Below are 57,333 nucleotides of genomic sequence, written 5' to 3' on the forward strand. Positions count from 1 at the left end.
TGCGCAGCTCGACGCCCTGCTTCTTGGCCTCGTCCTCGGTCAGGCCCACCCATGCGACCTCGGGATCGGTATAGGCGACCGAGGGGATTACGCGGGCGTCGAAGGAGGATTTCCCGCCCGCGATGACCTCGGCGGCGACGTGCCCCTCGTGCACTGCCTTGTGCGCCAGCATGGGCTGCCCCACGATGTCACCGATGGCGTAGATGTGCGGCACGTTGGTGCGCATCTGCTTGTCTACGGCAATGAAGCCCCGGTCGGACACCGACACCCCGGCATTTTCCGCACCGATCTGCTTGCCGTTGGGCGCGCGGCCGACGGCTTGCAGCACTAGGTCGTAGCGCTGGGGTTCCGTGGGTGCGGATTCGCCCTCGAAGCGGACCCAGATGCCGTCGCTCTTGGCCTCGGCCGCGACCGTCTTGGTGTTGAGCATGACGCGGTCAAAGCGCCGGGCGTTCATCTTGTCCCAGACCTTGACCAGGTCGCGGTCGGCGCCGGTCATCAAAGTGGGCAGCATTTCCACCACATCCAGGCGGGCGCCCAGCGCGGAGTAGACCGTGCCCATTTCCAGGCCGATGATGCCGCCGCCAACGATCAGCATGCGCTCGGGCACGGATTCCAGGGCCAACGCACCAGTGGAATCGACGATGCGTGGGTCATCCGGCAGGAACGGCAGCTTGACCGACTGGCTGCCGGCCGCGATGATCGCCGCTGCGAACTTGATCGTGGCCTGGCCACCGTCCGCCTTGGCCACCACCAGGTGGTGGGGGTCGGCGAAAGTGCCCACGCCTTGGATGACCGTGACCTTGCGGCCCTTGGCCATGCCGGCCAAGCCGCCGGTGAGTTTTCCCACCACGGAATCCTTGTGGCCACGCAGCTTGCCCAGGTCGATCGTCGGCTCGCCGAAGGCGATGCCGTGGGCGGCCAGGGATTTGGCCTCTTCGAGCACGCCCACGGTGTGCAGCAGGGCCTTGGACGGAATGCAGCCGACATTCAGGCAGACCCCGCCCAGAGTGGCGTAGCGCTCGATCAGGACGACTTTCAGGCCGAGATCGGCGGCGCGGAAGGCGGCCGAATAGCCGCCGGGGCCGGAACCCAGCACCAGGACATCGTATTCGCCGTCGGCCGCGCCGGCGAATTGCGCCGGCGCCGGCGCCGGTGCCGCGGCGGGCGGCGCGGCTTGGGGCTGTGCCGCCGGGGCGGGCGCCGCGGCGGACGCATCTGCCGCCTCGACGCGGACGATGGCCATGCCTTGCGACACCTTGTCGCCAAGCTTGATGAGGATTTCCTTGACCACCCCACCCTGCTCGGCCGGGATCTCCATCGAGGCCTTGTCGGATTCGACGGTGATCAGACTCTGCTCGGTCTGGACGGTGTCGCCCACGCCCACCAGGACTTCGATGACTTCGACCTGGTCGAAGTCGCCGATGTCGGGGACGTTCAGATCGACGATGCTCATGTCGTCCCCCTTACAGGATGATGCGGCGGAAGTCCGCCAGCAGGCTAGCCAGATACGCGTTGAAGCGCGCGGCGGTGGCGCCGTCGATCACGCGGTGATCGTAGGATAGCGACAGGGGCAGCATCAGGCGCGGCTGGAAGGCCTTGCCGTCCCAGACCGGCTGCATCGCCGAGCGCGACACCCCGAGGATGGCCACCTCGGGCGCATTGATGATGGGCGTGAAGTCGGTGCCGCCGATCCCGCCCAGCGACGAGATCGAGAAGCACCCGCCTTGCATCTGCGATGGCGAGAGCTTGCCCTCGCGGGCCAGGCCGGCGAGCTCGGCGGTTTCCGCCGCCAGGTCCAGCACGCCTTTTTTGTCGGCGTCCCGGATGACCGGGACTACCAGGCCGTTGGGCGTGTCGGCGGCGAAGCCGATGTGGAAGTAGTGCTTCAGGACCAGATTGTCGCCATCCAGCGAGGCGTTGAATTCCGGGAATTTCTTGAGCGCGGCCACCACGGCCTTGATCAGGAAGGCCAGCATGGTGACCTTGATGCCGGATTTCTTGTTCTCGCTATTGAGCTGCTGGCGCAAAGCCTCGAGCTCGGTGATGTCGGCCACGTCGTTGTTCGTGACGTGGGGAATCATCACCCAATTGCGGTGCAGGTTCGCGCCCGAGATCTTTTTGATGCGCGACAGGGGCTTGGATTCGATGGCGCCGAACTTGGCGAAATCGACCTTGGGCCAGCCCAGCACGCTGAAGCCCTCGCCCATCGGCAGGGTCGAACCCACCGGGCTCGCGCCGCCCGTGGACAGGGCCTGCTTGACGTAGGCACGCACATCATCGGCGGTGATGCGGTTTTTGGGACCGCTGCCGGTAATTTGCGCCAGGTTGACGCCAAGCTCGCGGGCGAACTTGCGCACCGACGGCGAGGCGTGCGGCAGATTGCGCAAGGGCACGGGGGCCTCGGCAAAGGCCGCGGTGGGCGACGTGCGCGACGGCGGCACCGACGCGAGGGCCGGTGCGGACTCGGCAGCCTGCGAGGGCTGCGGGGCAGGAGCCTGGGCCGGCTGCGGGGCTGCGGGCGCCTTGGCGGGTGCCGGCGAGGCGGCAGCCGGGGGGGCCGCGGCCCCACTCGCCTCGATCTGGATGATTTCGGTTCCCTGGCTGACCTTGTCGCCGACCTTGACCTTGATGGCCTTGACCACCCCGCCCTCGGAGGCGGGAATCTCCATCGAAGCCTTGTCGGACTCGACGGTGATCAGGCTTTGCTCAGCCTCGATCGTGTCGCCCACGGCCACCAGGACCTCGATGACCTCGACCGTGTCGAAATCGCCGATATCGGGCACGGCGATGCCGCGCAGCACGGGGGTGCCCGCATGGGCTGCTGGAGCCGGCGCCTTTGGAGCGGCCGGCGCCGACGCGGCGGGCTTGGGCTCGTTCGAGGCCGCGGGCTGCTCGGCGGCGACCGGGGCCTCGCCGGTCGACTCGATCTCGAGAATCACCGACCCCTCCTTGATCTTGTCGCCGACCTTGACCTTGAGGGCCTTGACCACCCCGCCTTCGGAAGCGGGGATCTCCATCGACGCCTTGTCGGACTCGACGGTGATCAGGCTCTGCTCGGTCTCGATGGTATCTCCCTCGGCCACCAGGACCTCGATCACCTCGACCGCATCGAAGTCGCCGATGTCTGGAACCTTGATTTCTATCGTTTTACTCATGTTCCTCACCTCATTCAAGCGTGATGCGGGTTGGCCTTATTGGGGTCGATACCGTACTTGGTGATCGCCTCGGCGCATTTCTTGATGTCGAGGACGCCATCCTCGGCCAGGCTGCGCAGGGCCGCCAGCACAACGAAGTGGCGGTCGATCTCGAAGTGCTCACGCAGCTTCGAGCGGAAGTCCGACCGCCCGTACCCATCGGTGCCCAGCACCTTGAAGCGCCGGCCTTCGGGGATGTAGGGACGGACCTGGTCGCCGTAGGCCTTGATGTAGTCGGTCGAGACCACCACCGGACCCTCGGTTTTCTTGAGCTGGGCCGTGATATAGGCATCCTTTGCGGGCTCCCCGGGATGCAGCATGTTGTGGCGCTCGACGTCCAGGCCGTCGCGGCGCAGCTCGGTGAAACTGGTGACGCTCCAGACGTCCGAGGACACGCCCCAATCCTTTTCCAGGAGCTCCTGGGCGGCGAGAACCTCGCGCAGAATCGTGCCCGAGCCCATGAGCTGGACGTGCGCCTTGCCCTTGGCGGCGACCGATTTCAGCTTGTACATGCCGCGCAGGATGCCCTCCTCGTCCCCTGCCGTCAGGCCGGGGTGAGGATAGTTTTCGTTCATCACCGTGATATAGAAGAACACGTTCTCCTGGTCGTGCATCATGCGCTTCAAGCCGCTGTGGATGATGACGGCGACTTCGTGCGCGAACGCCGGGTCGTAGGCCACGCAATTGGGGATCAGCGACGCCTGGATGTGGCTATGGCCGTCCTCGTGCTGCAGGCCCTCGCCGTTGAGTGTCGTGCGTCCGGCCGTGCCGCCCAGCACAAAGCCGCGCGCCAGCATGTCGCCGGCCGCCCAGGCGTGATCGCCGAAGCGCTGGAAGCCGAACATCGAGTAATAGATGAAAAACGGAATCATGATGCGGTTGCTGACCGAATACGACGTCGCCGCCGCGATCCAGGAGCAGAAACCGCCCGCCTCGTTGATCCCTTCCTGCAGGAGCTGGCCATTGGCCGCCTCGCGGTAGTACATGACCTGGCCCTTGTCCACCGGCACGTACTTCTGACCCTCGGGCGCATAGATGCCGATCTGGCGGAACAGCCCTTCCATGCCGAAGGTGCGCGACTCATCAACCAGGATCGGCACCACGCGCGGCGCCAGATCCTTGTCACGCAGGATTTGGTTGAGCACCCGCACGAAAGCCTGGGTGGTGGAGATCTCGCGCCCCTCGCCAGTGGGTTCCAGCACAGCCTTGAACGCGTCCAGCGGCGGCACCGGCAAGGACTCGTCGGCCTTCTCGCGGCGGTGCGGCAGATAGCCGCCCAGCGCCTTGCGATGCTCGTGCAGGTACTTCATTTCCGGCGAATCGGCGGCCGGCTTGAAAAACGGGATCTCGTCGACCTTGTCGTCGGGAATGGGGATGTTGAAGCGGTCGCGGAATTCGCGCACCGAATCCACATCGAGTTTCTTTTGCTGGTGGGTGGGGTTTTTCGCCTGGCCCACGTGCCCCATGCCGTAGCCCTTGATGGTCTTGGCCAGGATGACGGAAGGCTGGCCCTGGTGGCTGGCGGCCGACGCAAACGCAGCGTACACCTTGTGCGGATCATGGCCGCCTCGGTTCAGGCGCCAGACGTCCTCGTCGCTCATGCGGCTGACCATCTCGAGCAACTTGGGGTGCTTGCCGAAGAATTTCTCGCGCACGAACTTGCCGTCGTTGGCCTTGTAGGCCTGATATTCGCCGTCCACGGTTTCTTCCATGATGCGGCGCAGCAGGCCTTCTTTGTCGCGGGCGAACAGAGGATCCCAGTAGCCGCCCCAGATCAGCTTCAGCACGTTCCAGCCATTGCCGCGGAAAGCGCCTTCGAGTTCCTGGATGATCTTGCCATTGCCGCGCACCGGGCCATCCAGGCGCTGCAGATTGCAATTGACCACGAAGATCAGGTTGTCGAGCTTTTCGCGCGCGGCCAGGCCGATGGCGGCCAGGGTCTCGGGCTCATCGACCTCACCGTCGCCCACGAAGACCCAGACCTTGCGCGTCGCGGTATCGGCCAGCCCCCGCGCATGCAGGTACTTGAGGAAACGGGCTTGGTAAATGGCCATCATCGGGCCCAAGCCCATGGACACCGTGGAAAATTGCCAGAAATCGGGCTGCAGCTTGGGATGCGGATAAGACGGCAGGCCCTTGCCCTTGCCGCCGACCTCCTGGCGGAAGTTGATGAGGTTTTCCTCATCCAGACGGCCTTCCAGATAGGCGCGCGAGTACATGCCCGGCGAGGAGTGTCCCTGGAAGTAGATCAAGTCGCCGCCGTGATCGGCGGATTCCGCATGCCAGAAGTGGTTCTGGCCGCACTCGATCATCGTTGCCAGTGACGCAAAAGAGGCGATGTGCCCGCCCAGGCTGCCGCCGTCCTCGGGCTCATACTGGTTGGCCCTGACCACCATGGCCATCGCGTTCCAGCGCACGTACGAACGGATGCGTTCCTCGAGGATCATATTGCCCGGATGCGCGGGCTCGAGCCCCGGCGGGATCGTGTTCACGTAGGCGGTATTCAGCGAATACGGGATGTGCGCGCCCGATCGGCGCGCCATGTCGATCAGGCGCTCCAGCAGGAAATGGGCACGCTGCGCGCCCTCGCGGTCGAGCACCGCCTCCAGCGCGTCCAGCCATTCCTGGGTTTCCTGTTGATCGATATCCGCGGGCGTGATGGCCGCGTCGTATTGGTCGAGAGAGGACATCGTGTGTCTCCGGTGGTTTGGTTCAGGTCGTCGCCGCTCATCGCGCCGGCGACCGGGATTCGTGCCGAAGGATGCCTGGGGCGGATCCATAGCGGGTGTCTGCCGGACATCTCTGCGCCATTCTAGGAAACAGGTCCGGTTAGCACAAGTAAAATTTCATTCTGTGATATGAATTTTTATTATGTGAAAAGTTAAAGACCCTTTTCCCGTCTAAAATGTGGCAATCGAGATCAGCTCTCCGCCATGGCCATCCCGAATCGCAAGTCATTGATTCCATCGACATTCTACGAGCACGCCCGCCACAATCGACGCGGGCTGTACTGGTTGACGCCGGTCGTGGTCCTGGTGCTGTACCTTTGCGTGATGGGCGCCTTCATCTGGCTGCAGCGCCTGCAAAGCGACAGCGTCATGTTCGTTACCATAGACCAGGAGACCCGTCAACAACGCCTGTTGATGGTGGTGGCCGCCCTCTCTCTGGTCATCGTGTTCAGCCTGCTCGCGCTCTGGCGCTACACGCGCATCCGCACCCAGGCAGAGTCCGCGCTGATCGCCGAAACCGGCTTTCGTCGCGCGATGGAGAACTCCATGTCCACGGGCATGCGGGTTTTCGATATGCAGGGGCGTATCGCCTATGTCAATCCGGCCTTCTGCCGCATGATCGGCTGGAACGAAGCCGACCTGATCGGCCGGACGGCGCCGTTCCCCTACTGGCTGCCGGGACGCCATGACCACCATCGCGAGGTCCTCGCACAGTTGCTCTCGGGACGGACCCCCAGCAGCGGGCTCGAGATCGAGGCCCAGCGGCGCGACGGCTCGCGTTTCACCGCCCGCATGTACGTCTCGCCCTTGCGCGACCCCAACGGCGAGCAGATCGGCTGGATGACCTCCATGACCGACATCACGGAGCCCAAGCGCATCCGTGAGGCGCTGACCGCCGCGCACGAGCGTTTCATGACGGTGCTCGAGGGTCTGGACGATGCGATTTCGGTGGTGGCGGACACCCCTGAGGGGCTCGAGCTGCTGTTTGCCAACCGGACCTACCGCCGTTTGTTTGGGGCGCAGGCGAGCGGCCACGCCGAGCTCCTGGGCGGCCGCCTGGGGCGCTTCACCGACGAGACCATGGAGCTGTACTCGCAGTCGGCCCAGCGCTGGTTCGAGGTCCACCACCGCATGCTGGCCTGGACCGATTCGCGCCGGGTGCGTTTGCAAGTCGCGCGCGACATCACCGAGCGGCGCAAGCACGAGGAAGCCCTGCGCGTGCAACAGGAAAAGGCCCAGCTCACCAGTCGCCTGACCACCATGGGCGAGATGGCCTCCTCGCTGGCCCACGAACTCAACCAGCCCCTGACCGCCATCAGTAACTACAATATGGCGGCGGCGGCCATGCTGAAGTCCGGCAAGGCACGCACCGAGACCCTGCTCGAAGCGCTGGAAAAGGCATCGGCGCAAGCCGAACGCGCGGGCAAGATCATCAGCCGCATTCGCGAATTCGTCAAACGCAGCGAGCCCCGGCGGCAGGCGGTGGCGCTCGCGCGCATTCTCGAAAACGCGGTCAGCTTCGCCGACATCGATGCCCGCAAACGTCAGATCGACATCGAACAGAACCTGCCCGACCCCCTGCCCGAGGTGCTGGCTGATCCGATCCTGATCGAGCAGGTCCTGCTGAACCTGCTAAAGAACGGTGTGGAAGCCATGGAGCAAAGCGAGTATCGTACCCTGCACCTGACGGTCACCGACCAGGATCCACAGGTCGAAATCGCGGTGATCGACCGCGGCCACGGCCTGCGCAATCCTGAACGGCTGTTCGAACCGTTCTACAGCACCAAGTCCGAGGGGCTGGGAATGGGGTTGAACATCTGCCGCACCATCATAGAATCGCATCACGGCCGCCTGTGGGCCAGCGCCAATCCGGAGGGCGGGACGATCTTCCGCTTCACTCTGCCCAAGGCGCCGCCAAGGCCGAAAACCGACGAAACCACAGAGGAGCAGTACGCATGATCCAAGTCCAAGCGACCAGCACCATTTTCATCGTCGATGACGACGAAGCCGTCCGGGATTCCCTGCGTTGGCTTCTCGAGGCCAACGGCTACCAGGTCCGCAGTTTCGCCGGGGCCGAGGAATTCCTCGAGGCCTACGATCCGGATCAAGTCGGAGTCCTGATTGCCGATGTGCGCATGCCGGGGATGAGCGGACTCGAACTGCAAGAGGCCCTGATCGCGCGCAAGGCGCCGCTACCCATCGTATTCATCACCGGGCACGGGGATGTGCCGATGGCCGTCTCGACCATCAAGAAAGGCGCCGTCGATTTCCTCGAGAAACCCTTCAACGAGGCCGATTTGCGCAATATCGTCGCCAACATGCTCGCCCAGGCGACCGAACGCGTGCGCGAGGCCCAGGAACACCGCAACCAGCAGGCGGTGCTCAACCGCCTGACCGCGCGCGAACAGCAGGTGCTCGAGCGCATCGTCGCGGGGCGGCTAAACAAGCAGATCGCCGGCGACCTCAACATCAGCATCAAGACCGTCGAAGCGCATCGCGCCAACATCATGGAAAAGCTCGAAGTCACGACCGTTGCCGACCTGATGAAAATCGCCCTGGCCAAGGCCGAGGAGGACTAAGGGCATGAGCGCACGCATCATCGACGGCAAGGCCCTGTCGGCAAAGGTCCGCGAGCAGGTCGGCGAACGCGCCCGGGCCCTCGCGGCCAAGGGCATCAAGCCAGGGCTCGCCGTGGTGCTGGTCGGAGAAGACCCCGCCTCCCAGGTCTACGTCCGCAACAAGGCGGCCGCCTGCGAGGCGGCCGGCATGACCTCACGCGTCATCCGCATGGCCGCGGACACGCCCGAGGGCGAGCTCCTCGACGTCGTCGAGAGCCTGAACGCCGACCCCGCCATCCACGGCATCCTGGTGCAGCTCCCCCTGCCCGGCCACATCGACACCGGCCTGGTCATCGAGACCATCGATGCGCGCAAGGATGTCGACGGCTTCCACATCAGCAATGCCGGCCTGCTGATGACCGGACGACCGCTGTTTCTCCCCTGCACTCCCTATGGGGTCATGAAAATGCTCGATTCCGAGGGCGTTGCCCTGCGCGGCGCCGAGGCGGTGATCGTGGGTGCCAGCAATATCGTGGGCAAGCCCATGGCCATGCTGCTGCTGGCAGCCGGGGCCACGGTCACGCTGTGCAATTCCAAGACCCGGGATCTGGGCGCCCAGACACGCCGCGCCGACGTCCTGGTGGTCGCCACCGGCAAGCCCGGCATCGTGACGGGCGAGATGATCAAACCCGGCGCCGTCGTCATCGACGTCGGCATCAGTCGCCTCGCAGACGGCTCGCTGGCAGGCGATGTCGAGTTCGAATCCGCGCGTCGCGTGGCCTCGGCGATCACGCCGGTGCCTGGAGGGGTTGGCCCGATGACCATCGCCATGCTGCTGGTCAACACCCTGGAGGCGGCCGAGCGCGGCGCCTAGCACCCCATCTGGCCGGTGCCGATCCCGGCCGGTCTTGAATTCCGGAACACCGCCCCCATCCTCATCCGCATGAAAACCGCAGCTCCCGCCGGAAATCCCCTGCTCGCCCCGGCCGATGCAATCATGGACTACGCCGCCGTGCAGCCCGCCCACATCGAGCCCGCCTTGCGCGAGTTGATCGCCGCGGCCCGCCAGGCGATCGAGGCCGCGGCCGCGAGCCCCGAGCCTGCTACCTGGGAAAACCTGGTCCAGGCCATCGAAGACCCGTCCGAGCGCCTCCATCGTGCCTGGTCGGTTGCCGGCCATCTCAACAGCGTGGTCAATACGCCCGAGTTGCGCGAGGCATTCAACGCCGGCCTGCCGCTCATGAGCGAGTTCTCGACGTGGGTCGGCCTGCACGCGGGACTGTACCGGCGCTACCGCGAGTTGGCGGCGAGCCCGGCGTACGCCGCCATGAGCCCGACACGCCGCCGGATCGTCGATCTGGCCCTGAGGGATTTCCGTCTGAGCGGCGTCGAGCTGCAGGGCGAGGGGCGCGAGACCTATGCCCGCAACGCGGAGCAACAGGCCCGGGGCTCGCAGAAATTCTCCGAAAACGTCATGGACGCCACCGACCAGTGGTCCCTGCTGGTCGTCGACGAGGCGCGCCTCGCCGGCATTCCCGCGGACGTGCGCGCCGCCGCCCGGGAGGCTGCGCACGCCGATGGTGCCGAGGGCTGGAAGCTCGTCCTGCACATGCCGTGCTATCTGCCGGTCATGCAGCATGCTCGCGACCGCGAGTTGCGGCGCGAACTGTACCGTGCCTACGCGACGCGCGCCTCTGACCAGGGCGACGTCCGCTATGACAACTCCGGACAGATCGAGTCACTGCTGGCACTACGCGCCGAGGAGGCCGGGCTGCTCGGATACCGCGATTTCGCAGGCCTGCGCCTAGAGACCCGGATGGCCGACGACGCGCCGCAGGTCCTCGCATTCCTGCGCCGCCTTGCCGCCAGCGCGCGGCCCAGCGCGGTGCGCGACCTCGAAGAACTGCGCGCCTTTGCCCGCACCGAGCTCGATCTGCCCGAACTCGAGCCCTGGGACCTCGCTTACGCCTCCGAGCGCCTGCGCGAGCAGCGCTATGCCTACTCCGACGATGAGGTGCGCCAGTATTTCACCGAATCCCGCGTCCTCGAAGGCCTGTTCGGCGTCATCCACACCCTCTTTGGCGTGCGCCTGATCGCCTGCGACGCGCCGGCCTGGCACCGCGACGCCCGCATCTACAGCGTGCGCGACGCCCAGGACCGCGAATTGGGCCGCCTCGGCATGGATCTCTATGCGCGGCCCGGCAAGCAAGGCGGCGCCTGGGTCGACAGCGAACGCGACCGGCGCCGGCGCGGCGCCGAGCTGCACACCCCGCTGGCCTGGCTGACCTGCAACTTCGCGCCGCCTCAAGGCGGGCGCGAGGCGCTGCTGAGCCATGACGACGTGATCACGCTGTTCCACGAAAGCGGGCACGCAATACACACGCTGCTCTCGCGCGTGGACGAGCCCGCGGCGTCCGCCTTCGCCGCTGTGGAATGGGACGCCATCGAGCTGCCCTCGCAGTTCATGGAAAACTTCTGCTGGGAATGGGGGGTGCTGCGCGCCCTGACCCGCCACGTCGAAACCAGTGAGACCCTGCCGCGCGACCTGTTCGACAAACTGCTGGCCGCCCGTAACTTCCAGAGCGGCCTGCAGACCCTGCGGCAGGTCGAGTTCGCGTTGTTCGACATGCTCATCCACACCGAGCCCAAGGGTTTGCCGATCAGCGGCGTGCTCGATACGCTCGACGCCGTGCGCCGCGAGGTCGCCTTGCTGATCCCGCCGGCCTGGCACCGCTTCCCGCACGCCTTCTCACACCTGTTCGCCGGCGGCTACGGCGCTGGATACTACAGCTACAAGTGGGCCGAGGTTCTGTCGGCTGACGCCTTCGCAGCCTTCGAAGAGGCCGCCACGCCGGGCGTCGACGGACAGCGTGATATCTTCGATCCCGATACGTGCCGGCGCTATCTGGACGAAATCATCGCCGTGGGCGGGTCGCGGCCCGCCGCGCAGTCCTTCGAGGCCTTCCGCGGCCGCCCTCCCAGCATTGACGCGCTGCTGCGCCATAACGGACTGGTGGCGGCATGAGGCCCGCCATTCGCCGCCTCATGGCTCGCTGCGCGGTCGCCCTTTTCCTGGCGGTCGCCGGGCTGGCCACGGCCACGGCCGCGGTCCATCCAGTGCGCGGTTTTCTGCCCGATTTGAAGTTCACGCTGCAAGGCGCCGGCGGCGCCACCGTCACGCAGGCGGATTTCTCGGGCAAGGTCGTGCTGATGTTCTTCGGCTATGCCAGTTGCCCCGATATCTGCCCCACCACCATGGCGCAGTTGGCCCTGGTGACCGAGGCCCTGGGGCCGCAGGCCGACCAGGTCAGGATTCTCTTTGTCAGCGTCGATCCGCACCGGGACACGCCCGACATCCTCCAGGCTTACGTCGACCAGTTCGATCCGCACGCGATCGGCCTGACAGGCGGTGAATCCGCCATCGCCGACTTGGCGCGGCGCTATCGCGTGGCCTACCAGATCGAAAAGCCGGCTCCGTCCTCGCCTGGCCAGTATGAGGTCTCGCACAGTCGCGGGATTTATTGTTTCGATCAAGAGGGCCGCGCGCGCTGGCTGGCCTCGGACAGCGAATCCCAGGAAGACCTGCTGGCCGCCCTGCGCCCCCTGCTGCGCTAGAGTCGCCGCCGCACGCGCGGCGACTCAGGCCGCCCGCACCTCGTAGCCGGCCTCGCGGATGACGGCCTCGACCGCCGCGGCGTCGCCCGCGGCCTCGACAGTCACTCGATGGGTGCCCAGGTCGGCCCGGACCTCGGCACCCGGGGAATGCGCCTGCACCGCGCGGGTGATCGTCTGGACGCAGTGGTTGCATGTCATATCGGATACGATGAATTCGGCTTTCATGGAATGCGGGCTCCGGGTTCCCGGGAACCGGCGCGGCTCCCGATGCTGCCGGCATCATACTCCTTGACACCATGTCAAGGTCCAGAGCCCGCGACGTCGATCAAGGGGGCTTGACCTTACCATAAGGTCAAGCCTGATCATACAATCGACTCGTCACCCGGAGCTCCCTGATGAAGGCACCCCTCGCACTCGCTGAAATTGATCTGGCCATTGAAGGCATGACCTGCGCATCCTGTGTGCGCCGCGTGGAAACAGCGCTGGCAGCGGTGCCCGGCGTCGGCTCGGCCCAAGTGAATCTCGCCACGCACCGGGCGCGCGTCCAGCTCGAGGACCCTTCCACCGCGCAGGACGCCCTGATCCAGGCCGTGCGCAAGCGCGGCTACGAGGCGAGGGCCGTGGCCTCGACCACGACACCGGAGCCGGAGGCTGCCGAGGCGGAAATTGCCGAGGCACGCCGCGCGTTCGTGCTCGCCCTGCTGCTGACCTTGCCCGTATTCGTGCTTGAGATGGGCAGCCATCTGGTGCCCTCCCTGCATCACTGGATCGCCAGCGCGATCGATGTCCAGGCGCTGGCCTGGTTCGAATTGACGCTCACGACGGCGGTGCTGGCCTGGCCGGGGCGCCAGTTCTTCGTACGGGGCTTGCGGGCCTTGTGGCACCTAGGTCCCGAAATGAACACGCTGGTCGCGCTTGGCGCGGGCAGCGCCTGGCTATATTCAGTCGTCGTCACCGTCGCGCCCCATTGGCTGCCCGAAGGCGCGCGCAATCTGTATTTCGAGGCGGCGGCGGTGATCGCCACGTTGATCCTGCTGGGACGCTGGCTCGAGGCGCGCGCCAAGGGCCGCGCCGGATCGGCGATCAGGCGGCTGCTGGACTTGAGTCCGCGCACCGCCCAGGTCCTGCGCGATGGCCAGTGGGTCGAGCGTCCTCTCGACGCCCTTGTCGCGGGCGATACCATCCGGGTGCGCCCGGGGGAAAAGATCCCGGTCGACGGGGTCGTCACAGAAGGCGAGTCCTGGATCGATGAATCCATGATCACCGGCGAGCCGATTCCCGCCACTCGAGGCGTCGGGGACCCCGTCGTGGGGGGCACGCTGAACACTCGCGGCAGCCTCGTCCTGCAAGCCACCCAGGTGGGCCAGGACACCGTCCTGGCCCACATCATCCGCATGGTCCGGGAGGCTCAGGGCGACAAACTGCCGATCCAGAGCCTTGTGGACCGGGTCACCGGATGGTTCGTGCCCGCGGTGATGGCCCTGGCCGCCCTTACCTTTGTGGTCTGGTACGTCCTGGGCCCGGATCCGCGCCTCGCCCACGCGCTGGTCGGCGCGGTCGCCGTCCTGATTATCGCCTGCCCCTGCGCCATGGGGCTGGCCACCCCCATCTCGATCATGGTGGCCACCGGGCGGGCCGCCGACCTGGGCATCATTTTCCGCCAGGGCGAGGCCCTGCAGCGTCTGCGCAACACCCGCGTGATTGCATTCGACAAAACCGGCACCCTCACCCAGGGCAAGCCGACGCTGACCGACCTGCAGGTGGACGACGCGCTGGATCGCACGCGCATCCTGGCTGATCTGGCGGCGGTGCAGGCCGGTTCCGAGCACCCCATCGCGCACGCCGTCGTCCAGGCCGCGCACGCGCAAGGCCTGGACCTCCCCCCGGCTCAAGCCTTCGAAGCGATCACTGGTGCCGGCGTGCGCGCCCGCGTCTCGGGCCACGACTACGCGCTGGGCGCCGCGCGCCTCATGGCCGAGCTGGGCATCGCCATCGATCCCGCCCACACCGCTCGTGCCGAGGCGCTGGCGCAGGCGGGCAAGACCCCGATCCACATCGCGCGCGACGGGACCACCATCGGCGTATTCGCGGTGGCCGACGAGATCAAGCCCTCGGCCCAGGCGGCCCTGCGCGCACTGCGGGCCATGGGCCTGAAGACCGCGATGATCACCGGGGACAACGCGCTCACCGCCCGGGCGGTGGCCGACAAACTGGGCATCGATGAGGTCCATGCCCAGACACTGCCCGGCCACAAAGTCGAGCGGCTCGAGGCGTTGCGCAAGGCGCACGGCGACGTGGCCTTTGTCGGCGACGGCATCAACGACGCCCCCGCCCTGGCGGCAGCCGACGTCGGCCTGGCCATCGGCCAAGGCACGGACGTCGCCATCGAATCGGCGGCCGTGGTCCTGATGAACGACGACCTGGGCACCGTCGCCCGCGCCGCAGCCCTGTCCCGCGCGGCCATGCGCAATATCGGCCAGAACCTGTTCTGGGCCTTTGCCTACAACATTGCCCTCATTCCGGTGGCCGCCGGGGTGCTGTACCCTTCCCTGGGCCTGCAGCTCTCGCCCATCCTCGGGGCGGCCGCCATGGCACTGTCCAGCGTGTTCGTGGTGGTCAACGCTCTGCGCCTGAAATGGGTGCGTCTGCCCACCACGTCCCCAAGGAGCCGATGACATGCACACCATCGGACAAGCCGCCCGACACACGCGGCTCACGCCCAAAATGATCCGCTATTACGAGAGCCTGGGCTTGTTCGCCCCGAACGGGCGCAGCTCCGCCGGCTATCGCCAGTACGACGAGCAGGATCTGCACGTCCTGCGCTTTATCCGCGGCGCGCGCGACCTCGGTTTCTCGCTGGAACAGATCGCCGAGCTGACCGCCCTGTGGCGCGACAAGGACCGCTCGAGCGCCGAGGTCAAGCGCCTGGCGCTGGACCACGTCGCCGCCTTGGAGCGCAAGGCGGCGACGCTGCAACGCATGGCCGAGACGCTCAAGACCTTTGCCCGGCATTGCCATGGCGACTCACGCCCCGAATGCCCCATTCTGGAGGGGCTGGAAAATCAGGCGGCGTGCCACTCCGACACGAAGTCCCGGTAATCCGGGCGTTCGGCTGCCTCGACTGGATCGATGGGCGTGCCGATCGACAGGTAGCCCATGAAGCGGTAGTCCAGCGCATCGAACCCCAGCGCCTCGCCCACCCCGTCGATATAGGTGCCCACGCCGGTGCTCCAGAATGCTCCCAGTCCCAGCGCATGCGCGGCATTGAGCATATTGCCCACGGCTGTGCCGGTCGCCAGCATGCGTTCGTGATCAGGAATGCGTCCATCACCGTCCAGGACGCAGGCGATGGCAATGACCAGTGGCACGCGCGACAGCCATTTTCTACCGTTGACCACCTTCCGTTCAGGCAAGGGCGTCCCGGCAGCCTCCCCCGCCCGCACGGCGATGTCGATCAGCATGGGCACGTCGGCGCCGCGCACCAGGGCGAAGCGCCAGGGCCGCACCGCCCCGTGATCGGGCGCGCACATGGCGGCGCGCAGGATCAGGTCGAGCTGCTCATCCGTGGGGCCGGGCGCTTGCACGAACTTGACGGAACGGCGCGACAAGAGAGTGTTCAGGGTGTCTGGAATCATACGGAATCCTCGGGTCAGTGGATCGGGCTCGAGTCATTCGATCGGACGCCTCGCTCACGGGCGGGCGGCCGCCACCATCAGGGCCTTCATCCTGCGGATGGCGGGTTCCCAGCCATCGAACACCGCTTGCGCGACGATCGCGTGGCCGATATTGAGTTCTGAAATGCCGGGCAGCGCCGCAATGGGGGTAACGTTATCGTAGTGCAGGCCGTGGCCGGCGTTGACCCGCAGGCCCTGGCGCAAGCCCTCGGCCACGCCAGTCCGCAGGCGCTGGAACTGCGCCTCGCGCTCGGTTTCCTCGGAGGCATCGGCATAGGCGCCCGTGTGCAACTCGACGATGGAAGCGCCCGCGCGCGCGGCGGCATCGATTTGTGCAGCCTCTGGATCGATGAACAACGACACGCGGACGCCCGCATCGTGCAGGCGGTTGGTGGCGGCCTGTACGGTCGCGAAATGCCCCAGCACGTCCAGCCCCCCCTCGGTCGTCAGCTCGTGGCGGTTCTCGGGAACCAGGCACACGTCATCGGGTCGCAGCCGGCAGGCGATATCCAGCATTTCATCTGTAATCGCGCATTCCAGATTCATGCGCGTGCGCAACACCGGGCGTATCGCCCAGACATCGGCATCCTGAATGTGGCGGCGATCCTCGCGCAGGTGCAGAGTGATGAGATCGGCGCCCGCATCCTCGGCACGCAATGCCGCCTGCACGGGATCTGGATAAACAGTCATGCGCTGCTGACGCAGCGTGGCCACATGATCGATGTTGACACCCAATTCCATCATGACTCCTTTGCCGGGCCCGGTGCCGCCTGGCCCTGGCCCTGAACCTGAGCCTCGGCCGGCGTCTCCTGCCAGCCGCCGCCCAAGGCCTTGTAGAGCTCGACCCTGTTGAACAGTGCATCGGTGCCGAGCTGGATGAAGGCTTGCTGAATGCCATACAGGTTCACCTCGGCGGTCTGGACCTGCAGGAAACTGTCGACGCCGGTCTCGTAGCGCAATTTCGACAGATCGAGCGTCTTGAGCGCCGAGGCCTCGGTCTCGCGCAAGGCATCGAGCTGCCGCGCGTACGTGGCCTCGCCCGCCAGCGCGTCGGCCACCTCGCGGAACGCCGTCTGGATGGTCTTTTCATAGGTCGAGACCGCAATGTTCTTGCGCGCCTCGGCCAGGTCCAGGTTGCCCTTCACCCCGCCGGCAAACAGGGGCATCTGGATTTGCGGCGAGAACTGCCAGTACCGGTGACTGCCGCCGAACAGCGCATTGAGCTCGGGGCTGGCGAAGCCCAACAGGCCGGTGATCGAGATGTTCGGGAAGAACGCCGCGCGGGCGGCGCCAATCTGGGCATTGGCGGCCCTGAGCGCATGCTCGGCGCCGATGATGTCGGGACGCTGGTCCAGCAGTTGCGAAGGCAGGCCCGCCGGGACGGACGCGAGCAATTGTTCGCGTCCAAAGACGGCCGCCGGCGGCAGGTCGGCCGGGACTTGTATGCCCAGGACGAGTTGCAAGGCATTGGCGGCCTGCGCCATCTGGCGTTCGGTGGCGATCAGATCGGCCTTGACCGTGTCGCGCTGGCCACGGGCCTGCGAGAGGTCGAGTTCCGAGGCCACGCCCAGGTCGAAACGCGCCTGCACCAGCCGCAGCGAGCCCTCGCGCGCCTCCAGGGTCTTTTCCATCAGGGTGTGCAGCTCCTGGGAGGCGCGCAGGCGGAAGTAGGCCTCGGCGGTCTGGGCGATGAGATTGATCTGCACCGTACGGCGCGCCTGTTCGGTCGACAAGTACTGCTCGTAGGCCGCCTCGCTGAGGTTGCGCACCCGCCCGAAGAAATCGAGCTCGAAGGAGGTCATGCCGATTCCGGCGATGTAGGCCCGGTTGACCGAGGACGAGTCCGGGCCGCCGCTGCGCATGTCCGGCGGGTTGCGAGTATTCTGGCCGGTACCGAGCAAGCCAATGGTCGGCAGACGGTCGCTCGAAGTGATGCCGTACTGCGCTCGCGCCTCCTCGATGCGATCGACGGCGACGCGCAGGTCGCGGTTATTGTCCAAGGCCAGCCGGACCAGGGCGCGCAGGCGCTCATCCCGGAAAAACGCCTGCCACTCGGGCGGAACCGGGGCGCTCGTTTGGGCGTCGGCGCCGGGGAAATTTCCCGGCACTGGTGCGGCGGGCCGCTCGTAGGTCGGTGCCAAAGAGCAGGCCCCGAGTGCCAGGCTCAGGCTCGCGGCCAACAGCACGCGGGAATGACGCACGCCGCTCATGACGACTCTCCTTGGCGAGCATCCTGTGTCTTGCCTTCCAGGTGCGATGGAATGTGCGGGGCCTCGTGGCCCAGGAGCTTAGGCTTGGTCTTGAACACTTTCAGAATCACCACAAAGAAGGTCGGCACGAAAATCACCGCCAGAGGCGTCGCCGCCAGCATCCCGCCCAGCACGCCCAGACCCACGGCATTCTGGCTGGCGGCGCCGGCACCGTTGGCGAGCACCAGGGGCAGCACCCCGAGAATGAAGGCGAAAGAAGTCATCAGGATGGGTCGGAACCGCAGCCGGGCCGCCTCGATCGCCGACTCCATCAGACCCGCGCCGCTGGCGTACAGGTCCTTGGCGAACTCGACGATCAGGATTGCGTTCTTGGCCGACAAGCCGATCACGGTCACCATCCCCACCTGGAAGTACACGTCATTGGATTTGCCCATCAGGCTGCTGAGCAACACGGCCCCCAGCATCCCCAGTGGCACCGCCAGCATGACTGACAACGGAATGGCCCAGCTCTCGTAGAGCGCCGCCAGCACCATGAACACCACGAGGACCGACAGGCCCAGCAGGATAGAGGTCTGGCTGCCCGCCTGGATTTCCTGATAGGACAGACCCGTCCACTCATAGCCCAGTCCCGGCGGGAGCTGGGTGATCAGGCGCTCCATTTCGGCCATGGCTTCACCGGTGGAGTACCCCGATGCCGCCGACCCGCCGATCCGCACCGACTCGTAGCCATTGTAGCGGACCACCTGGACCGGGCCTCGCGTCCACTCCATCGATACAAAGGAGGACAGCGGCACCATGCCGCCCTGGGCATTGCGGGCATTGAGCGCGAGGATGTCGTCGGGGTTCATGCGTCCCGCGGCATCGGCCTGCACCCAGATGTTCTGCACCCAGCCCGTATTGGTGAACTTGCCCACGTAAGCCGAGCCCATGGCGGTGGACAGGAGCTGCGCGGTCTCGGAAAAGTCCACGCCCAGCGCCGCTGCCTTGTCACGGTCGATGGTGACCTTGAGCTGCGGGCCCGCGCCCAGGCCGGTGACCCGGGCCTCGGTCACGATCGAGCTTTGCGAGGCGAGTTGCAGAAGCTGCTGCGAAGCGGCCATCAGGGCGTCATGCCCGACACCCCCGCGATCCTCGAGGCGCAGGTCGAAGCCAGAGGCATTGCCCAGGGACGAGATGGCCGGCGGAACGATCGAGAAGACCATGGCGTCCGGGATGCCAAAGAGCAGTTTGCCCATGGCGGCGGCCGAGATCGCCTGCGCGGAATCCCCCGGTCCCTTGCGCTCGGAGAAATCCTTTAGCGGGACGAAGGCGATGGCCGAGTTCAGGCCATTGCCGTTGAAGCTGAAACCCTGGACGGTCACGATATTGGCCACCTGGGGCAGCTGCTGGAAATACCTCTCGACCTGCTCGATGACCTCGATCGTGCGATTGGCCGTGGAACCCGCCGGCAGCTCGATGTTGGCGATCACGTAGCCCTGATCCTCCTCGGGCAGGAACGAGGTCGGCAGGCGCATGTACATCCACGCCATGACGCCCGCCAGTATGGCGAAGACCAGCATCATGCGCAGCCCGCGCTTGAGGCTGCTGCCAACCCACGAGGTGTAGCCGTGGGTCGTGCGATCGAAAGAGCGATTGAACCAGCCGAAGAACCCGCCCTTGGCCTCATGGCTGCCCTTGGGAATGGGCTTGAGTATGGTGGCGCACAGGGCCGGGGTGAATGTGAGCGCAAGCAGGGCCGAGAACAGAATCGACACCGCCATGGCAACCGAGAACTGGCGGTAGATGATGCCCACGGAACCCGACATGAAGGCCAGCGGCAGGAACACCGTGGTCAGCACCAGCGTGATGCCGACGATGGCGCCGCTGATCTGCGGCATGGCTTTCTTGGTGGCCTCCCTGGGCGGCAGGCCCTCCGCGACCATGATGCGCTCGACGTTCTCGACGACCACGATGGCATCGTCCACCAGAATCCCGATGGCCAGGACCATGGCGAACATCGTCAACACATTGATCGAGAACCCCAGCCCCAGCATCACCGCGAACGCGCCCATGATGGCGACCGGCACCACCAGGGCCGGGATCAGGGTATAGCGCACATTCTGCAGGAAGAGGAACATCACCACGAACACCAGAATCATCGCCTCGAACAGCGTATGGACCACCTGCTCGATCGAGATCTCGACGTACGGCGAGGTGTCGTAGGGAATGGCGTAGGTGATGTTGTCGGGGAAGAACGCCGAGAGCTCGGTGAGTTTGTCCTTGACCAGCTTTGCGGTCTCGAGCGCGTTGGCCGTCGGGGTGAGCGAGATGGCGAAGGCGGCGGTCGGCTTGCCGTTCAGGCGCGCCCCGAACTGATAGCTGTCCGAGCCCAGCTCGACGCGCGCCACATCCCGGATGCGCACGGTCGAACCGTCCGGGTTGGCCCGCAGGACGATGGCGCCGAATTCCTCGGGCGTCTCGAGCTCGCCGTTGACGACCAGCGGCGCCGTCACCCGTTGATCCTGGGGATTGGGCGGCGCGCCCAGCATGCCGCCCGAGATGACCAGGTTCTGGCGCCCGATCGCGGCGTTCAGGTCGGCCATGCTGAGCTTGTAGCCGACGAGCTTCTGCGGGTCCACCCATACACGCATTGCGCGCGCGGACGCAAATAGCTGGAACTTGCCGACGCCCTTGACCCGGGAAATCGGATTCTGGAGGTTGCGCGTGATGTAGTCGGCCAGTTCGACGTCCTTCATCGAGCCATCTTTGGACGAGACCGTCACCACCAGCAAGAAGCCGGAATTCGACTGGCTGACCTGGAGGCCCTGCTGGATCACTGCCGCGGGCAGCTTGGCCGTGACGTTCGAGATGCGGTTCTGGACATCGACCTGCGCCATATCGGGGTCGGTGCCTGGCTCGAAGGTCACGCTGATCTCGGACGAGCCGTTGGAATCGCTGACCGATTCGTAGTACAGCAGACCCTTGGCGCCGTTGAGCTCGTTTTCGATCACGCTCGCGACCGTGGTCGCGACCTCGCTTGCCGAGGCGCCCGGATACGTGGCCTGCACGGAGATGGTCGGCGGCGCCACCTCCGGATACTGGGAGATCGGCATATTGGGGATCGCCAATATGCCGGCGAGCGCGATGCCCAGCGCAATCACCCAGGCGAAGATCGGTCGATCAATGAAAAACTGTGGCATGAGAACTCGCTATGAATCCAGGTTGATGTCGCATATGCACCAGCGTGTTCTTCAACCCGCCTTGCCCTCGCCCTGCTTGGCCTGGCCCTCGGCGGGCGGTTGGGCCTGGCCTGCGGCCGCCGGCGCCTGGGCACCTGGCTTGTCCTTCCAAGGCATGGCCTGCACCGGCGCGCCCGGCCGGATTTTCTGGAAACCCTCGACCACCACTTGGTCGCCCGCCTCCAGGCCCTGGTAAATGATGTAGCCGCCCTCGAAGCGCGGGCCCACCGCGACCGGCGTGAACACGGCCTTGCCGTCCTTGATCAGAACCAGGTTGCTGCTGCCGTCGCTGCTGCGCTGGATGGCCTGCGCCGGCACGACGAGAGCCCGTTCGTCGATGCCCTGGGCCAAGCGCACGCGCACGTACATGCCCGGCAGGAGAATCTGGTCGGGATTGGAAAACAGCGCGCGCAATGTCACCTGACTGGTGCTGGGGTCGACCGTGACGCCCGAGAACAACAGCTTGCCATCCTGTTTGTAGATAGCGCCGTCCTCGAGCAGCACCTGGGCGGGGGCATCGCCGTTGGCGTCGGGCTTGAGGGCCCCCGCGGCGATCTGGCGCCGCATATCGGAGAGCGCATTCGTGGATCGCGTGATGTCGACATAGACCTGGTCGAGGCGTTGTACCGTCGCCATATGGGTGGCCGACGCGGCGCTCACGAGCGCGCCGACCGTCACCAGGGATTTGCCGGTGGTGCCGTCGATGGGCGAGGTCACGCGGGTATAGCCCAAGTTGATCTCGGCCGACTCCAGGGTCGCCTGGGCGGCGGCGACGGCGGCGGCGGACTGGTCTGCCTGCGCCACCGCATTATCGTAGTCCTGCTGGCTGATCGCATGTTCTTTGATCAGCTTGGCATAGCGCTGCGCCAGCAATTTCGCGGTCTTGGCCGAGGCCTGAGCGCTCTTGAGCTGGGCGGCGGCCTGGTCGCGCGCGGCCCGATAGGGCGCCGGATCGATTGTGAACAGCAACTGCCCGGCCTTGACCTGCGAGCCCTGCGGAAATTCGATGTCCTGGACGATTCCGGTGACCCGTGCGCGGATTTCGGCATCCTCGATCGCCTGCACCCGGCCCGGAAGTTCGGTGTATACGGTCGTGGGCGCTGCTTGTACCTGGATGACGCTGACCGGAACCTTCATGCCCTGCATGCCTTCCTGTGGCTTTTCACCGCATGCCGACAGGGCGAGGGCCAGCGCGAACAGAACCGGCCACGAAGCCCGACCCGGGGGCGATTGCAAAAAAGCCATAGAAGAAGCTCCTGAAGTTAAATGTTTCGCGAAGGATGGGAAAAGGACGGTGCGGGCGCCCACAGAAAGGCCATCGGACGCAAGGCCCCCGGCCCGATAAAACAAGCAAAGAGTATACGGTCAAACGCCCGCACCCAAAAGAAGGGCATGGCACGCATCACGGCCTGCCGCCCGCCGGTGGGCCGGCAAAGCGTTCGATCAGAACAGCCACGCGCTTGCGCAGTTCGTCGGCCGGCGGGCGATCGCCCAGCAAACCCTCGAGCGCCATCAGAAAGACCTGGGACGCGGGCGCGTCCTCGAGGATCAGGTTGACGCATTGCAGGACATCGGCGCGCTGCTGCGCGGCCACATCGGGACTGAGGCGCGAGCACACATCCTGGAATTCGTTCGCCATCGGGGCGGTGGCCATTTCAACCCAGGGTTCGAGCAAAACCGCCTGGCAGACTCCGAGCAGCCGCTCGGCCCGCGATCCGGGCATCCCGGCCGCAAGCCGGGCCGCGGGCAGACCGGACATCAGCAGGTCCTCGAACACACAGACAAAGAGGTGTTCCTTGTCCTTGAAGGAGCGGTACAGCAGGCTGCGCGAGATTCCGGCCCGGCGTGCGATATCCTCGAGCGAGGTTTTCGAAAATCCGAAATTCAGGAAGCACCAGCGCGCCGCCTCGATGATCTGGGCATATCGTGCAGCGGCGGCGTTTTTGCTGAGTTTGGCCGACATGAGTGACGATTGGACAAAAAAGGCATTTTGACAATTTTAGATTTTTTTGTCAATAATAAAATCTGGCCTTCTTCGGCCATCAAACGGGGGGCTTTCACCCGAGCAGCAAGGTGTCGTCCGCAATGGTCTCGCCGCGCACGCGCTCGAACATGGCCAGCAGGTCCGGGACCTCCAGGCCCCGCCGCGCCTCGTCCTGCACATCCAGCACCACGCGGCCCTGGTGCAACATGACGGTCCGGTCACCCACGTCCAGAGCCTGACGCATGCTGTGGGTCACCATCATGGTGGTCAGCCGATACTCGGATACGATGCGCGCCGTGAGGTCCAGCACGAACTGCGCGGTGCGAGGGTCGAGCGCGGCGGTATGCTCATCGAGCAGCAAGATGCGTGAAGGCCGCAGCGCCGCCATCAGCAGGCTGACCGCCTGGCGCTGGCCGCCGGACAGCAATCCGATGCGGTCGGTGAGGCGGCCCTCGAGGCCCAGGCCCAGCATTGCCAAACGCTCGCGAAACAGGTCGCGCATCTCGGCGCGCACGGCGCCGCGCAGGCTACGGAACTGGCCGCGTCCGAAGGCGAGCGACATGTTCTCCTCGATGGTGAGGTTTTCGCAGGTCCCGGCCATCGGATCTTGAAACACCCGGGCAACCTTGCGAGCCCGCGTCCAGACCGGTTGCCGCGTGATGTCCTCGCCGTCGAGCAGGATGGTCCCCGCGTCGACCCCCTGGTCGCCCGAAATGGCATTGAGAAAAGTCGATTTTCCGGCGCCGTTCGAGCCAATCACCGTGACGAACTGGCCGCTGGGAATGTCCAGCGACATGCCGCGCAAGGCACGGGTCTCGATGGGGGTACCGGCATTGAAAGTGACGTGCAGATTCTGTGCGCTCAGCATGGCATCAGGCTCCTTTGCGGCGCAGGCGCTGCTTGAGCAGGGGGATCACCAGAGCCACCGTCACCAGCACTGCCGTGACCAGGTTCAGGTCCTGGGCCTTGAGGCCAACGAAGTCGGCGTTCAGCGCCAATGCAATGAAGAAGCGGTAGACGACCGCGCCCACGATGACCGCCAGAGTGGTCACCACCAGCCGGCGCGAGGGCATGATGCTTTCGCCGACGATCACCGCCGCCAGGCCGATGACGATCGTCCCGATGCCCATCGAGATGTCGGCGCCGCCCTGCGACTGCGCGAACAGGGCGCCGGCCAGACCGCACAGGGCGTTGGAGATCGCCATGCCCATGAGGACCATGCCGCCCGTTGCGATGCCTTGCGCGCGCGCCATCCGCGGATTCGATCCGGTCGCCCTCATCGCCAGCCCGATCTGAGTGGCAAAGAACCAGTCCAGCAGCAGCTTGACCGCGACCACCAGGGCGAGGAGGATCAGCGGCCGGGCGACATAGTCCTCGAGCCCCTCGGGCTGCAGCACCGTGAAGACCGTCGGATCGTTGATCAGGGGCACGTTGGGCGCATCCATCACGCGCAGATTGATCGAATACAGCGCGATCATCATCAGGATGCTGGCGAGCAGGTCCATGATCTTGAGACTGACGTTCAGCCATCCCGTGATCATGCCGGCCAGGCCGGCGGCGAGCGTGGCGCACAGCGTGGCGAGAAACGGGTCCATGCCATGGTGGATCAGAATGGCCGCCGTGGCGCCCCCCAGCGGAAAGCTGCCGTCCACGGTCAGGTCGGGGAAATTGAGGATGCGGAACGAGATCAGGACACCCAGAGCCACCAGACCGAAGATCAGTCCGATTTCAAGGGCGCCCCATAGGGAATAAATGGACATGGGGGCCGGAGATCATTAAAAGCGGGTGGGCCGCCCGAAAGGCGGCCCACCTCGCGGACGCACGGTGCGAGCCGTTATTCGACGACCTTGGTTGCGGATTTGAGCAACGCGTCCGGCAGCGTCGCGCCTTGCCGCTTGGCCGCTCCGGGGTTGACGTACAACTCGAGTTTGTCGCTGGTCTGCGAGGCGATGGCACCGGGCTTTTCGCCCTTGAGGATGCGCACGACCAATTTGCCGGTCTGCAGGCCCAGATCGTGATAGTTCACGCCCAGCGCGGCGATGGCCCCGCGCTTGACGCTGTCGGTGTCCGAGGCGATGAGCGGAATCTTGGCCGAATCCCCCACCTTGACCAGGGATTCATAGGCCGAGACCACATTGTTGTCGGTATTGGTGTAGATGGCGTCCACCTTGCCCACGAGGCTGCGGGCTGCCGCGCCCACGTCCACGGTGCGCGCCGCCGAAGCCTCGACCAGCGTCATGCCGGCCTTGGGCAGCAGCTCGCGCAGGCGCTTGACCACCACGACCGAGTTCGCTTCACCGGGGTTGTAGACCATGCCGATCTTCTTGGCATTGGGCACCACCTTTTGGATGAGCTCGATCTGTTTTTCCAGAGACAGGGCGTCGGACACGCCGGTGACGTTCGTCCCCGATGCGTCCATCGAAGGCACGAGCTGGGCCGCCACCGGGTCGGTCACCGCGGAATACACCACCGGGACGGCCTTGGTCGCAGCCACCACCGCCTGAGCCGAGGGCGTGGCGATCGCGACAATCACGTCGGGCTTGTCGCCGATGAACTTGCGGGCGATCTGGGCGGCGATGGCGGTGTTGCCCTGAGCCGTCTGGAACTGCCATTTAAGACCCTTGACCTCGGTGTAGCCCGCCGCTGCGAGCGCCTCGTGGACGCCGTCCTTGACCGAATCGAGTGCCGGATGCTCGACGATCGAGGTGACAGCCACCGATTGGGCGTAGACCGCCGGCACGGCAATCAGGGCCGCGATCGCGGCCACGCCGGCGAGCTTGCGGATGGAAGGGTTCAGCTTCATGGAGAACTCCTGTCGATGGACTTCAAGCTCATATTCTAACGTGCCCGACCGCGTTCCAGCCCTCGCTCGCCAGCAGGGTACGGGCCCACCGCGTGCACGGCAGACCGCAGGCCTGTTCGAGCTCTGCGGCCCGATCCATTAAATCCTGGCAGCTCACGTCGAGCGCCGGGCCCTTGAAAGCCAGGACCACGACATTGCCCTCGTCGACCTCGGGCAGGCGCAGGACGCGTCCGTCGAATGCATCGCAAATATGCCGCATATTGCGCGCGTAGCTCTCGTGGCGGCCAAAGAGATTGACGGTCATGATCCCCGTCTCGGCAAGCACCCGGCGGCAGTCGCGGTAAAAGGACAGGCTGTCGCATACCGGGCCTTGGGCCTGCGCGTCGTACAGATCCACCATCAGGGCGAGGTAGCGGTCGGCTTGGGCGGGATCGGCGACCCAGCACTGCGCATCCTCGTGGTCGATGGTGGAGCGCGCGGCGCCGGGCAGGCGAAAGAACGCCCGGCACATCGCCGTCACCATGGAATTGCGCTCGACGGTGTGTACGCGCGCGGGCGTGTGCGCAAGCGTGAAACGCAGCAGCGAGCCGGCACCCAGCCCGAGGATTCCCACGTGATCCCTCGCGCGCGGGGCGAGAAACATCATCCACGCCATCATCTGCTGGGTATAGGCCAGCACCAGTTCGGTCGGATGCCCGATGCGCATCGCCCCCTGGATCCACTCCGAGTTGAAGTGCAGATAGCGTATCCCCGACTCCTCGGAGAGCGTGGGAATGTCCGACGCCGCCGTCCCGCGCGTCGCCGATCGCCGCGCCACGATCAGAGGCGCTCGAAGATGGCCGCGATGCCCTGCCCGCCGCCGATGCACATGGTCACCAGCGCGTAGCGCCCCTGGATGCGCTGCAATTCGTGCACCGCCTTGACGGTGAGAATGGCCCCGGTGGCGCCAATGGGGTGGCCAAGGCTGATGCCGCTGCCATTGGGGTTGGTTTTTTCCGGATCGAGGCCGAGCTCACGGGAAACCGCGCAGGCCTGCGCGGCGAAGGCTTCATTGGCCTCGATCACATCCATCTGGTCGAGCGACAGGCCCGCTCGCGCCAGCGCGCCGCGCGTGGCCGGCACCGGGCCGATGCCCATGTACTGCGGATCCACCCCGGCATGGGCGTAAGCCACCAGCCGGGCCATGGGTGCGAGGCCGCGGGCGCGCGCCGCATCGGCGGTCGCCAGCAGCACGGCCGCCGCCCCGTCATTGATCCCGGAGGCATTCCCCGCTGTGACCGTGCCGTTTTCCTTGGCAAAGACTGGCTTGAGCTTGGCAAAGCCCTCGACCGTAGCGTCCGTGCGCACGTGCTCGTCCTGATCGAATACAACCTCGCCCTTGCGGGTCTGTCTCACGACGGGCACGATTTGTTCCTTGAAGCGGCCCTCGGCAATGGCGCGCGCCGCGCGCTGGTGCGAGATCGCCGCAAGGGCGTCCTGATCGTCGCGGCTGACGCCGTACTTGCGAGCGACGTTCTCGGCCGTCACCCCCATATGATGGCGCTCAAACGGGTCGGACAGTGCGCCGACCATCATGTCGACCAGGCGATCATCGCCCATGCGCGCGCCCCAGCGGTGGGCCGTCGCGGCATAGGGCGCGCGGCTCATGTTCTCGGCGCCCGCGCCGATCGCGATATCCGCATCGCCCAGCCGCAGCGCCTGCGCCGCCGACACGATCGCCTGCAGGCCCGAACCGCACAGCCGGTTGACGTTGAAGGCCGGCGTGGCGATGCCGATCCCGCCCTCGATGGCGGCGACGCGCGACAGATACATATCGCGCGGTTCGGTGTTGACCACGTGGCCGAACACGACGTGCCCCACGTCGTCGGCGGGCAAGCCCGCGCGTTCGAGCACGGCGCGCACGACCGTCGACCCCAGTTCGCATGGCGGAACGTCCTTGAGGCCACCCCCGAAATCTCCGACAGCGGTGCGGCAGGCTTGGACGATGACGACTTCTTTCATAGTGGGGCTCCCCGGTTGAACGACGCTCAACTATAGCAGTCCCGGGAAAATGCAGCCCCGCAATACGCGGTCAGCCACGGTGGCGGGACGTGCCCGCCGCACGCGGCAAGGGGCGCACCCGGGCCTTTTACGCCTGGATGCCGAGCGCCGCGATGCCGGCGCGGGCAATTTCGGCGTCCTGATCGGACTTTACCCCCGACACACCGACCGCGCCGATGACTTCGCCCTCGACCACGATGGGCACGCCGCCTTCCAGCATGGCATGCAGCGGCACCGAGAGAAAAGACGTGCGCCCGCCGTTGATCATTTCCTCATAGATGCGCGACTCCCGCCGGCCCAGCGCGGCCGTGCGGGCCTTGTTGGTGGCAATCTCGGACGAAAGGGGCGCGGCGCCGTCCAGTCGCAGCAGGCCCAATTGATGCCCGCCATCGTCGACCACCGCGATCACGACTTTCCAGCCCTGGCCTTGGGCATGGGCGCTGGCGGCATCTAGAATGGCGCGGACGTCGTCGGCAAGCAGCATATGTTTCGTCTTCATGAGGATCTCCTTGAAAAATGGGTGGGATGCGGATTGTGCGTTCAGACCAGTCGGTATAGCAAGGGCCGCCCGTCGTGGAGGCGGCGGATGTTCTCGAATTCACGCGATCGCGCGGCAACGTTATTGGACGCCACGCCTCCCGCGATGTGCGGACTCAGGATCACATTGGCGTCTGGGTGCTCGCGGGCAAGCTCCAGTAGCGGGCTGTCCAGGGGGGCCGGTTCGTAGACATAGCCGTCGCATGCCAGTCCAGCCAAGCGGCCGGAAAGCACCGCCGCCGCCACGTCGGCCTCTTTGAGCACCGTCGAGGCGCCGGTGGACACGAGGAATGCCCCGGCCTTCATCCTCTCGATGAAGGCCGAGTCGATGGATTCGCCCGCGCCCGGGCCATGCGGCCGCAGCAGGCAGAGGAAATCGCTGCGTGCGCAGACCTCATCGAGCGCGGCGTAACTCACGGCAAGCGCGCGCTCGACGTCCTCGGGCAAGCGCTGACGCTTGTAGTACAGCACCTCGCAGCCAAAGCTCTGCAGGCGCCGTGCCACGTCGGCGCCGATTTCCCCCAACCCGACGATGCCCACCGTTGATTCGGCAAGGGTGCGCATGCCGGCGCGGCCTGTCCAATTATAGGCAAAGTAGTTCTCGTCGCATTTCTGGGGTTCGGCCCAGTCGCCCGGCTGCAGCATGACGTGGGCCGCCTCGCGATAGATTTTTGCGAGGGCCAGGATCTGCATCATCACGTGTTCGGCGACCAGCGTGCTCACCAGCAAGGGCGCATGGCATACCGCGACGCCGGCGGCGCGGGCGGCCTCGAGGTCGATGTCGTAAGTGAATTGACCCAGGCGCTGGATCAAGCGCAGATTTTTGCCCGCCTCGACGATCTCGCGATCGATCGAGCCGCTGCGCTCGGAAATCAGCACCTCGGCCTCAGCCACATGCGACAGGATGGCGGCCCGATCAGGCGCTTCCATCATATCGATCCGCAGGAAATCGGGAGCCGCCTGCAGGGCGATATTTTGGTGACGCGGGGCCCGGTTCGTCAGAAATAGCGCCTTCAAATTGTTCTCCTCGATTCGTGCGTACGGTCCCTAGAGGGAAGGCCAGACATAGGGCCCGAAGGCTTGCTCATAGGCATCCGCCATGGCCAGAAGCCGCAGGTCGGCACCAAAAGGGCCCACGAGCTGGCAGCCGATCGGCAGGCCGGAGGCAGCGGGGGCGCTGGGCAGATTGATGCCCGGCAGGCCCCCGGCATTGGCAAACGACGTGAATATCGCATGGCCGCGCGGGCCGGCCTCGATGCCGTCGATGACGGTGGGATGGCTTTCCGCCTTGGGCCAGGACACAGCGGCTATCGAAGGCGTCAGGATGAAGTCGTAGCGCTCGAACACCTGCGCGAGCTCCGCCCGCAGCTCGCGCGCATCGGCCAGCAATTGAACATACGCAGTCGCCGCCGCCGCCCTGCCCGTTTCCACCATCGGCAGCAGGGACGACGTCATCAGGCGGGTATCCAGGCCCAGGTGATCGACCAGCCACGCCAGCCCCACCGGACCGACCAGGGTCCAGATGGCGTTGAGCCGCTCGACATCGAACGGCACCTCGCCGACTTCCACGTGATGGCCGAGCTCCTCCAGCAGGTGGGCCGCCCCTGCCGCGCTGCGGCGGATATCCGGATCGACCGGGAAATCGCCGAAAGCTGGAACGAAAAGGATGCGGCAGCCCTTCCCCGCCGTCGGCGCCTCGCTGCGCTGCGCGTCGGTGAAGGCAAAGGACGAACGGTCGAGCGGGTTTCGCCGGGCGGTGGCCGCCAGCACTGCGCGCAGGTCTGCCGGCGATCGGGCGATCACCCCGAGGGATTCGAAATCGCTGAGGATCTGCGGCAGGCCATCGACCCGACTGATGAACCCGGGACTGGGCTTGAGCCCGTACAGGCCCGTATGGGCGCAGGGCCGGCGGATGGAGCCGCCGCCGTCGGTGGCCATCGCGGCCACGCCGATGCCGCTGGCAACGGCCGCTACCGCGCCACCACTCGAACCGCCCGGCGTCAATTCAGGATTCCAGGGGTTGCCGGTGGCGCCAAAGAGCAGGTTGTCGGTGTACCCCTGCAAGGTGAATTCGGGCACATTGGTCTTGCCGAGGATTCCCGCACCGGCCTCGCGCAAAAGAGCGATGGGCGACTCGTCGCGCGTGGGCACGTAATCGGCATAGGTGCGGCTGCCCCATGTGCAACGCAGGCCGCGCACGGGAATGTTGTCCTTGACGGTGAGAAAGATGCCGTCGAGGGCGCCCGCCGGCGTGCCCGCCCGCCAGCGCTGCGTGCTCTGGCGGGCGAGGTCGCGCGCCTCGGCGTCATTGTGCGTGATCACGGCATTGAGCGTCGGGTTCACCTGCGCCAAGCGCTCGAGCATGCTCTGGAGCACATCCTCCGGTGTGAACCGCGCGTCACGGTAGCCGCGCAGGGTATCGGCGACGCCCAGTTTCCACAATTCCATGTCAATCCACTTTCGGGTTGTCGATGTAGGCGATCACGTCGAACTCGACCAACAATTCGGGGATGCCGAAAGTGCCGGTGACCGTCGCCCGCGACGGCAGCGAATCCCCAAAGAAAAATTTCTTGTAGGCCTTGTTCATGCCTTCAAAGTAACGCATGTCGGATAAATAGATCATGACCCGGGCCACATCGTCGATGGTACCGCCGGCGGCTTCCAGCAGATAGGTCAGATTGGTGAGCGCCTGAGTGGTCTGCGCCTCGATGTCGCCCACGCCCACGACCTTGCCCTCGAGATCGAGGGCCACGGTCGCGGTGTAGAAATGATTGCCCGCCAAGGTCGCTTGGGAATGGGGGTTGGGCGACTTGAGAACCTTGGGCGAGTAAACGGTTTTCTTGCTCATACGGATTTCCTTTCGATGTTTTCCGGAGATGATGGGAGGTCCGCGTCCGCGGCGAGGTCGAGGATCAACTGGGCCAAAACGCGTGAGCCGCTGCCCGTGGGGCCTTGCGGCATCAAGGCGTTCGCCCGGTGATTCCAGCAGGTGTTGTAGATGTCGAGGTGCAGCCAGGGATGCGAGCCGATGAACTGCGACAGGAACGCCGCCGCCACCGGGGTGCTGCCGTTCTGGCCCGTGGTTGCATAATGCCGCGAATCGGCGACCGGGCTTTCGAGGAACTGCCGGTATTGCGGCCACAGCGGCATGCGCCAGATCATTTCGCCGGCCCGCTCGTCGGCCCGGGCCAGGCGCTCGAACCACGGGGTGTCGTTGGCGAAGACGGTCGTCCCGATGGGCCCGAACGTCCCGAGCGTGGCACCCGTGAGGGTGGCGAGGTCGATGACGACCCGGGGATTGAGGCCGGCGGCCACATGCAGGGCATCGGCGAGAATCAGGCGGCCTTCCGCATCCGTGTTGATGATCTCGACCGTGGCGCCGCTGGCCATGCGGATCACGTCGCTGGGCCGCATGGCGTGGGCATCGGGCATATTCTCGACCACCGCGAACAGCGCCGTCACCGGAAAGGCGGGCTTGAGCTCTGCGATCATGGACATGGCGCCGAATATGGCCGCCCCGCCCCCCATGTCGGCCTTCATGAAATCCATGTCCTGGGGGTTTTTGAGTGAAATGCCGCCACTGTCGAAGGTGACGGTCTTGCCCACGAGCACGATCGGCGAAACCTCGGCCGGCGCACCCGTGGGTCGCCAGTCCATGCGCACGAGATACGGCTCATAGCGGCTGCCGGAGGCGACCGCCAGCAGGCCGCCCATACCCGCGTCCTCGAGCTCGGCCCGGCCCATGACGAGGATATCGAAGTTCGCCTGCGCCGCCTTTTCCCGGCAGTACTCGACGAATCTCGGCGGCGTGAGGATATTTGCCGGCTCGGTCACCAGATCGCGGGCGGCCAGCGTCGCCACGCTGGTGAGCCAGCCGGCGTGCACCGCTTGCCCGACCCCGGCGCCGCCGCCCGACGCCACGAAATCGATCTGCAGCGGGGCGGGACGACCGTCGCGCGCCGCCCCGGCCGATTCATAGGAATGATTGGCCGCCAACACCCCTTCGGTCACCCATTGGGCGGTGGGACCGTCCGCCGGCAGCACGACAGTGCAGCGGGCCTGGCGACGGGTGCGCAGCAAAGCGATGCCCTCTGCGGCCCGCAGGCGCACATCCTGGGGCGAGCCGTCACCATCCAGCGGCACCGCGACCAGCGGCACGGATTGCCCGTCTCGCAGCGCCAGGGCGAGCGTCGCCGCCTTGCCGCAGAGCAGGCCGTCGCGCAACAGTCTCTCGACAGGCTCGTCCAGCCATGCGATGCCGGTGGCGGGGCCACGGCCGTCCGGGACGCACACGACGACCGGCTGGCCTTGGACTATCGCCCCCATCTGTCCGATCCGGGGCGGGACGGGCTGCTTCATGATCTAGCCTCCAGGCAATCGCGCGGCGCGGGAAAGTGTTGCCGCCAATGGGCCGCAATGTCGGCGCGGCGCGCCACCCAGACCCGTTCATGGCCCTGGATGTAATCGAGAAACCGGGCAAGGCCGCGGGCGCGGCCCGGGTGCCCGACCATGCGTGGGTGCAATCCGACGTTGAGCAGACGGGGCGCGGCCGCGCCCTCCTCGTAGAGCTGGTCAAAGGCGTCCCTCAGCAAGGCGAAAAATTCGTCGGCCGTCTGGATGCCGCGCGGCACGAGCTTGCAGTCGTTGGTCACGAGCGAATAGGGAATGATCAGTTGCATGCACTCGCCCACGGGCTGCCAGTAAGGCAGTTCATCATTGTAGGCATCGGAATCATAGGATATCCCTGCCTCCACCAGCAGCTCACGCGTATGGATGCTGGGCCCGTAGCGGCAGCACCACCCCTCGGGTCCACGGCCCACGGTGCGCCGCAAGCTCTCGATGGCCAGCCGGATGTGCTCGCGTTCCTGTTCGCGGTCGAGCAGCCAATGCTTTTCCCAGCGGTATCCGTGGCAACAGATGTCGGCGCCATTGCCCCGGATCCGGCTTGCCAGGGCGGGATGGCGCTCGAGCGCCAGGGCGCAGGCGAAGGCGGTGAACGGCAGGCCACGCTCCTCGAACAGGCGCAGGACACGCCATACCCCCACCCGGCTGCCGTATTCGTACATCGACTCGGCCGTCAGGTCGCGCCCGTCGATGCCCGTATCCATGCCCTCGCCCTCGGTGAGCGCCGTATCGGTGCGGGCGTCGCCATCGAGGGGGGAATATTCCGATCCTTCCTCGATGTTGAGGGCGAAATTCACCGCAATCCGGGCGTCGCCCGGCCACTGCGGGTGTGGAGGCGCCTCGCCATAGCCGATGAAGTCGCGCTCCGGTCCTTTGGGCATCTGCAAATCTGGCATGAGGTCGGGCTCCGTGGATTCGTTTACTTCGTGGGTGCGCCGGCCGCAAGCCAGCCGGCAAGCGCCGCACGCTCTTCGTCGCTCATGCCGGTCAGGTTACCAGGAGGCATGATTGGCGCGTCAATGGTCATCTGGCGGATCTTCTGCGCGTGCGCCGCCGCAGCCTGCAGGGAATCAAGCACCAAGCCATTGGGCGGCGCATTGAAGCCCGGCATGCTGGGCTTGGCCGCATGGCAGGCGGCGCAGCGGGCCTCGATGATCGAGGCGATCCGGCCGGTGTCGACGGCTGCCGCCTGCCCGTTGGCGGGCGGCGTCAGGCGGGGCGGCGCCAGCAGCACGATCGCCGCCACGCTGATGAGCGCGGCGATCACGAGCCAGCGCGCTTGCGCATGGCCGTGGTGCATCGTATTGAAGAAATGCCGAACCGCGACCCCTGCGGCGCTGATCAGCATGAACCCCAGCCACGCGTACGCGCTGCCGTAGGTCATGGGAAAGTGGCTGGCGATCATCGCAAAGACGATCGGCAGCGTCAGGTAGTTGCTGTGGTAATTGCGCCGCTTGGCGTCCGCGCCCACATCGAACCGATCGATGGTGCCGTCCTTGATGGCCCGCAGCATCTTTTTCTGGCCCGGCAAGATCACGAACCACACATTGCCCGCCATGAGGGTCGCCATGGCGATCCCGACGTGCAGGAAGGCGGCCTTGCCGCTGAAGATCTGCAGAAAAATCCAGAGCAGCAGCCCCATGAAGGCTGCGACGGCGACCGACAAGACGTGATCACTGGGTATTGTCCGGCACATGATGTCGTAGACCACCCAGGCAAGGACCATCGAGCCCGCCGAGACCAGTATCGCCACGGCGGGACTGAGGCCATCCGGGCCCGTTACCAGGTTGATGCCGGCGCCCCACCAGTACACCACCGCCAACAGCAGCGCCCCCGACACCCAGGTGCCGACAGATTCCCATTTAGACCATTTCAAATTCTCGGGTACGTAGCCCGGGCCCGTCGGATAGCGGCTGTAGTTGTAGATGGAGCCACCATGGATCGACCAGAGCTGTCCGCTCACGCGATCCACCGGGGGCTCCGGTGGGCGGAAGGAGCGATCGATGCGGTTGAAATAAAACGAGGAGCCCACCCAGGTGATGGCTGCGACCACATGCAGCCAACGCAGGCCCAGATGCAGCCAATCCGCGATATATGCTTCCATTCTGCCGTCCTTGATTGTTTGAGTTCATCCGGTTTCAGGTGCGCCCGGCGGGGCGCATGGCGTCGAAGCCGCCCGCGACCACCCGCCCCTCGTGCAGGACGGTGCGTACGAGCGAGCCGCCGGCCACCAGGTCCTCGACGTTCTCGCATCGCGTCAGCAGCAGGTTGGCCGCGGCGCCGCGCCGCAACCCGTACCGCTCGTCCAGCCCCATCAGGCGCGCCGGGGCGGCCGTGACCATGTCAAAGGCGCTGGCGGCCGCATCCTCGAGCAGATGGGCCGCGAGGATCGTCCAGCGGGCGATCTCCAGAGGATCCCCCGCCCCCACCGGGACGAAGGCATCCTGGATGTTGTCGGATGCCGTGGCCACCGTCACCCCGGCTGCCAGCAATTCCGTGACGCGCGTCAACCCGCGAGGCACGCGATGCCCGGAACCACGGCCCTGCAGGAACAGATTGGCGGCCGGCAGGGTGCAGACCCCGACGCCGGCCTCGGCGGCCGCCTCGATGGCGCGCCTGGCCTCGTCGTCGGGCCGCGCGGACAGTGCGCACACATGACTGGCGACCACCCGCCCGCCCAGCGCGCGCCGTCGGGTGCCTTCCACTAAATAATCGAACCAGCGGGCCTCGGGATCGAGTGTCTCGTCGACATGGAGGTCCACCATGCGGCCGTGCTTCTCGGCGGCATCGAGCAGCATATCGATATAGCGCCGAGGGTCGGGCGCGAGGTTGGGCACGCCTCCGATGCAATCCGCCCCGGCGGCCAGCGCCTCCTCGAGGCAGGCGCGCGCCTTGTCCGGATCGCCCCGCGCCGCCGAGGACGTGATAAAGGCAACCACCTGAACGTCCACGCGATCGCGGTTCGCGTCGCGCAGCCGCGTCAGGGCGTCCACCCCGCGAAGCTGCATCTCATAATCCACGTTGGTATGCGCGCGGATGGCGCTCGCACCCATGGCGACGCACCGATCCAGCGTCACCTGGGCGCGGCCGATGATATCGTCGGCTTCGAGATGCTCGGAATAGGCGCGAAACGCGCCGATGGCGCCCAGCAGTGTGCCGTCGGGGTTGGGCGCCTGCGCCAGCGTCGAGCTCTTGTCGAGGTGCTGGTGCATATCCACCAGACCAGGCACCGCCAAGCACCCCGCCAGGTCCACTGTTTCCACGCCCGGCGCGCTCAAGCCGGGCCCGACCTCGAGGATCATCCCCCGCGTCGAGACGAGGATGTCCGCGGGCCGTGTGGCGCGCGCCCCCGCCGGGATGCGCACATCGCGCAACAACAACCCTGCTTCATCCTTGCTCATGCCCTTTCCTTCCCTCAGGAGCGCCGGATCACCGTGAGCGCACCGCCGCATTTTCCGCCAGATAAGCCATCGCCGCGGCGACCCCGCCCGGCGCATGCGGCACCTTGGCCAGGCCCAATCCCATCTCGACACCGGACAGCGTCCCGCATAGCGTCAGGTCGTTGATGTCGCCCAGATGCCCGATCCGGAAGACTTTGTCTTTCACCTTGGTCAGGCCTTGCCCCAGGGACATGTTGAAATGGTCCAGCACGATCTTGCGGAACGCGTCGGCGCTGTGGCCCTCGGGCATCAGCACCGCCGTCAGCGATGAACTATAGCGCGCCGGATCCACGCACAGCACCTCAAGACCCCAGGTGCGCACCGCGCGGCGCGTCGCCTCGGCATGCCGGTCATGACGTGCGAATACCGTCTCCAGCCCCTCCTCCAGCAACATCGCGATCGCCTCATGCAGGCCATAGAGCAGATTCGTTGCCGGCGTATACGGGAAGTAGCCTGTCGCATTGCTGGCGATCATCGCATGCCAATCCCAATACGAGCAGTGCAGCGTGCCCTTCTGGCTGGCCGCCAGCGCCTTGGCGCTGACCGCGTTGAAGGACAAGCCTGGGGGCAACATCAGTCCTTTTTGCGAGCCCGCGACCGTGACATCCACCCCCCACTCGTCGTGCCGGTAGTCGATCGAACCCAGCGACGAGATCGTATCTACCATCAGCAGTGCCGGGTGGCCCGCCTGGTCGATAGACCGGCGCACCGCTCCGATGTCGCTGGTCACCCCCGTCGCGGTCTCGTTGTGCACGATGCAGACCGCCTTGATCTCACGACCCGTGTCCTTGCGCAGGCGCGCCTCGATCGCCTCGGGGTCGACGGCCCGGCGCCAGTCGCCAGCCATGAACTCCACTCGCAATCCCAGGCTCTCGGCCATTTTCTTCCATAACGTGGCGAAGTGCCCGGTCTCGGCCATCAGGACGAGATCGCCCTCTGACAAGGTGTTGACGAGCGCGGCCTCCCAGGCGCCGGTACCCGAGGCCGGGTAGATCACCACATGGCTCTCGGTCTTGAAGATCTTCTTCAGCCCGGCCAGGACCGCGAGGCCCAGTTCACCGAACTCGGGGCCGCGGTGATCGATCGTGGGGTAGTCCATGGCACGCAGCACCCGGTCGGGCACGTTGGTGGGCCCGGGGATCTGCAGGAAGTGGCGGCCGGAAGGGTGTGCGGAGAGACGTATCATGATGGCAGGTACCCAGGAAGAAGGTTCAGGTCTGCTCGACCCATGGACATATTTTTGAATTCAAAAACCAATGTGTTCGCCCGAAGGCTGGAAAAAATTGCACTACAGCTAGAGTATGTTGAAGATTGGATGATTATAATTTTGCATTCAAAATTCTTTTGGAACACCTAGTGTTTACCCTCGGGACCGGACGGGCAGCCCCCACCGGGGCTCAGTCTGCGGGCATTGCCTGGTACAGCAGTGGTTCCCCGCGTATCAGGCGCAGGATGTTGGCGTACTCGGCTCGCCGCTCGTCCCAGTCGATAGTGCCGGAACCCGCCGCCACGTGTGGCGTGAAGGCAACGTTGGCCCGCGGATCCTCGGCCAGGGCAAGCAGCGGATTGCCCTCCTCGACCGGCTCGTAGTTCCAGCCGTCAGTCGCCACGCCCGCAATGGCACTCGCCCGATAGGCCGCCGCGACGTCGCGCTCGTTCAGGGCGGTGCTGGCCCCGGTTGCGACCAGCATTGCGCCCGGCTTCATCTGGGCGATGAAGCGGCTGTCGACCATGCCTGCCGTATGGTCGGAATGCGGCAGCAGGATGACGACCACGTCCGACTGCCGCAGCACCTCGGCCAGGCTGCCGTGCTCGATGCCCAGCGACCGCTCCGTGCCGGCCGGCAGGCGGCTTCTCTTGTGGTACAGGACACGGGCTCCGAAGGGCTGCAGCCGCAGTGCCAGTTCAGCACCGATTTCACCGAAACCTACGATGCCCACGCATGCGCCAATCAGCGAATGGACCGATTCGGCGCCGGTCCAGTTGTATGCGAAAGTATTGGCGTCGCATTTCACGGCATCGGTGCCTGGCGACAAGCGCAGCAGCGATTCGAGCAACCGGTAGTTGCGTTGCAGTATCAGGGTCTGCATCATGGCGTGTTCAGCAACTTTCGCGCAACGCTGCACCGGCAGGTAGCAGACCGGGATGTCGCGCCGACGCGCCTCGGCCAGGTCGATGTCGTGCACCAGCCTGCCTATGCGCTGAACCAGCCGCAGCGACTTCCCAGCGGCCAGCATGTCGGCTCCGATGTCGAGCGCGCGGTCCGAGATCAGGAAGTCGGCGTCCGCGAGTTGGCGCAGGATCTCGCCATGGTCGCCCGGGCCGCACATCGCCACGGCAAGTTCGTCCGGCGCCGCCTGCAGGGCGATATCCTGATGCCGGGACGGCCGCGAGCTGACATAGAGCACCTTGGGTTTCTTCACTTCATTTCCTTCTGGCTGGCATGGCAGGCATGCCGTGGCTTGACGGGCCCCGCAAAGGGGCGTGGCATGGACGGGGCTCGATCAGGCGATCAGGCCAGATCGAGCCGCGCGGGATCGACCGCCTTCATCTCGTCCGCCAGCATGGCGGCTTGAAAGTCAGGCAGCTTCGTGCCCTTCGGCACGATGCCCTTGCCGACCACATAACGCCCATAGTTCTCGAACGCCTGCACCATGTCGTGGCGCAGCGCTACGTCGTAGCGGTGCGTCTTCCAGACGGCGGCGGCGATCTCGGGGTTGATGCCCATCAGGCCGGCCATATACGATGCACTGGCGGCCGGATCAGCCTCCATGGCCTGGTTGGCCTCGATGAGTGATTTGAGGATGGGTGCGACCATGTCCCGGTGTTTCTCGACGAAATCCGCCTTGGTCACCAGGAAGGCATTGGAGCGGAAATCAGGAAAGGAGAGCTCGACATACTCGTCGCCCAGTATGCGCCGCGCCTCGAAACGAAAGGGATCCCAGATGAAGAAGGCGTCCAGACTGCCGCCGCTGAGCGCGGGCACCATATCGGTGGGCTTGACGTTGATGACCTGTACGTCCTTTTGTGTCAGCCCCGCGCTGCTCAAGGCCATGTCCATGAAGTATTCAGCCGAGGTGCCCACGGCCACGCCGAGGCGATGGCCTGCCAGATCCTTCAGGGTCTTGATATTGCTGGATTTCTTCGTGGAGACATACCAGGTCGTGGATGACAGTCCGGTGACGATCCGCAGGGGCATGCCCGCAATCAGCGCCAGCGTGATGGGCGTCTCGGCGACGACTGCCATATGCACCTCGTCGGATTGCAGCATGGTATTGAGCGAAGACTGGCCGGTGCCGAAGCGCTGCGAGGTCGGCGAGACGTCGATGCCGTTCTGCTGCCACAGGCCGTCGCGCGTGGCGATGTAGGGCTGCGGCCAACTGATCGAGGGATTGTCGGCGAAGCGGACCGCGGCCGGGCCCTTCTGCGCGCGGACGGCACCCAAGCCCAGCAGCATTACGCCGGCGCCGCCGGCAAGCAGCTGACGCCGCGAAATTCGTGTATTCATGATATGTCTCCGTGCTGATGGCTGTGTTGACAGGAACGATGCGGTCCGGGGAAGCGGCGCTACCGCATGGGAAACGAATACGGCTGGCGCTCTGCCGCGCCCCGGCCCAGCGGATCCCAGCCCTCGACGGAATCCCAGATGTTCTCGGCATCCTCCTGGATGTCGCGCAGCAGCGCCGCCATGTCGAAGCCCGGGATGGCCCGGCCTTCCATGCAGACGCGGCCATCGACGACCACTGTCTCGACGTCGTCGCCGAAGCCGCACTCCACCAGGGCGCGGACAGGATCCCGCAGCGGGGCGAAGCGCAGGTGATGCCGGGACTGGAAATCGATGATGATGAAATCGGCCTTGGCCCCGGCGCAGAGGCGGCCGAGATCCTCCCGCCCCAGCGCGTCCGCGCCCGTAATCGTGGCGGCGGTATAGACTTCGCTGGCCGGCGCGGTGAACAGATCCGCGGATGCCATCTTGCCCATATAAGAGGCCGCCCGCATCAACGTCACCATATCGCGTGGATAGGTGTCCGAACCCAGCGCGATGGGAATTCCCAGGCTGCGGTACTTGCCCCAGTGGTCCAGCATCCGGCCGCGCCGCATCAGATTGATCGGGCAGTGCGAGACGCAGGCGCCGCTGGCCGCCAGGATGTCGAGGTCCCGCCCGCCGGGGTAATGCATCCGCCCTTCGGTGGCGCAATAGTTGCAGTGACCCAGCAGCACGCCGGGGCGCAGCATGCCGATGCGGTCCAGCAGCTCGATGGGCGTGCAGCCATGCCGCGCGATGGTCTCGTAGACTTCCCAAGGGTTGTAGGCGGCATGGGTCGCAAGTCCCAGCCCGCGCTCCCGCGCCGCGGCATTGGCACGGCCCAGCAGCTCGGGGCTGCAGGTGTCGAGTTCGCGCGGCACGAGGATGCCGCGTATTCGGTCGCCCGCGGCGCCCTGGTGCTGTTCGATGAAGGCCAGGGCGCTGTCCAGGTGTGATTGCCCATCGTCGGCGTACGGCGCGAACGAGCGCCGCCCTGCGGCATCGCAGCCCAGGGTGCCTGAATCGAAGCCCGGCCCCAGATACGCCCGCAGCCCCAGAGCCTTGACTTCGTCCACCAGCGCCTGTTGCATGCCAGCGGCAGCGCCGAATTCCACGAAGGTGGTGACCCCGTTGCGCAGCAGCTCGACCACGGTGTAGCGCGCCTGCAGGGCGATTTCACGCCCCAGCGCCCGCCGTGGATCACCCTTGCTCTTCTTGCCGATCGAGGGCATCAGTTCATAGAAAGGCTGCCCAAGAAATTCGGGCCGCCCGCAGTCCGACATCAGACGATGGACGGCCCGGTGGCCGGCGTGGACGTGCGTGTCGATAAAACCCGGCGACACCAGCTTTCCGCGCGCGTCCAGCACGCGATCGGCCGGCCCACTGAAGGACTTTCCGGCGAAGAGGACCTGCGATCCCTCATAGACCAACTCGCCATCCCGGATGATGACGTGGGATCCGTTTTCGTAGGCTAGAAGCCATCCCGCCTTGACCAGTGTTTTCATCGAGTCAGCCCGCCATTTTCTGTACACCGAGCTTCTGGGCCTCCTGGTCGAAGGAGAGGCGGATCTCGTCGCGCAGCATCTCGTAGATACGCCGCCGCGTGTCGACGAATTCCGGACGGCTGACGATGTCGGGGGTCCGCGGACCCGCGATCGGATTGGTGATGATCTCTTTCACGCGGCCCGGATACGCCGTGATGACGCAGATCCGGTCGCCAAGCAGCAAGGCCTCGTCCAGGTCGTGGGTGACGAACAGGATCGTGGTGCCGTCCTTGCGCGACACCTGCAGTGTCAGCTCCTGCATCATGTAGCGGGTCTGGCTGTCGAGCGCGCCGAAGGGCTCGTCCATCAGCATCACCTTGGGCTGGTTCACCAGCACCCGCGCGATGCCCACGCGCTGCTGCATCCCGCCCGACAGCTGCTTCGGATACTTGCGCTCGAATCCGGCCAGGCCGACCAACTGCAGGTATTCGCGTGCTTTCTCCTGGCGTGTCTTCTTGTCGACGCCACGCACCTTCAGGCCATACTCGACGTTCTGCAATACGTTGAGCCAGGGGAACAGCACGTAGCGCTGGAAGACGACGCCGCGCTCCTGGCCCGCGCCGACGATGGGCTCGCCATCGAGCTGGACCGATCCCGACGAGGCGCGAAGGAATCCGGCAATCACGTTCAGTATCGTCGACTTGCCGCAGCCCGAGGGGCCCAACAAGCAGACGAACTCGCCAGGCTCGACCATCAGGTTGAAGGAATCAACTGCCTTGACGGGGCCGTGGGGCGAGGGATACTGGACCGTCAGGTTCCTGGCGTCGATGCGGCCCTGGCCATTTCCGGCTGGCTGGCCGGGCAAGGTTTTCGTCATCATCACGTCCCCCTCAGTTGACCCAGAACAGCAGAGTCCTGCTGGTGACCTTGTGGAACACCCAGTCGGCGACCGCGCCCAGGACGCCCAGCATCAGCAGCCCCACCAGCATCTGGTCGGCGCGGAAAATCAGGTGCGACTGCTCGATCCGGTAGCCCAGGCCGGCTGATGCGCCCGTCATCTCGGCGGCGACCAGCACGATGAATGCGACCCCGATGCCAAAGCGCAGCCCCGCCACGATGAACGGCAAGGCGGCCGGCAGCACGATGCCGAAGAATATCTGCCGTGCGTTGGCGCCCAGGCACCGGGCCGCCCGCAGATAATCCGTATCCACGGTACCGACGCCGACATGCGTGTTGAGCCACACGGGGAAGAAGGCGCCGTAGGCAATCAGGAACACCTTGGGTGTTTCGCCCAGGCCGAACCAGAGCGTCGCCAGCGGCACGAAGGCGATCGAGGGAATGGGCCGGAACAGCTGGATGATGGGCTCGAACAGGCGTCGGCACCAAGCCGTATGTCCAGTGAGCAATCCCAGGATGATCGCCACCGCGGACCCCAGGAAGAAACCCATCAGCGAGCGACGCACACTGGCGATGGTGTCGTTCACCAGCATGCCGCTGTCGAGCATTGCCAACAGCGAGGCGAACACCTGGCTCGGCGGCGGAACGAAGCGGGCATTGATCAGCTGATAACGCGAGGCCAGCTCCCAAAGCAGGAAGAACAAAGCGATGGAGCCGATGGGCTGCAGCCGGTGAATGAAACGCATGAGATTCAGTCGCGGCATGGGGGCCTCCGAGGCAGTCATTTCCAGATTTCTAGCCATGGTGTCGTCCGATGAGGCCGGGCTGTGGGCCGGCGCTTGCGGTGGATACAGTCGACGTGCCTGCAGCGGCCGCGTCGAAGCGTCGAGGTGGCTGAATAAGCCACTGCTGGCACGTGGCCGCTGCTGGGCGGCGCGGTGTACAGACCGTGGCTCTGATGGGAGCCTCTGAAGTTCAGTGCCGAGTGGATCGACAGCCGGCATTGTTATGAAAGGAACGAATTTTGAATACAAATTATCTTAGCAAGCTGGAGTGGCCCGTATACCCGGGCTAACCCTATATCGTGAGCAATATAGTAAGCAGGCGTCACGATAATAGGACATATGAATCGATCATCCCAATCCGACTAATGTGTTCATGCTGATCAATGCGGCTTCTTTGAATCGTCTGGAAATAACCTCTTACTCGGTTAATTTTTGATTTTGAATTCGATTTACGCTATTTCGTAGCCACGGCGGACAGGATTTCATCGCGGGCTTGGTGCCGGTCCATCACCGAGCCGAAGGCCGTGCGCATCGCCAACAGGCCCGCCGCGGGCCATCCTCAGATCGCCATGGCCGCCGCGACCGGCGCGCCACTGTCGGGTGATATGCCGGCCATCAGCATCCCCAGTGTTTCGGGGCAGTACTTGCCGGGTGAGAGCGAGCCCACCAGCCGCCCGTTGTAGAGCACCAGGATGCGGGTGGACAGTTCCATGAGCTCGTCGAGATCGCTGGAGATGAGCAATACCCCTGCCCCGTCCTCGGCCGCATGCACCAGGCGGCTGCGCACGTAGGCGGTGGCGGCGAAATCGAGCCCACGCGAAGGTTCGTGCGCGATGATCAGCTTGGGATTGGTGGAGAGCTCGCGGCCGATGACCACTTTCTGCTGGTTGCCGCCGGAGAGGAATTTGATCCGTATACCGACCGACTGTGCCCGCACGTCGAACTCGCCCATGCAATGGCGGGCGAAATCGTCGATCTCCTTGCGGTTGAGGATGCCGTAGCGGGAAAACTTGGTGCTGCCTTCCCGGCCCAGGATCAGGTTGGCAGCCAGGTCCATGTCGCCAACAATGGCGTGGGTGTGCCGGTCCTCGGGGATGTTGGCGATCCCGCGGGCGCGACGCTGCGAGGTCTCGAGCGCCCCGATGTCGGTGCCCTGCAGCCGGATGGTGCCAGCGTCGGGCCGGCGCAGGCCCAGGATGACCTCCACCAGCTCGGACTGGCCGTTACCCACGACGCCAGCGATGCCGACGATCTCGCCCTCGCACACCCGCAGGTTGACACGGTCGAGCACCGGGACGCCGGCGGAGTGCATCGACACGTCGGCAAGCTCGATCACCGGCGTATCGCAGTCGTTGACCCGCGGCTGATGCACGGCGGCGATCTCTTGCTTGACCATCATCGAAGCGATCTCGCTCGTGCTGGCCTCGCCCTTGGAGACCGTCGCGACACGCTTCCCGCCGCGTAGCACCGTGATCGTGTCGGCAAACTCGGTGGCATGCTCGAGCTTGTGTGTGATCAGGATCACGGCGTAGCCTAGTTCGCGCAACTGGACCAGCGTTTGCAGCAAGCGCTCGGTCTGCTGGGGAATCAGCACGGCGGTCGGTTCGTCAAGGATCAGGATCTTGGCGCCCTGGTACAGCATTTTCAGAATTTCCACCTGCTGGCGTTCCCCCACCGCCAGTTCCCCCACCGGGCGATCCGGATGCAGCTTGAACCCCAGGCTTTCCTGCAGTTCTTGCAGCTTGTTCCGGAACTTTGCCCAATCGGGCGCCAGATCCGCCCACCCGAGCGTGGGCATGACGATGTTATCGAGCACGGAATGCTCCATCACCAGGGAAAAATGTTGATGGACCATTCCGACGTGATGCGCGATCGCCTTGCGGGTATTCCAATGCGCCGTCACATCCCGACCATCGAGCAGGATGCGGCCCGAGGTCGGTTGATACGTCCCGAACAGCACCTTCATCAGGGTGGTCTTGCCGGCGCCGTTTTCCCCCACCAACGCATGGATTTCACCAAGCCTCAGGGCCAGGCTGACATCGTCAAGCGCCTTGAGCTCGCCAAAGGCCTTGGTGATGCTTTCCAGCCTGACGGCCACATCCTGGTCGATCGCGGAATCACTCATGGGATGCCTTACTTCTTCACTTCGTGACGCACGACGGGGATTTTCAGGTCGCCCGACCGATAGCGGTGGATGCTGTCTTCGATCTTGGCGATCCGGTCCGCGCTCAGAAGTTTTTCATTCAAGGGCATGACGGTGAAGCTGTCGACGCCGAAGATATTGATCTTGGGCTCGACCTTGCCGGATTGAACCTCCTTGGCCAGCGCGTCGTACCACTGGTCCATGCCCAGCAACACGCTGGTGAGGACCGTGTTCGGCTCATCGGCCGACCAATCGGTCGCATAACCGACGAACTTGGCCTTGCTCGTCTTGGCCGCGTCGAGGATTCCCAGCGTGCCATCGCCGGCATTGCCGATGATCACGTCGGCGCCCCGACGGATTTGCAGGTCGGTGACTTCACGGGCGCGCGGCACGTCGGTCCAGTTGCCCGAAAATGCGTAAGACGGCTCCACATCCGGCGCGACGGCCTTGGCGCCCTCCACGATGCCGCTCCACATGTCCTCGACGGCCTTCACTGCCAGGCCCGCGACGAAACCGATCTTTTTGCTGTCGGTCGCCTGCCCGGCCACCAGCCCGTTCAGCACACCATAGGAAAAGAAGTCGGGCGCATAGGCCACCACGTTCTCGGATTTCGGCAAGCTGTCGGTGGTGGACAGCATCGCGAACACGGTCTTGGGATACTTGGGCGCGACGGCGTTCCAGGCGCGAATCTGCCCGCTGGATGTGAAGATCACCACTTGGTAGCCGGCCTCGCCATAGCGTTCGGCGGTCCTTTCCATTTGCGGGAACGGCACGCCTTCGGCGATGTCCACATCCCATCCGTACTCCTTGATCAGCTTTTGTGTGCCGTGGAAATGTCCACGGTCCCAGCCGTTCACGGAACCCGGGTTGTTCACTCCGAAAATGACCGCTGCCTTGATCTTGTCCTGCGCCACCGCCGGACTGGCGATCAGCGACCCCGCCACCGCCAGGCCGGCTGCCGCCACCATAAACTGATGCCGCGATTTTTTCAGAAAAGTAATCATCGCTTGTCTCCTTGTGTCGTAAAACGACAAATGTGCACTACGTCAATCGCGCGCTTGTGCGTCAATCGCGCTCGTATGGCTGGGCGACCTCCCTTGGCCCGCGCCCGCCGCCCGTCATGCCCAGGACAATGATGGTCAAAATATAGGGAACCATCAGATAGAGATGAGAGTTGCCCCCCAGTACCTGTGCATTCAAGCCCAAAACCTCGCCAACGCCGAACAGCAACCCGCCGAAGAAAGTCCAACCGGGATACCAACGACCGAAATACACCACGGCGAGCGCAATGAAACCGCGCCCCGCCGTGATATTGGCGGAAAAACTGTGCACCCAGCCCACCGTGAGCGCGGCGCCGCCCAGGCCGGCCAATCCGCCGGCGATCGCCATCGCCACGGTGCGCACCCGCAGCACGTCGAGGCCGGCCGAGGTGGCCGCCTCCACACTCTGGCCCACCGAACGCAGCATGAGGCCGGGCGCGCTATGGAACAGCAGGTAGGCCGCAATGATGAACAGCCCCGCGGCAAGCCACGCCAGCGGCGGCACCTGAAACAGGAAGGTCAATATTGGCTGATCGGCCGCCCACTCCGGCACCGCCCAAGCCATGCTGGGGCTGGAATTCTTGACCACGCCCGTCATGACCCGAAAGACGAAACTCGTCAAGCCCAGCGCAGCGATATTGAAGGCCAGGCCGATCACTACCTGATCGGCCGGTACCCAGACAAAAAGCGCGGCGCAGAGCAACCCCGCCGTGATGCCGGCGGCCAGTCCACAAGCGATGCCGACCCAGGGATCGCCGAAATACGCGGCGCCCAGCATGCCGAACAGCGCACCGCACAGCATCACCCCCTCGACACATAGAAAGAGGATCCCGGCCAGTTCGGCGACCAGCACGCCCAGGGCGACGATGATCAGGGGCGTCGCGACGCGTAGCGCGGAAATGATGAATTCTGGATCGAGCATCATCGGCCGGCTCCTGAGGTCGAAAATTTTCGGAACGTGCGCGTCGAGCTCAGCACCAGCATCACCAACACGGGCACGGATTGCAACAAATAGACCAACGAGGACGGCAAACCAGTCAAGGCCTGCATGTGGCGCCCGCCGATCTCGAGTCCCGCCAAGAGCAGTGCGGCGAAAATCGCACCGATCGGCGTGCGCCCCATCAGTGCCACCAGAATGCCGAGAAAGCCCCAATCCTTGGCCCAGCCTTCAGCGACCTGGAAAATGACGCCCATCACCTGGATGCCGCCTGCAATGCCACCGATGGCACCCGCCAGCAGGACGGCTTTCATCAAGGTCGGGCCGGTATGCATGCCCAGCGCCTCAGAGGCTTTCGGGTTGCCGCCCAAGGCCTCGAGCCGGAAACCGAACACGGTGCTGCGCAAGACCCAACTGGCCAGCACGATGAGCACAATGGCCAGGTGGACGCCCACGTGCACCCCGAAGATCGACAGGCGGTATTGCTCGGGGATGAGATTGGATTCAGCGAAAAACGATCCGGGTGCCTGTAGCGGCCCGGTGATCATGGCGTAGGTGAACTCCAGCGCGACGAAATCCAGCATCACGGTGGTCACCACCTCGCTCGCGCCCCGCCGCGTCTTCAGCAGATAGGCCGGCGCGATCAGCACAGCCCCGGCCAGCGCCGAGGCGAGCAACGCCAGGGGGATCAAGAGAAATGCAGGCAGGGCCATGGTAGTGGCCATGAACACCGCCGTCAGCGCGCCAAGCTGCAGGTGACCCTGGGCGCCGATATTGAAAAAGCCCGCCTTGAACGGAATAAGGAACGCCAGGGCACACAGCGCCAGCGGTGTGGCCTCGATGATGATCTCGATGATCGCCTGGCGGCTGCCGACCATCCCCTGCCCCAGGGCCAGCAGTGCCGTTCCGGCATCGCCGCCCACCCATTCGACGAGGCCCGCCACCAGCAGCGTCCCGATCAGGAGCGACACCAGGATGTTGCCCAGATTGCACAAGAATTGAAAGCCGTCGATGCGCATGGTCGTCATTGTCCTCGCGGGCGGCGTTGTGCCGAAACGAGGTCGGGAAACCGGCATCCAGATGATCGGGCCCCCACTCGAGTCGACTGCGCCACTGGTACGGACGAAACTGCAAAATCTTTGTATAAGTGCATCACCATGGCTTTAAATTTAATTTTGAATTCAAAATCACCAAAGAACGTCGTGCCCCATTTTCCACATCCAAATGCCGGGGTTCCCCCTGCCTGTCCACCCGGACAATCGTTTCGCAATGGCTGACGATAAACATTTTGCATGCAAAAATATACTGCCACACTCGGGGTTTTCCCGATTCTTAATCAGTACTTATGGATAGCAATAGGCTTTTGCATGCAAAATAGTGACTCGCTGCAACCGCACCAGGCGTCGTGTGAAGTCTTCACGGAGTTTTGATGGCCCGCGAATGGCCCCAGCGGGACGTCGTCCCAATGGCCCAGAAAGGAAAGTTTTTTGCATGCAAGACATCTATCTCCAGACAGAGCAGGAGGCGCCTGCCTCTCTTTCCAGGGTCGCCAGGCTGCGGCTCCATGAAGCCGTCGTCGAGCGCCTGCGTAACTCGATCATTGAGGGCGCACTGGCGCCGGGCGTCAAGCTCAACGAGCGCGAGCTGTGCGAAACGCTCGCGATCTCGCGCACGCCCTTGCGTGAGGCCCTGAAGGTGCTCGCCGCCGAGGGCCTGGTCGACATCGTCCCCAATCGAGGTGCCTCGGTGGCGGAAATGTCTGCAGCCGAGATCCGCGAGATATTCGAGCTCATGAGCGGACTCGAAGCCTTTTCCGGGGAGCTCGCCTGCGCGCGCATCCGCCCCGACGAACTCGCCGAACTCAAGGCCCTGCACTACGCCATGCTGGCCTGTCATGCTCGCCAGGATCTGCCCGGATACTATGCCAAGAACCGCCAGATCCACGACAGCATCAATCTCGCGGCGCGCAATAGCGCACTGCGCCAGACCTACCTGACCGTCAATCGACGCCTCCAGGCCCTGCGCTTCCGCTCCAATTACCAACCCGCCAAATGGGAAAAGGCGATTCAGGAGCACAGCGAAATGATCGAAGCACTGGAAGCGCGCGATGGCCGCCGGCTCAGCGAGATCCTGCGCCGGCACCTGCTGGAAAAGCGCGATGCAGTCCTGCAGCTCGGTGCCACGCACCGCGCGGCCGGCTCCGAGTAGCCGTGCCGATGCGGCCAGGATGGGATAAGCTGGGCGGGCCCGCGGCCCTGGCCGCCACATGAAACACGCCCAAAGCCATGAAACTCGCCACCTGGAACGTCAACTCCCTCAATGTGCGGCTACCCCACGTCCTGGACTGGCTGGACGCCAACCCGGTCGATGCCCTATGCCTGCAGGAACTGAAACTGCCGGACGAAAAGTTCCCGCTCGAGGCCTTTGCCGAACGCGGCTACCAGGCGTGCTGGGTCGGCCAGAAGACCTACAACGGCGTGGCGATCGTCAGCCGCGCCCCGAGCGACGATGTCCAGCGCAACATTCCGGGCTACGACGATCCGCAGAGCCGCATCATCGCCGCCACACTGCCGGACGCCAACGGCGGGCCCGTTCGCGTCATCAGCGCCTACTGCCCCAACGGCCAGTCGGTGGACAGCGACAAGTACGTCTACAAGCTCGAATGGTTCGCCCGGCTGCGCGACTGGCTCGAGGACGAGCTGCGTCGCTACCCGCGCCTGGCGATCCTGGGCGACTACAACGTGGCACCGGCCGACGAGGATGTCCACGACCCGGCGGCCTGGGAGGGCGAGATCCTGGTATCGGCGCCCGAACGCGAGGCCTTTGGCGCGCTGCTCGAGCTGGGCCTGAGCGATACCTTTCGGCAGTTCCAGCAAGCGCCAAAGTCCTTTACATGGTGGGATTATCGGCGTCTCGCCTTTCGGCGCAATGCGGGGATGCGCATCGATCATATTCTGGCATCGGAGGCCTTGGCGCCGCATGTCCGCTCGTGCGTCGTCGACAAGACGCCCAGGGCCTGGGAAAAACCGTCGGACCACGCGCCGGTGATCGCCGAATTCCACGCCGCCTGAGCGCGACCGCCCGCGAGCCCCACCCGGCCGTTTATAATTTCAGCGTATCACCGCCGCAAAAGACAAACCCATGCCCTTGGACAGCCGCCTGATCGACCAACTCGATCAGGGCTACGTAATCGATATTACCCTCGAAGACCTGGATTTCCGGGTCTACGTCGCCTTGCGGGACGCCGATGTCGAGCACGTCGCGGCACTGGTGCCTCCCGAGCGCTTCGAGGACGGCGGCGAGGTGCATGTCGCCGCGATCGACGACGGCGACGACGCCTCCGAACAGATTCAGGACGTGCTGTTCAACCTGAATCCGGGCGATGCGATCGTGTTCCTGTGCACGGGGCCCGACGCCTACCGGGAAGCGCTCGCGGAACTGGGGGTGACGCCGCCCCCACCCCCCCACCCATCCGGCTCTCCGTCATGACGCAGCATTCTGGCAATATTTTCATGGTCGTCGCGCCCAGCGGCGCCGGCAAATCCAGCTTGGTCAACGCCCTGCTGGCCAAGGACCCTTCCCTCGCATTGTCGATCTCGTGCACCACCCGCACACCGCGGCCGGGCGAAAAGGACAAGCAGCACTATCTGTTCGTGGAGGACGCGGCGTTTCAGTCGTTGCGCGATCAGGGCGGCATGCTGGAATGGGCCGAGGTGCACGGCAATTTCTACGGGACCCCGCGCGAGCCGGTGGAGCGCGCCCTGACGGCCGGCACGGACATCATTCTCGAGATCGATTGGCAGGGCGCGCGTCAAGTCCGCCGCCATTACCCGCAAGCGGTCGGCGTCTTCATCCTGCCGCCGTCCATCGAGGCCCTGGAGGCGCGCCTCAAGAACCGGGGGCAGGATGCCCCGCAGGTCATCGCCCGCCGGCTCCTCGCGGCGGGAGGCGAAATGGCGCATGCCTCCGATTGCGAATATGTTATTATTAATCAAGAATTTAGCCTTGCACTCGAGCAGCTTAGCCATATCGTCGCCGCAACCCGGCTACGTTATGGCGCGCAGGCCGCCCGCCACGCCGAGCTCTTCACCCAGCTCGGCATCCGCAAGACCCCCTCGTCCCCAACCGACACCTGAGCAAAACACTTATGGCCCGCATCACCGTAGAAGACTGTCTCGAACAAGTCCCCAACCGCTTCGACCTGACGCTGGTCGCCACGTATCGCGCACGCGAACTGGCCCAAGGCCACGAGCCCCGCATCGAGACCCACAACAAGCCCACCGTCACTGCCCTGCGCGAAATCGCCCTGGGCCTGGTCGGCACGGAAATGCTGCGTAAGGTCCCCACCTGATCGCGAGCAACCCATGGCGTTTCCGGGTCTACGCGGCGCTTCTTCCGGCCTACTGGCGGTCCTGAAAAAGGGCCCCCGGCTGAGACGCCGCAAGCCCCGTGCGGCCGCGCAGGCCCCCGTCCCCGAAACACCCCCCAGCCCCATCGCCTCGCTCGCGGAACTGACGCGAATCATCGGTACCTACCTTAGCGCGCGCGACATCGAGCGCGTGCGCGAGGCCTATCGCTTTGCCGACAATGCGCACCTGGGCCAGTTCCGCGCCAGCGGAGAGCCCTACATCTCGCATCCGATCGCGGTCACTGAGATCTGCGCCGGCTGGAAGCTCGACGCCGATTCTCTGATGGCCGCCCTGCTCCATGACGTGATCGAGGATCAAGGCGTCGCCAAGCAAGAGCTCGCCGAGAAATTCGGCACCGAGGTCGCGGAAATCGTCGACGGCCTCTCCAAGCTCGAGCGCCTCGAATTCGCCACCAAGGCCGAGCAGCAGGCGGAATCTTTTCGCAAGATGCTGCTGGCCATGGCGCGTGATGTGCGCGTCATCCTCATCAAGCTCGCCGACCGCCTGCACAATATGCGCACGCTGGACGCCGTATCGCCGGAAAAGCGTCGCCGCGTGGCGCGCGAGACGCTGGACATCTACACCCCCATCGCTCACCGGCTAGGCCTCAACGCGCTGTTCCGAGAGCTGCAGGACCGCTGCTTCAAGGCCATGTATCCGAACCGCTATGCGGTCCTGCACAAGGCCATGATGGCCGCTCGCGGCAATCGCCGCGAGGTGATCTCGCGCATCGCCGAGACCGTGCGCGTGGCCCTGCCCGCCGCGGGACTGGACGCCGAGGTCTCGGGCCGCGAGAAATCGCTCTACGGGATCTACAAGAAAATGGTCGAGCAAAAAAAGTCGTTCTCCGACGTGCTCGACATCTATGGCTTCCGGGTCGTGGTCCACACCCTGCCGGAGTGCTACCTGGCCCTGGGCACCCTGCATCAGCTCTATCGGCCCGTGCCGGGCAAATTCAAGGACTATATCGCCATCCCCAAGATCAATGGCTACCAGTCCCTGCACACCACCCTGATCGGCCCCTACGGCACGCCCGTCGAGTTCCAGTTCCGCACGCGCGACATGGACCACGTGGCCGAGGAAGGCGTCGCCTCTCACTGGCTCTACAAAGAGGACGGCACCTCGCTCAACGATCTGCAAAAACGCACCCACCAGTGGCTGCAATCCCTGCTCGACATCCAGAGCCAGACCGGGGATTCCGGAGAGTTCCTCGAGCATGTCAAGGTGGACCTGTTTCCCGATGCGGTCTACGTCTTCACGCCGCAGGGCAAGATCCTGTCCCTGCCGCGAGGCGCGACCCCGGTCGACTTCGCCTACGCCATCCACACCGACGTGGGCAACCACGCGGTCGCCTGCAAGATCAACGGGGAATTCTCGCCGCTGCGCTCTGAGTTGCGCAGCGGCGATTCGGTCGAGATCATTACGTCGGCGGCCTCGCGGCCCAGCGCGCACTGGCTCAACTACGTGCGCACGGGGCGCGCGCGCTCCGAGATCCGGCATTACCTGCGCACCCAGCGCTATGAGGAATCGACCGCTTTCGGCCGCCGCCTGCTCGCGCAGGCCTTCGATCAGATCGGCCTGGCCTACCCGAGCGACGGGGACGCCCAGTGGGAACGATTGGCCAAAAGCTCGGGTGCCGCATCGCGCGACGAGATTCTTGCCGACATCGGCCTGGGCAAGCGCCTGGCAGCCGTTGTCGCGCGCCGCTTTGCACCCGAGAACACCTTGGTGGCCACCACGGCGGCGGCGGTCGACGAGTTCACCTCGGTCACCAGCGCGCCCATCGTGATACACGGCAACGAAGGCCAGGCGGTGCAGCTCGCGCCCTGCTGTGGCCCGCTGCCGGGTGATGCCATCATGGGCGGAATACGCCTCGGGCACGGCCTGGTGGTGCACATGGCCGACTGCCCGGTGGCCCTACGCCAGAAAGCGCGCGAACCCGAGCGCTGGATTCCCGTGGTCTGGGACGCCAACACCGCGCGGCACCTGACCACGCGCCTGGACATCACCGTCATCAACGAGCGCGGTGTCCTGGGCCGCCTCGCCGCCGAAATCACCGAGGCCGATTCGAATATCGTCCAGCTCTCGATGCCCGACGAGGCGGCGTCCACCGCGCTGATCCATCTCACGATCCAGGTCGACAGCCGCAAGCACCTGGCCCAGGTGATCCGCTCGATCCGCCACGTGCCACAGGTCCAGAAGATCGTCCGCGCGAAAGGCTGAGGATCAGCGCTGGTCCTCACCCTCGATCAGTTTTTCGCCATCGGCGGTGATCTTGACCTTGAGCTGCTGGCGCAGATTGGCCATTACCGCACGCTCCTCGGTGTCCGCCCAAACCTGCGCCAATTGCGCGCCCAGCCCGTTCAAGGCGGGATTATCCGCGGAACCGGCCTTGACCTGATCGACGCGGATGATCGCGTAACCCTGCGCCAGCGCCGTACCGGCATAGCTGGGGAGCTTGGCGGTTGGCGCCTTGAAGGCCGCCTCCAGCACGACCTTGCTCAGGCCCATCGGATTGAGGCGGCTGATGGTCGCGGGCTCGCCGAAATCTTCGCTCGAGGGCTCTTGTGCGTTCAGCAGCGTCTGCAGCGCCGCCTCACCCGCCGCGACGGTGGCCTGCTGCGTGCGCTCGGCCACGAGCTGTTCGCGAATCCGGTCCCGTACCCGGTCAAGGGCTGGCACGTGGGCGGGCTCCACCGCGTCAACACGCACGGCGAGCATGGTATCGGGCGAAATTTCGATGACGCCGGAATTCTGCTTGTCGGTCAAGACCTGGCTGCTGAACAGCGCCTGCCGCACACGGACATCCCCCAGCGTGGCCGCGTCCGCGGAGGCCGATGCCGCCTGAACACCGCCCTCACCCTCATCGAGCAGCCGGTCGCGGGCGATCCCGGAGGCGCGTCGCAACTCAAGACCCAAGGCCTTGGCGGCGGGCTCGAGGCTGGTGGGATTGTCATACACGAGGCCAGTGAGTTTGGTGGCCATGTCGGCGAAACGCTCGGCGGCAAGCTGGTGCCGGACCTCATCCTCGACCTTGACGCGCGCCTCGGCGAAGGTTTCGCCCTTTTCGGCTTGCTTGTCGTTGGCGATGAAGACGTGATAGCCGTCCTGCCCCTTGACCGGTTCGGAGACCTCGCCCTTGGCCAGCGCGAACACCGCCTGCTCGAGGTTCAGCGGCCAGACCCCGCGCTGAATCCAGCCGAGCTCGCCGCCCGAGCGGGCCGTACCGGCGTCCTGGGATTCCTTGCGGGCCAACTCGGCGAACTGCGAAGGCTCGGCGCGGGCGCGCTCGGCCAAGCCCCTGGCCTTGTCCAACGCCTGGCGATCGACCTCCTCGGTGGCCCCGGCAGGCAGCTTGACCAGGATGTGACTGACGTTGACCCTGGCCGGGACCACGTACTTGGCCTTGTTCTGCTCGTAGTATTCCTTGAGTTTGGGCTCATCGAGCGTCGGCACGCTGGCCAGGGCCGCGGCCTCGTCGAGCACGACGTAACTGGCCGAAACCTGTTCAGGCAGGCGCAGCGCATCCTGGTGAGCCTTGTACCAGGCCTCGATATCGGCGTCGTCGACCTGGATCCCCTTGCCATAGTCGACAGGCTTGAAGACACGCAGGCCGATCGTGCGCTCTTCGGTCAGGGCGCGCTTGATTTCGTCGAGCACCGGCTTGGGCAAGCCGGCGGTGTCGCCCACGGGCCCCAGGACCCGGTCCAGCGCCAGCTCGGCCCGCTGCCCCGCCTCAAAATCGCGCGGCGACAAACCGGCCGAGGCCAGGGCCTCGTTATAGCGATCCGCCGAAAACTGCCCATCGACCTGTAATTGCGGCATGGCCGCGATGGCGCGCCGCAAGGCGCCATCCGATACGCTGAAGTGATCCTTGGTGGCCACCAGGATCTGCACGCGACGGTCGATCAATTGATCGAGCAAGGCGCGGCGCGCCGGCGGATTGTCCAGCAAGGCGGGATCAAAACGCCCTTGGCTACCCGCCTGCATCTGCTGGAGCTGGTTGCGACGCGCCTCGTCGAATTCCTCTTGGGTCACCGATGCCTTGCCAACCTCTGCAATCGCATGATCGCCGGACACGTAGGTGGAATAGCCGCTCACGCCGATCAGGGCGAACGAGGGCACCACCAGGATCAGGAGAATCAACTGCATCAGTCGTTGATGCGTACGGATGAATTCGAACATGTGTCACCTGCCGGAGTGCGCGGCCCCACGGACCCGCGCCACAAAATTTTCCGAAGTTTACCACTGCTCACCCAACGCTCTCGCATTGCGCTCGGCGATCCAGGGATAGAATGAGGCGTTTTCGTTCCGACCGCGGCCACCTCGCCACCTCATGACCAACGCTTGCACGCCCTGGCCCTACCCGGCCCTGATCGCCCACCGGGGCGGCGGGCGCCATGCGCCCGAAAACACGCTCTCGGCCCTGCGGACAGGCGCCGCCTACGGCTATCGCATGATGGAATACGACGTCAAGCTGAGCGCGGACGAGGTGCCGATCCTGCTGCACGACGACACCGTGGACCGCACCTCCGATGGCCGGGGCGCTGCGGCCTGCCTCGACTGGCGGGCCCTGGCCGAGCTGGATTGCGGCGCCTGGCACGGGCCGGCCTTCGCGGGCGAACCCCTGACCACCCTGTACGCCGCCGCCCGCTACACACTCGCCAACGATCTGTGCAGCAACATCGAGATCAAGCCCAGCCCCGGCGCGGAAACCCACACCGGCGCGCGGATCGCGGAACTGGCCGCCCACCTGTGGCGAGGCGCCGCCCGGCCGCCGCTATTGTCGTCGTTTTCCGAGGCCGCGCTGCGGGCCGCCCGCGAGGCGGCGCCCGGCTTGCCGCGCGCCCTGCTCATCGACGGTCCCGTGCCCTCCGACTGGCATGCTCGCGCGCACAGCCTGGGCTGCATCGGCCTGCACATCGACCATCGGCACGCCCAACGCGACGTGGTGGCCGACATCCTGGGCCGGGGATGCGCCCTGGCCGTCTGGACCGTGAACGACGCCGCGCGCGCCAGCGAGCTGTTTGCCTGGGGCTGCCACGCGCTGTTCACCGACGCGCTCGAAACCCTCAAAACGGCCGTGCCGCACGCACGCCCATAGGATCCCGCCTGTGTTCAGCTATCGCCACGCCTTCCACGCCGCCAATCACGCGGACGTCCTCAAGCATGCCATCCTGGCCCAGGCCCTCGACTATTACGGCCGCAAGGACACGCCCTACTGGGTGATCGACACGCACGCCGGCGCCGGCCTCTACGCTCTGGATGGGGAATGGGCCGGCCAGAGCGGCGAGGTCACCGACGGCCTGGACCGGCTGCTTGGGCAGCCGAATCCACCGAGCCTCGTCACGCGCTACCTTCACGCCGTCCAGGCCTTCAACCCCGATGGCGTGGCCAATCTCTACCCGGGCTCCCCGTGCCTGGCCCTGCACCTGATGCGCCCGGGCGACAGGCTGCGCCTGTTCGAGTTGCACCCCACGGAAATCGAGGTGCTCAAGGATACCATCCGCCACCAGGGCCGCCAGGCCCTGCGCCAGACGCAGATCGCCCGCGAGGACGGCTTCGCGGGCATCCGCCGCCTGCTGCCCCCCGCGCCCCGGCGCGCGATCATCCTCATCGATCCATCCTATGAGGACAAGCGGGACTATAAAAATACGCTGCTCGCCGTGCGCGACGGACTGCAGCGTTTTGCGCAAGGCTGCT

At 65.4% G+C, this 57,333-nt stretch carries 49 protein-coding genes (2 of these 49 cut by a window edge); 15 read left to right on the forward strand and 34 right to left on the reverse strand.

The features are described 5' to 3' along the window. The 3 genes in view from lpdA to aceE are tightly spaced (at most 14 nt apart) and all read right to left on the reverse strand, a layout consistent with a single transcriptional unit that may run on beyond the window. Positions 1-1,456, reverse strand: partial view of a dihydrolipoyl dehydrogenase gene (gene lpdA, locus ABS761_RS06540; RefSeq protein ID WP_350407336.1) — the 5' portion only. 293 nt of this gene lie to the left of the window's left edge; 1,456 of the gene's 1,749 nt are visible here — the first part of the coding sequence; it begins with the start codon at positions 1,454-1,456; the stop codon falls past the left edge of the window. A 10-nt stretch (positions 1,457-1,466) separates the two neighbouring features. Next, entirely contained in the window at positions 1,467-3,158 is a 1,692-nt protein-coding gene (gene aceF, locus ABS761_RS06545; RefSeq protein WP_350407338.1) for a dihydrolipoyllysine-residue acetyltransferase, read from the reverse strand. A 14-nt stretch (positions 3,159-3,172) separates the two neighbouring features. Next, entirely contained in the window at positions 3,173-5,887 is a 2,715-nt protein-coding gene (gene aceE, locus ABS761_RS06550) for a pyruvate dehydrogenase (acetyl-transferring), homodimeric type (RefSeq protein WP_350407339.1), read from the reverse strand. A 243-nt stretch (positions 5,888-6,130) separates the two neighbouring features. Between aceE and ABS761_RS06555 the strand changes: the two genes are divergently transcribed. The 5 genes from ABS761_RS06555 to ABS761_RS06575 all read left to right on the forward strand — a co-directional run bounded on the left by ABS761_RS06555 (position 6,131) and on the right by ABS761_RS06575 (position 12,099). Continuing rightward, positions 6,131-7,885: a PAS domain-containing sensor histidine kinase gene (locus tag ABS761_RS06555; RefSeq protein WP_350407340.1), complete on the forward strand. Its 1,755-nt coding sequence runs from the start codon at positions 6,131-6,133 to the stop codon at positions 7,883-7,885. Next, entirely contained in the window at positions 7,882-8,505 is a 624-nt protein-coding gene (locus ABS761_RS06560) for a response regulator transcription factor (RefSeq protein ID WP_350407341.1), read from the forward strand. The genes ABS761_RS06555 and ABS761_RS06560 overlap by 4 nt, the downstream gene beginning before the upstream one ends. Positions 8,506-8,509: 4 nt before the next feature. Beyond that, positions 8,510-9,358: a bifunctional methylenetetrahydrofolate dehydrogenase/methenyltetrahydrofolate cyclohydrolase FolD gene (gene folD, locus ABS761_RS06565; RefSeq protein ID WP_350407342.1), complete on the forward strand. Its 849-nt coding sequence runs from the start codon at positions 8,510-8,512 to the stop codon at positions 9,356-9,358. A gap of 69 nt (positions 9,359-9,427) precedes the next feature. Continuing rightward, positions 9,428-11,509, forward strand: a complete 2,082-nt coding sequence (locus ABS761_RS06570; RefSeq protein WP_350407344.1) for a M3 family metallopeptidase — start codon at positions 9,428-9,430, stop codon at positions 11,507-11,509. Further along, positions 11,506-12,099, forward strand: a complete 594-nt coding sequence (locus tag ABS761_RS06575) for an SCO family protein (RefSeq protein WP_502881393.1) — start codon at positions 11,506-11,508, stop codon at positions 12,097-12,099. The genes ABS761_RS06570 and ABS761_RS06575 overlap by 4 nt, the downstream gene beginning before the upstream one ends. A gap of 24 nt (positions 12,100-12,123) precedes the next feature. Here ABS761_RS06575 and ABS761_RS06580 read toward each other — a convergent pair whose 3' ends face one another. Continuing rightward, on the reverse strand, positions 12,124-12,324 hold the full coding sequence (locus tag ABS761_RS06580; RefSeq protein ID WP_350407346.1) for a heavy-metal-associated domain-containing protein: 201 nt from the start codon (positions 12,322-12,324) through the stop codon (positions 12,124-12,126). A 170-nt stretch (positions 12,325-12,494) separates the two neighbouring features. Between ABS761_RS06580 and ABS761_RS06585 the strand changes: the two genes are divergently transcribed. After that, complete coding sequence (locus ABS761_RS06585; protein ID WP_350407347.1) at positions 12,495-14,774, forward strand: heavy metal translocating P-type ATPase; 2,280 nt, start codon at positions 12,495-12,497, stop codon at positions 14,772-14,774. Between the two features lies 1 nt (position 14,775). Next, on the forward strand, positions 14,776-15,198 hold the full coding sequence (gene cueR / locus ABS761_RS06590) for a Cu(I)-responsive transcriptional regulator (protein WP_350407348.1): 423 nt from the start codon (positions 14,776-14,778) through the stop codon (positions 15,196-15,198). On the opposite strand, the gene ABS761_RS06595 is transcribed toward cueR, so the two are convergent. From ABS761_RS06595 to ABS761_RS06735, 29 genes are all read right to left on the reverse strand, one after another. Further along, positions 15,162-15,734, reverse strand: a complete 573-nt coding sequence (locus tag ABS761_RS06595) for a nitroreductase family protein (RefSeq protein WP_350407350.1) — start codon at positions 15,732-15,734, stop codon at positions 15,162-15,164. The genes cueR and ABS761_RS06595 overlap by 37 nt on opposite strands. 54 nt (positions 15,735-15,788) lie before the next feature. After that, complete coding sequence (locus ABS761_RS06600) at positions 15,789-16,517, reverse strand: pyridoxine 5'-phosphate synthase (RefSeq protein ID WP_350407351.1); 729 nt, start codon at positions 16,515-16,517, stop codon at positions 15,789-15,791. Further along, a complete protein-coding gene (locus ABS761_RS06605; protein WP_350407352.1) occupies positions 16,514-17,983 on the reverse strand; it encodes an efflux transporter outer membrane subunit in 1,470 nt (489 codons plus the stop codon). Before ABS761_RS06605 ends, ABS761_RS06600 begins: the two co-directional genes overlap by 4 nt. Continuing rightward, positions 17,980-21,162, reverse strand: coding sequence for an efflux RND transporter permease subunit (locus ABS761_RS06610; RefSeq protein ID WP_350407353.1), 3,183 nt, complete (start codon positions 21,160-21,162; stop codon positions 17,980-17,982). The genes ABS761_RS06605 and ABS761_RS06610 overlap by 4 nt, the downstream gene beginning before the upstream one ends. Before the next feature lie 51 nt (positions 21,163-21,213). Continuing rightward, positions 21,214-22,446: an efflux RND transporter periplasmic adaptor subunit gene (locus tag ABS761_RS06615; protein WP_350407354.1), complete on the reverse strand. Its 1,233-nt coding sequence runs from the start codon at positions 22,444-22,446 to the stop codon at positions 21,214-21,216. Between the two features lie 157 nt (positions 22,447-22,603). Continuing rightward, complete coding sequence (locus tag ABS761_RS06620; protein ID WP_350407356.1) at positions 22,604-23,164, reverse strand: TetR/AcrR family transcriptional regulator; 561 nt, start codon at positions 23,162-23,164, stop codon at positions 22,604-22,606. A 94-nt stretch (positions 23,165-23,258) separates the two neighbouring features. Further along, entirely contained in the window at positions 23,259-24,053 is a 795-nt protein-coding gene (locus ABS761_RS06625) for an ABC transporter ATP-binding protein (RefSeq protein ID WP_350407358.1), read from the reverse strand. Between the two features lie 4 nt (positions 24,054-24,057). Further along, positions 24,058-24,945, reverse strand: coding sequence for an ABC transporter permease (locus ABS761_RS06630; RefSeq protein ID WP_350407359.1), 888 nt, complete (start codon positions 24,943-24,945; stop codon positions 24,058-24,060). A gap of 74 nt (positions 24,946-25,019) precedes the next feature. After that, complete coding sequence (locus ABS761_RS06635; RefSeq protein WP_350407360.1) at positions 25,020-25,988, reverse strand: ABC transporter substrate-binding protein; 969 nt, start codon at positions 25,986-25,988, stop codon at positions 25,020-25,022. A 28-nt stretch (positions 25,989-26,016) separates the two neighbouring features. After that, positions 26,017-26,805, reverse strand: coding sequence for a class I SAM-dependent methyltransferase (locus ABS761_RS06640; RefSeq protein WP_350407362.1), 789 nt, complete (start codon positions 26,803-26,805; stop codon positions 26,017-26,019). Between the two features lie 2 nt (positions 26,806-26,807). Further along, positions 26,808-27,989, reverse strand: a complete 1,182-nt coding sequence (locus ABS761_RS06645) for an acetyl-CoA C-acyltransferase family protein (RefSeq protein ID WP_350407363.1) — start codon at positions 27,987-27,989, stop codon at positions 26,808-26,810. 127 nt (positions 27,990-28,116) lie between these two features. After that, positions 28,117-28,527, reverse strand: a complete 411-nt coding sequence (locus ABS761_RS06650) for a GlcG/HbpS family heme-binding protein (protein ID WP_350407364.1) — start codon at positions 28,525-28,527, stop codon at positions 28,117-28,119. Positions 28,528-28,568: 41 nt separating this feature from the next. Then, positions 28,569-29,582, reverse strand: a complete 1,014-nt coding sequence (locus ABS761_RS06655) for an NAD(P)-dependent oxidoreductase (RefSeq protein WP_350407366.1) — start codon at positions 29,580-29,582, stop codon at positions 28,569-28,571. 30 nt (positions 29,583-29,612) lie between these two features. Then, the gene (locus ABS761_RS06660; protein WP_350407368.1) at positions 29,613-31,013 is read right to left on the reverse strand and encodes an amidase; all 1,401 of its coding nucleotides are present in this window, start codon (positions 31,011-31,013) and stop codon (positions 29,613-29,615) included. A 1-nt stretch (position 31,014) separates the two neighbouring features. Further along, the gene (locus tag ABS761_RS06665) at positions 31,015-31,413 is read right to left on the reverse strand and encodes a RidA family protein (RefSeq protein WP_350407369.1); all 399 of its coding nucleotides are present in this window, start codon (positions 31,411-31,413) and stop codon (positions 31,015-31,017) included. Beyond that, on the reverse strand, positions 31,410-32,924 hold the full coding sequence (locus ABS761_RS06670; protein ID WP_350407370.1) for a leucyl aminopeptidase family protein: 1,515 nt from the start codon (positions 32,922-32,924) through the stop codon (positions 31,410-31,412). The genes ABS761_RS06665 and ABS761_RS06670 overlap by 4 nt, the downstream gene beginning before the upstream one ends. Continuing rightward, on the reverse strand, positions 32,921-33,850 hold the full coding sequence (locus tag ABS761_RS06675; RefSeq protein WP_502881396.1) for a polysaccharide deacetylase family protein: 930 nt from the start codon (positions 33,848-33,850) through the stop codon (positions 32,921-32,923). The genes ABS761_RS06670 and ABS761_RS06675 overlap by 4 nt, the downstream gene beginning before the upstream one ends. A 38-nt stretch (positions 33,851-33,888) precedes the next feature. Next, positions 33,889-35,073, reverse strand: coding sequence for a urate hydroxylase PuuD (locus tag ABS761_RS06680; RefSeq protein ID WP_350407372.1), 1,185 nt, complete (start codon positions 35,071-35,073; stop codon positions 33,889-33,891). Positions 35,074-35,107: 34 nt separating this feature from the next. Next, entirely contained in the window at positions 35,108-36,370 is a 1,263-nt protein-coding gene (locus ABS761_RS06685) for an amidohydrolase family protein (protein WP_350407374.1), read from the reverse strand. 28 nt (positions 36,371-36,398) lie between these two features. Next, positions 36,399-37,595, reverse strand: a complete 1,197-nt coding sequence (locus ABS761_RS06690; RefSeq protein ID WP_350407375.1) for a pyridoxal-phosphate-dependent aminotransferase family protein — start codon at positions 37,593-37,595, stop codon at positions 36,399-36,401. 211 nt (positions 37,596-37,806) lie between these two features. Further along, complete coding sequence (locus ABS761_RS06695) at positions 37,807-38,832, reverse strand: NAD(P)-dependent oxidoreductase (protein WP_350407376.1); 1,026 nt, start codon at positions 38,830-38,832, stop codon at positions 37,807-37,809. An 89-nt stretch (positions 38,833-38,921) separates the two neighbouring features. Further along, entirely contained in the window at positions 38,922-39,917 is a 996-nt protein-coding gene (locus ABS761_RS06700; RefSeq protein WP_350407378.1) for an ABC transporter substrate-binding protein, read from the reverse strand. Positions 39,918-39,976: 59 nt separating this feature from the next. Beyond that, positions 39,977-41,440: a chlorohydrolase family protein gene (locus ABS761_RS06705; RefSeq protein ID WP_350407380.1), complete on the reverse strand. Its 1,464-nt coding sequence runs from the start codon at positions 41,438-41,440 to the stop codon at positions 39,977-39,979. Positions 41,441-41,444: 4 nt separating this feature from the next. Then, on the reverse strand, positions 41,445-42,296 hold the full coding sequence (locus tag ABS761_RS06710; RefSeq protein WP_502881397.1) for an ABC transporter ATP-binding protein: 852 nt from the start codon (positions 42,294-42,296) through the stop codon (positions 41,445-41,447). A 13-nt stretch (positions 42,297-42,309) separates the two neighbouring features. After that, positions 42,310-43,080 carry an ABC transporter permease gene (locus ABS761_RS06715; RefSeq protein WP_350407384.1) on the reverse strand — a complete coding sequence of 257 codons (771 nt, stop codon included), beginning with the start codon at positions 43,078-43,080 and terminating at the stop codon, positions 42,310-42,312. Between the two features lie 580 nt (positions 43,081-43,660). Then, positions 43,661-45,226 (reverse strand): ABC transporter ATP-binding protein, encoded by a 1,566-nt coding sequence (locus ABS761_RS06720; RefSeq protein ID WP_350407386.1) that lies wholly within the window; start codon positions 45,224-45,226, stop codon positions 43,661-43,663. An 8-nt stretch (positions 45,227-45,234) separates the two neighbouring features. Next, the gene (locus ABS761_RS06725; protein ID WP_350407388.1) at positions 45,235-46,248 is read right to left on the reverse strand and encodes a BMP family protein; all 1,014 of its coding nucleotides are present in this window, start codon (positions 46,246-46,248) and stop codon (positions 45,235-45,237) included. Positions 46,249-46,309: 61 nt separating this feature from the next. Next, a complete protein-coding gene (locus tag ABS761_RS06730) occupies positions 46,310-47,209 on the reverse strand; it encodes an ABC transporter permease (RefSeq protein ID WP_350407389.1) in 900 nt (299 codons plus the stop codon). Further along, positions 47,206-48,249 carry an ABC transporter permease gene (locus ABS761_RS06735; protein ID WP_350407390.1) on the reverse strand — a complete coding sequence of 348 codons (1,044 nt, stop codon included), beginning with the start codon at positions 48,247-48,249 and terminating at the stop codon, positions 47,206-47,208. The genes ABS761_RS06730 and ABS761_RS06735 overlap by 4 nt, the downstream gene beginning before the upstream one ends. A gap of 463 nt (positions 48,250-48,712) precedes the next feature. Between ABS761_RS06735 and ABS761_RS06740 the strand changes: the two genes are divergently transcribed. The 6 genes from ABS761_RS06740 (at position 48,713) to ABS761_RS06765 (ending at position 53,853) form a co-directional block, all read left to right on the forward strand. Beyond that, positions 48,713-49,429 (forward strand): GntR family transcriptional regulator, encoded by a 717-nt coding sequence (locus ABS761_RS06740; RefSeq protein WP_350407391.1) that lies wholly within the window; start codon positions 48,713-48,715, stop codon positions 49,427-49,429. A 77-nt stretch (positions 49,430-49,506) separates the two neighbouring features. Beyond that, positions 49,507-50,292 carry an exodeoxyribonuclease III gene (gene xth, locus ABS761_RS06745; RefSeq protein WP_350407393.1) on the forward strand — a complete coding sequence of 262 codons (786 nt, stop codon included), beginning with the start codon at positions 49,507-49,509 and terminating at the stop codon, positions 50,290-50,292. 70 nt (positions 50,293-50,362) lie between these two features. Further along, a complete protein-coding gene (locus ABS761_RS06750) occupies positions 50,363-50,710 on the forward strand; it encodes a hypothetical protein (RefSeq protein ID WP_350407394.1) in 348 nt (115 codons plus the stop codon). Further along, complete coding sequence (gmk, locus tag ABS761_RS06755; protein WP_350407396.1) at positions 50,707-51,357, forward strand: guanylate kinase; 651 nt, start codon at positions 50,707-50,709, stop codon at positions 51,355-51,357. Before ABS761_RS06750 ends, gmk begins: the two co-directional genes overlap by 4 nt. Before the next feature lie 11 nt (positions 51,358-51,368). Then, a complete protein-coding gene (rpoZ, locus tag ABS761_RS06760; RefSeq protein ID WP_350407397.1) occupies positions 51,369-51,572 on the forward strand; it encodes a DNA-directed RNA polymerase subunit omega in 204 nt (67 codons plus the stop codon). A gap of 13 nt (positions 51,573-51,585) precedes the next feature. After that, positions 51,586-53,853 (forward strand): RelA/SpoT family protein, encoded by a 2,268-nt coding sequence (locus tag ABS761_RS06765; protein ID WP_350407399.1) that lies wholly within the window; start codon positions 51,586-51,588, stop codon positions 53,851-53,853. A 3-nt stretch (positions 53,854-53,856) separates the two neighbouring features. Here the strand turns inward: ABS761_RS06765 and ABS761_RS06770 are convergent, their stop codons facing one another. Beyond that, the gene (locus tag ABS761_RS06770; protein ID WP_350407400.1) at positions 53,857-55,815 is read right to left on the reverse strand and encodes a SurA N-terminal domain-containing protein; all 1,959 of its coding nucleotides are present in this window, start codon (positions 55,813-55,815) and stop codon (positions 53,857-53,859) included. Between the two features lie 151 nt (positions 55,816-55,966). On the opposite strand from ABS761_RS06770, the gene ugpQ reads away from it, so the two are divergent. Continuing rightward, positions 55,967-56,734, forward strand: coding sequence for a glycerophosphodiester phosphodiesterase (gene ugpQ / locus ABS761_RS06775; protein ID WP_350407401.1), 768 nt, complete (start codon positions 55,967-55,969; stop codon positions 56,732-56,734). Positions 56,735-56,744: 10 nt separating this feature from the next. After that, positions 56,745-57,333, forward strand: the 5' portion of a protein-coding gene (locus ABS761_RS06780; RefSeq protein ID WP_350407402.1) for a 23S rRNA (adenine(2030)-N(6))-methyltransferase RlmJ. The gene runs 290 nt beyond the window's last position; 589 of the gene's 879 nt are visible here — the first part of the coding sequence; the start codon lies at positions 56,745-56,747; the stop codon falls past the right edge of the window.

The sequence above is a fragment of the Castellaniella sp. GW247-6E4 genome, assembly GCF_040276065.1.
Classification (GTDB): domain Bacteria; phylum Pseudomonadota; class Gammaproteobacteria; order Burkholderiales; family Burkholderiaceae_B; genus Castellaniella.

What these genes read in the sequence shown, in the direction of transcription:
- aceF (WP_350407338.1), bottom strand. Translation starts at nt 3,158, where the DNA reads ATGAGTAAAACGATAGAAATCAAGGTTCCAGACATCGGCGACTTCGAT.
- aceE (WP_350407339.1), bottom strand. Translation starts at nt 5,887, where the DNA reads ATGTCCTCTCTCGACCAATACGACGCGGCCATCACGCCCGCGGATATC.
- ABS761_RS06555 (WP_350407340.1), top strand. Translation starts at nt 6,131, where the DNA reads ATGGCCATCCCGAATCGCAAGTCATTGATTCCATCGACATTCTACGAG.
- ABS761_RS06560 (WP_350407341.1), top strand. Translation starts at nt 7,882, where the DNA reads ATGATCCAAGTCCAAGCGACCAGCACCATTTTCATCGTCGATGACGAC.
- folD (WP_350407342.1), top strand. Translation starts at nt 8,510, where the DNA reads ATGAGCGCACGCATCATCGACGGCAAGGCCCTGTCGGCAAAGGTCCGC.
- ABS761_RS06570 (WP_350407344.1), top strand. Translation starts at nt 9,428, where the DNA reads ATGAAAACCGCAGCTCCCGCCGGAAATCCCCTGCTCGCCCCGGCCGAT.
- ABS761_RS06575 (WP_502881393.1), top strand. Translation starts at nt 11,506, where the DNA reads ATGAGGCCCGCCATTCGCCGCCTCATGGCTCGCTGCGCGGTCGCCCTT.
- ABS761_RS06580 (WP_350407346.1), bottom strand. Translation starts at nt 12,324, where the DNA reads ATGAAAGCCGAATTCATCGTATCCGATATGACATGCAACCACTGCGTC.
- ABS761_RS06585 (WP_350407347.1), top strand. Translation starts at nt 12,495, where the DNA reads ATGAAGGCACCCCTCGCACTCGCTGAAATTGATCTGGCCATTGAAGGC.
- cueR (WP_350407348.1), top strand. Translation starts at nt 14,776, where the DNA reads ATGCACACCATCGGACAAGCCGCCCGACACACGCGGCTCACGCCCAAA.
- ABS761_RS06595 (WP_350407350.1), bottom strand. Translation starts at nt 15,734, where the DNA reads ATGATTCCAGACACCCTGAACACTCTCTTGTCGCGCCGTTCCGTCAAG.
- ABS761_RS06600 (WP_350407351.1), bottom strand. Translation starts at nt 16,517, where the DNA reads ATGATGGAATTGGGTGTCAACATCGATCATGTGGCCACGCTGCGTCAG.
- ABS761_RS06605 (WP_350407352.1), bottom strand. Translation starts at nt 17,983, where the DNA reads ATGAGCGGCGTGCGTCATTCCCGCGTGCTGTTGGCCGCGAGCCTGAGC.
- ABS761_RS06610 (WP_350407353.1), bottom strand. Translation starts at nt 21,162, where the DNA reads ATGCCACAGTTTTTCATTGATCGACCGATCTTCGCCTGGGTGATTGCG.
- ABS761_RS06615 (WP_350407354.1), bottom strand. Translation starts at nt 22,446, where the DNA reads ATGGCTTTTTTGCAATCGCCCCCGGGTCGGGCTTCGTGGCCGGTTCTG.
- ABS761_RS06620 (WP_350407356.1), bottom strand. Translation starts at nt 23,164, where the DNA reads ATGTCGGCCAAACTCAGCAAAAACGCCGCCGCTGCACGATATGCCCAG.
- ABS761_RS06625 (WP_350407358.1), bottom strand. Translation starts at nt 24,053, where the DNA reads ATGCTGAGCGCACAGAATCTGCACGTCACTTTCAATGCCGGTACCCCC.
- ABS761_RS06630 (WP_350407359.1), bottom strand. Translation starts at nt 24,945, where the DNA reads ATGTCCATTTATTCCCTATGGGGCGCCCTTGAAATCGGACTGATCTTC.
- ABS761_RS06635 (WP_350407360.1), bottom strand. Translation starts at nt 25,988, where the DNA reads ATGAAGCTGAACCCTTCCATCCGCAAGCTCGCCGGCGTGGCCGCGATC.
- ABS761_RS06645 (WP_350407363.1), bottom strand. Translation starts at nt 27,989, where the DNA reads ATGAAAGAAGTCGTCATCGTCCAAGCCTGCCGCACCGCTGTCGGAGAT.
- ABS761_RS06650 (WP_350407364.1), bottom strand. Translation starts at nt 28,527, where the DNA reads ATGAAGACGAAACATATGCTGCTTGCCGACGACGTCCGCGCCATTCTA.
- ABS761_RS06660 (WP_350407368.1), bottom strand. Translation starts at nt 31,013, where the DNA reads ATGGAATTGTGGAAACTGGGCGTCGCCGATACCCTGCGCGGCTACCGT.
- ABS761_RS06665 (WP_350407369.1), bottom strand. Translation starts at nt 31,413, where the DNA reads ATGAGCAAGAAAACCGTTTACTCGCCCAAGGTTCTCAAGTCGCCCAAC.
- ABS761_RS06670 (WP_350407370.1), bottom strand. Translation starts at nt 32,924, where the DNA reads ATGAAGCAGCCCGTCCCGCCCCGGATCGGACAGATGGGGGCGATAGTC.
- ABS761_RS06675 (WP_502881396.1), bottom strand. Translation starts at nt 33,850, where the DNA reads ATGCCCAAAGGACCGGAGCGCGACTTCATCGGCTATGGCGAGGCGCCT.
- ABS761_RS06680 (WP_350407372.1), bottom strand. Translation starts at nt 35,073, where the DNA reads ATGGAAGCATATATCGCGGATTGGCTGCATCTGGGCCTGCGTTGGCTG.
- ABS761_RS06685 (WP_350407374.1), bottom strand. Translation starts at nt 36,370, where the DNA reads ATGAGCAAGGATGAAGCAGGGTTGTTGTTGCGCGATGTGCGCATCCCG.
- ABS761_RS06690 (WP_350407375.1), bottom strand. Translation starts at nt 37,595, where the DNA reads ATGATACGTCTCTCCGCACACCCTTCCGGCCGCCACTTCCTGCAGATC.
- ABS761_RS06700 (WP_350407378.1), bottom strand. Translation starts at nt 39,917, where the DNA reads ATGAATACACGAATTTCGCGGCGTCAGCTGCTTGCCGGCGGCGCCGGC.
- ABS761_RS06705 (WP_350407380.1), bottom strand. Translation starts at nt 41,440, where the DNA reads ATGAAAACACTGGTCAAGGCGGGATGGCTTCTAGCCTACGAAAACGGA.
- ABS761_RS06710 (WP_502881397.1), bottom strand. Translation starts at nt 42,296, where the DNA reads ATGACGAAAACCTTGCCCGGCCAGCCAGCCGGAAATGGCCAGGGCCGC.
- ABS761_RS06715 (WP_350407384.1), bottom strand. Translation starts at nt 43,080, where the DNA reads ATGCCGCGACTGAATCTCATGCGTTTCATTCACCGGCTGCAGCCCATC.
- ABS761_RS06720 (WP_350407386.1), bottom strand. Translation starts at nt 45,226, where the DNA reads ATGAGTGATTCCGCGATCGACCAGGATGTGGCCGTCAGGCTGGAAAGC.
- ABS761_RS06725 (WP_350407388.1), bottom strand. Translation starts at nt 46,248, where the DNA reads ATGATTACTTTTCTGAAAAAATCGCGGCATCAGTTTATGGTGGCGGCA.
- ABS761_RS06730 (WP_350407389.1), bottom strand. Translation starts at nt 47,209, where the DNA reads ATGATGCTCGATCCAGAATTCATCATTTCCGCGCTACGCGTCGCGACG.
- ABS761_RS06735 (WP_350407390.1), bottom strand. Translation starts at nt 48,249, where the DNA reads ATGACGACCATGCGCATCGACGGCTTTCAATTCTTGTGCAATCTGGGC.
- ABS761_RS06740 (WP_350407391.1), top strand. Translation starts at nt 48,713, where the DNA reads ATGCAAGACATCTATCTCCAGACAGAGCAGGAGGCGCCTGCCTCTCTT.
- xth (WP_350407393.1), top strand. Translation starts at nt 49,507, where the DNA reads ATGAAACTCGCCACCTGGAACGTCAACTCCCTCAATGTGCGGCTACCC.
- ABS761_RS06750 (WP_350407394.1), top strand. Translation starts at nt 50,363, where the DNA reads ATGCCCTTGGACAGCCGCCTGATCGACCAACTCGATCAGGGCTACGTA.
- gmk (WP_350407396.1), top strand. Translation starts at nt 50,707, where the DNA reads ATGACGCAGCATTCTGGCAATATTTTCATGGTCGTCGCGCCCAGCGGC.
- rpoZ (WP_350407397.1), top strand. Translation starts at nt 51,369, where the DNA reads ATGGCCCGCATCACCGTAGAAGACTGTCTCGAACAAGTCCCCAACCGC.
- ABS761_RS06765 (WP_350407399.1), top strand. Translation starts at nt 51,586, where the DNA reads ATGGCGTTTCCGGGTCTACGCGGCGCTTCTTCCGGCCTACTGGCGGTC.
- ABS761_RS06770 (WP_350407400.1), bottom strand. Translation starts at nt 55,815, where the DNA reads ATGTTCGAATTCATCCGTACGCATCAACGACTGATGCAGTTGATTCTC.
- ugpQ (WP_350407401.1), top strand. Translation starts at nt 55,967, where the DNA reads ATGACCAACGCTTGCACGCCCTGGCCCTACCCGGCCCTGATCGCCCAC.